Origin of the sequence: Achromobacter sp. 77, assembly GCF_020541125.1 — a bacterium.
Classification (GTDB): domain Bacteria; phylum Pseudomonadota; class Gammaproteobacteria; order Burkholderiales; family Burkholderiaceae_B; genus Achromobacter; species Achromobacter mucicolens.
In genome coordinates, this window is sequence record NZ_CP059848.1 from 2,322,093 (window position 1) to 2,379,763 (window position 57,671).

Sequence of the window (57,671 nt, forward strand, 5' to 3'; positions counted from 1 at the left end):
ACGGCAGAATCCGCAGGACGCCGTCTTTCGCCACGTCGTAGGGACTCGGGTCAAGGCAGTAATGTGCAACGCCGTTCTCGAGCAGTGTCTGCACAGCCTTGTCCAGCAGCTTTCGGGCGGCGGCATCGTCCAGACCCTGGCGAACCATGACGCATGCAAGCAGCGTCGTATAGGGCAGGGAGGCGGGCCATACATGCGCGAGCGTGTCAACGACGATCTGGACGGACTGCTCGGCAGTTGACAGCACCTGGCCGCATTGGTTGACGTAGGTAACGGTGCCTGAAGCGTCGCCGCCCGCCAGACGTTGCAGACCGCTAGCCCAGCGCAGGTCCTTGAATCGGGCAGTGTCGAGGTTGAACGGTCCCGCCGTTGGGCGGCTGGCGGCTATCCAAAGACTCTGGCGAAAGCCTCGACCCGTCGCGAAATCAAGATACTGTTGCTTGAGGACGGGCGTCTGCCCCATCGTCAACAGGCTGTTTGACAGGGAGACACCAGGGCCGAAGCCCAGGGCAACTTCGGAGAGCGGCTGCGTGTCGCCGGCATAGGCCAAGCCAGCCTGGACGGCCTGGCCCGCAAATTCAACGAAGTAGCATGGGTTGATCGACAGCGGATTCGGCGCGGTGACTGTCGGTTCATTGAGGTGCCCCTCCAGCCTTTTCGCTGTGGCGTTAAGCGCTGACGCGAACGGATTCGCCGGCGCGATGCCGTCCGTGAACAATGTCAGGGCGGCCTGGGCCGCTGCCTTGACCTCGGCGTCCGTCTGCGCCGCGTGCCCATGTAGCAGCACGGCATCACGTACGACCTCAAATGCCTTCGCTCCCGGGTAGACGTGGTAGTCCACGTAAAGGATGCCGAGCGGCGAAAGGATTCGGCCGCAGAAACTCAAAAGGGCCTGAGCTTCGTCCGCCGGAAGATAGCTATACAGCCCCGACACAATCACGTAGTCGAATGGCGCGAAGCCTTCGTCCAGTTCACCGTAGCCGCAATGGTGAAATACTACGTTGTTCGCGTCCAATGCCTCGGCGGCTTCCCGGGCCAGTTCGATGGCCGCGGGGTCCGCGTCAATGCCGACGACTTGAGCCTCGGGATACGCCACCGCGAAAGGCAGCAATCCTTCCCCGCGGCCGCAGCCAATTGACAGGACTCTTGCCTTGTCCAATGGGACCGACTCGACGCCGTAAAGGTGCGCACTGGCGCGAATGTGCCCGGGCGAATGGCTTGGGGCGAGACGCCCCGGATCCGTGTGGGCTTGGCGTTGAAGAAAGGCCGGAATCGACATAAATAGGGGGACGGGTGGGCGCAAACCGCTAAACAGTGATCGTGCAATTCTAAAAAGCGCCTGCACCCTTCATTCGGCGAATCAGCGTCGGAATTGCCCTTCAGTTTGGACAACATCGCCAAATGCTTGAGGCAATAAAAAAACCCGCCATATGGCGGGTTTCGGGGCGGCCGGTGCTGGCGCGAAGGACCAGCTCCGGCCCACGCTGAGGAGAAACATGCGTTCTCCTGAGCGCTCGGTGCTTTCCGCTGGGAATTAACGCAGCAGCGACAGCACGGTTTGCGGCACTTGGTTGGCTTGCGCCAGAACCGAGGTGCCAGCCTGTTGCAGGATCTGAGCCTTGGACATGTTCGACACTTCCGTGGCGTAGTCGGCGTCTTGAATACGCGAACGAGCGTTGGAGAGGTTGTTGACCACGTTGTTCAGGTTGGCGATCGTCGATTCCAGACGGTTCTGCACAGCACCCAGTTCGCCGGTCAGCTTGTCCAGCTTCGTGAAGGCAGCGTCCAGCGTCTTCATCGGATCGGTCGTCTTCGTGCCCTTGCTGGTGTCTTCGGTCGTCAGGTTGCCGGCGCTGTTGACCTTGGCTTCCTTGCCGATCTTGGCTTCGTAGTCGCCCGTGCCCGTGCCGCTCTTGACGGTGACCTTACCCGTGTTGGGGTCAACCAGGTAGTTGGTGTCGTAGGACTTGGTCGTGGTGAACGTGCCCTTTTCGTCGACGTACGTGTCGGTCGACTTGCCCGACGTGAACGTCAGGGTGGCGCTGGTGATGCCTTGGCCCAGGGTGATCGTCACGTCCGTGGCGGTCGCGTTCGCCTTCACGTTGGCCAGCAGAGCGTCGCTGCTGATCGTGTCGGTGAATTCCAGGTTGTTGGCGGTACCGGTGCTGCTGTAGGTCTTGCCACCGATCGTCACGCTGGCGTCGCCGGCGGTCGAAACGGCTGCAGCGGCCTTCATCACGCCGTCCAGCGTGGCGGCGGTCGTGCCCGTGCCAGCGTTGTTGGTCGTCAGGTTGCCAGCCGAATCCAGGAAGGCGTCTTGGCCGCCGATGGTGACCTTGCCCGTGGCGTCGACTTCGAACGACGTCGAGTTCGAACCGACGTTGTTGTACGTGCCCGAGACGGTGCCGGTGGCGGGGCGCAGCGAGGTGGCCAGATCGCCAACCGCGGTCGTGCCGACAGCCGAGTTCGTGAACGTGAAGTTCTTGTTGGTCGCGTCGTACGTGTAGACCGTGTCAGCGTTGGTGCCGTTGGAAACGGTAACCTTGTTGCCGTTTTCCAGCTTGCCGAAAGCTTGTTCAGCGGTCACGGCTTCGTGCGTCGTGGTGACCTTCCACTCGTTGGCGCCAACGGTGGTGCCGGAAGCGGCTTGCAGGTCGGACACGGTGGCCGAACGGTTCTGGGTCACGCCCGAGCCGTTGACGTTGAAGCCGTCGAGGCCCAGGGTCTTGACGCTGATTTCGGTCAGGTTCAGGGTGATCGTTTCGCCGTCGTTGGCGCCGACTTGCAGCGTCAGGGGCTTGGCCGAATCCGACAGAACCTTCACGCCGTTGAAGTCGGTTTGTTGCGAGATGCGATCGATGTCCGACAGACGCTGGTTGATTTCGTCTTGCATCGAGTTCAGCTGTTCTTGCGAGTAGCTGCCGTTGGCGGCTTGCACGGACAGTTCGCGAACGCGTTGCAGGTGGGTGTTGACTTCCGAGGCGGCGCCTTCGGTCGTCTGAGCCAGCGAGATGCCGTCGTTGGCGTTACGAGCGGCTTGGGTCAGGCCCTTGACGTTCGCGGTGAAGCGGTTGGCAATCGCCATACCGGCGGCGTCGTCCTTGGCGCTGTTGATGCGCAGGCCCGACGACAGGCGTTCGATGGCGGTACCCAGGGAAGATTGCGACTTGTTCAGGTTGTTCTGAGCAACGAGCGACAAGTAGTTGGTATTGATGACTGCAGCCATGTTTAGGCTCCCAAGAGAGAAAGGCTTCTTCAAACCGGGCAGCGGGGCCGCCCATCTTTGTAACGGGAAGAACTCGGTGACTTATGTCTTCGAATTTCTCCGTTGCCAGGATTACGGCAGCCTAAAAACAATCTTTAGGGTTTTTTTTGGGGGCAATCGTATTTCTGGTGGCGAATTACAGATTCCTGCCAATCCCTCGGGAGAAATTGGCAGGAGCGCCATGCCGTCAATTGAGCAAAAGACCGTTGCGGCGCAGTTTGACCATAAGTGAATTAAGAAACTCCTGGGCTACCGGCTCAAGATTTCGAGCGCCCTTATATGTCTGGCCATTCGGATGGGGGTGCCGACCGGCGGTCAGCGCGTCACGCACGGCGCTGCGCAATTCGGCCGTCGTGCGGGAACCATCCATCATGCCGATAATGTGCAGGCTGAGCGGATCGGACGGCGGCGTTACGCCTTGATGCCACAGATTGTGCATGCTGATTTGGCTGTCAGGCTTGATCACTACGGGCAGCAGGTCCAGCGCCCCGGCGATGAGCTGTGGCTTGGGCTGCGAACGTCCATATGACGAGGGTTCCAGGCGATAGCTCAAGGCGTTGGACTGCACCAGGGCTATGACGTGCGCGAGCAACGCGTCGGTGAGTTCTTGCCCAGACTTGTCCGGTGCATTTGCGGTCGCGGCTTCGCGAATTGCGTCGAATGTGACCGACTGCGGCCAGGATTCACCCAGCAGGTCCATCAGCGAGTGAGCGACCGGATCGCGGGAGCTCAAGGTCGCCCCGCGCGCGGTCATGTAATCCCGCTGCTGGGGCGGAGCGCCTGCGGGTGTGGGTTGCGGGCGCAGGTCGGCGGCAAAAAACATCTTGGTGAACGCGCCGCCCTCAGGCTGCTCCAGCATTGCGCCGGCGCGTTCAGCGTGTACCAGGAGGCTCTTTCGAAACGATCGGCCCACGGCGAAGTCCAGATACTGTTCCCGCATCTCACGGCCGGCATTGACGGCTAGCCCGTTCAGGCCCAGCGCAACCCGAGAGCCATACGTCGAGGGAAAGGTCAGTTGCGGTTCGGCGTCCGTCAGATAGGCCAGCCCGGCCTGCTGGGCTGCGGCGGCAAACTCCAGGAAGTAGCAGGGCGTGTTGACGGCTTCGAGGTATTCATGAAGCAGATAGTGATCGCTCTGGCCCCGCAGCTTTTGCGCAGTGTGCTGCAGCGCCGACTGCAAGGGATTATTTTCCCAAAGGCCGTTTTCAATCAGGTTCAGCATGTCCTTGGCGCGCGCCACCTTTTCTTGCGGCGTCTGCGCCCCGAAACTGTTGAGCATCATGGCGTCGCGAAGGACATCCGACGCCTTCCAGCCCGGGTAGGTGTTGTAACTGATATAGGCGATGCCCTCGGGCGCGAGGTTCTCCTTGCAGATGCGCAGGATCGCGTCACGCACTTCCGGCGGCACCCAGCTGAAGACGCCGTGGCAGATGATGTAGTCGAACGTGCCGAACTCGGGCGTGATGTCCGTCAGGCTCATGGCGTGCAGATCGAGATTGCGTGCTCCGGCGGCCTCTGCCGCGCGCTGGCCCGCTTCGATCTGCTGGGGCGACAGGTCGACGCCGACCGCGCGGGCGTCGGGATACGCTATCGCGAACGGCAGCAGATTGCCCCCTGCCGCGCAGCCGAGTTCCAGCACGCGCGCGCGATTCAATTCAGGTGAGGAAATGCCATACAGATGCGCCACGGCGCGCAGGCTGCCGGGCGCCGTGTAGGAAAACGGCAGGGAAAGATAGGGGGTTTCGTCGTAGGCGTCAGAAATGGCCTGCGTCAAGCGGTCGGGTGCGCTCATGGCGAAATTCCGGGAGGGTCGTGGTGCGCTGCGAGGCTTTTGCGGTTCGCGGCGCACAAGTTTGTGGGCTAGTCCGCAAGGCTAGCAGCCCCATCACGGCCCGGAAGGCGTGAACAAGGTCCGATTTTCCCCCTGAATCCGCGCTGGCTGAAAATTACCCGGATTCCGCCGCCGGAGAAAATCAGATGATCTGCGCGATCTGCCCTTCCTGCGGCAATTCCTGCCAGGCCTGATCTTTCAACCTTGCGCGTATCCGCGCCGTCGCCTGCGACCTCAATTGGCACACCCGCGCCTCGGTCACATTCATGATCGCGCCGATTTCCTTCAGGTTCAGCCCTTGCTCGTAACACAGCGACAGCAACAGCTTTTCGCGGTCGGGCAGGGCGTCGATGGCATGAACCAAGGCCTGCCGGAAGTCGCCGGCCAATAGCGAGTCCAGCGGATTGCCGCTGGGCGCGCCGTGATTCAACGTCGCGGACCAGTCCGCCTGACCCGATGCCGAATCGGGCTCGGTGGTGAAGTCTTCGTAGTGAACGATCTGCACGCCTTGCGCGTCGTGCAGCAGCGTCTGGTATTCGTCCAGCGGCAGGTCTAGCTGCTTGGCGATCTCGGCTTCGGTCGGCGCGCGCATCAAACGCTGTTCCAGAAACTGGATCGCCTGTTCGATCTTGCGGGCTTTCGTGCGCACGCTGCGCGGCAGCCAATCCTGGCCGCGAAGCTCATCGAGCATCGCGCCGCGAATGCGCGTCGTGGCGTAGGTCTCGAACTGAGCGTCCGCGGTTTCCTGGTAACGGCGGACGGCGTCGAGCAGGCCGATCATGCCGGCCTGTATCAGGTCATCGAGTTCGACGCTGGCGGGTAAACGGGCGAGCAATTGCAGGGCCAGCTTCCGAACTAGCGGCGCATATTCGACCAGGCTGTCATCTGCGTGGGGCATTGCGGGAATTCTGGCGGAGTCGATCGTGAAGCGCGGTCGATGTTGTCAATTTGCGACATTGTCGACAAGCGCGGCTACGGTGATGCGGGCGAATCTAGGGAATCGTCAAGATGGCATTGTCGGCAATGGGCGGCCGTTCATTTCAGGAAGTACGCAACGTTTTGAATGCTTATTTGGCAAATTGACCAAAATTTGTCACGAACTTGTATGTCAAGGTGTGTCTAGAAAGGCACGTTGCGCAACATCAACAAAGATTTGTCATATAAGTCATAGAAAATGACATGACCTGTGGTAAATTTTACTTAAATTGCGAACAAATGATACATTTCGCATTAAAACAGGATGCAGCGAGCGGACAGGTAACACACGTTGCCTGCGCTATGAGTAATCAAGCCCCTCGGGTGGGATAGGGATAGGGAGTACGGCGTGCAACAAGTAGAAAATTCTTTGCTGGCAGATATTCGCGAAGTGAATCTGTCATATTTGTTACTGGCTCAGCGGATGTTGCGTGATGACTATGCCGCATCGATGTTCCGCCTGGGGTTCAGCAATGAAGTCGCTGACATTCTCATGCGCCTTTCGCCGGCGCAACTGGTAAAACTGGCCAGCTCCAGCTCGCTGCTGTGCCGCTTCCGTTTCGATGATTACAGCCTGCTGTCGGCGCTGACCCATGATGTGTTGGGTGGTGCGCTGCAACAAGCCCACGCCACCATCCTGCTCGCCAAGCAGCCTGTCGAAGAACTGGCCTGACGGCCCGCGAATCCCCACTCGGACACACCTGTCATGGCCTCCAAGAGCGTTTCCCAGGAAGCGGACGACATCCTGCTTGCCAGCTCCATGATTACGCTGGGCGCGCGCCTTCAGGTGCTTGAGGCTGAAACCAGCCTCAGCCACGATCGCCTCGCCCGCCTGTATCGCGAGATCCGCGGCTGCTCGCCACCCAAGGGCATGCTGCCTTTTTCGGTCGACTGGTTCATGACCTGGCTGCCGAATATCCATTCCTCTCTCTTCTATAACGTGTATTCGTTTCTGAATACGCGCACCACCAGCAAAGGCATACGCGCCACCATCGACGCGTATCGCCTGTATCTCGAAAACGCGGGGCAGGAAGCCGCGGATGCCGAGCCCGTCCTGAGTTTTACCCGGGCGTGGATGCTGGTGCGATTCTTCGACAGCGGCATGCTGCAGCTTTCCGCATGCCGGCAGTGCGGCGGCCATTTCATCGCCCACGCCCATGATCCCCAATCGGATTTTGTGTGCGCCATCTGCCGTCCGCCACCCCGCGCGGGCAAGACGCGCGCGGCCGCCAAGGCACGTGCCGGCACCCGTGCAGCCCCCATTGCGACCGCCGCTCCGACCTGATCGGGCGTCCAAATACATCAAAAGCCCTGGAAAACACCCCCTAACCCGCCTTTTTGGGGCAGGGGGGACAGGGGATCATTGACGCAAGTTATAGACTTCGTTGGCAGGGGCCCGTTGTGTTGATTGTTATCGGTTTTCTTGTGGTGATCGTGTCGGTCGTCGGCAGCTTCATGGCGCTGGGCGGACACTTGGGCGCGCTCTACCAGCCCTTCGAGCTGACGCTGATCTTCGGCGCGGCGTTCGGGGCTTTCCTGGCGGGCAACAGCAAGAAGTCGCTGATGCTGGTCAAGAAGGCGCTCCCCGACGCGCTCAAGAGCTCGCGCTACGGCAAGGACGTCTACATGGAGCTGATGGCGCTCCTGTACGTATTGCTGAACAAGGCGCGCCGCGAAGGCCTGATGGCCATCGAATCGCACATCGAGGATCCGGGCTCCAGCCCGATCTTCAGCGAATATCCCCGCATCGCCAAAGACGAGAAGCTTATGGAGTTCATTACGGACTACCTGCGCATCATGATCAGCGGCAACATGAGCTCGTTCGAAATCGAGACGCTCATGGACGAGGAAATCGAAACCTACCGCCACGAGCGCGAAGTGCCGGCTCATGCGCTGCAGCAGATGGCCGACGGCTTGCCTGCGTTCGGTATCGTGGCCGCAGTGCTGGGCGTGATCAAGGCGCTGGCGGCCGTGGACCAGCCGCCCGCCATCCTGGGCGACCTGATCTCCAAGGCCATGGTCGGCACGTTCCTGGGTATTTTGCTGGCGTACGGTTTCGTCGGTCCGCTGGCCTCCCGCGTGGAGCGCCGCACGGACGAGGCCATGAAGGTGCTTGAGTGCATCAAGACGACGCTGCTGGCCAGCATGAACGGCTATCCGCCTCAGCTTGCGGTGGAGTTCGGGCGCAAGGTGCTGTTCTCGGCGGTCCGGCCCACCTTCGGTGAGCTGGAAGAGCACGTGCGCCAGACCAAGTCGACCGGCAAGGCCTGACGGAGCGGGCCATGAGCACGGTAAATAATCACCGTGTGGTGATCCGCCGCAAGAAGGTCAAGGGCGGCGGGCACCACGGGGGCAGCTGGAAGATCGCGTACGCCGACTTCATTACGGCGATGATGGCGTTCTTCCTGGTGATGTGGCTGGTCAGCATCGTGCCGAAGGAAGAACTCAAGGGGATTGCGGAGTACTTCCGCATGCCGCTGCGCGTCGCCATCACGGGCGGGCCCAGCAGCTCGGCCGAAACCAGCGCCGTGCCGGGCGGCGGGCAGGATCCGTTGCGCAGCGAAGGCGACGTCCGCCGCGGCCAGGGCAACCGGGTCGAATCCCAGCCCATGGGCGACGCCGAGCGCCGCGAGCAGCATCGCCTGGAAAACCTCAAGAAGCGCCTCGAGAACGTCATCGAGACCAGCCCCGTCCTGAAATCCTTCCGGCCGCAGCTGCTCATCGACCTGACGACCGAAGGCCTGCGCATCCAGATCATCGACAACCAGAACCGCCCGATGTTCGCGACCGGCCGCGCCGAAGTGCAGCCGTACATGCGCGACATCCTGCGCGAGCTGGGGCCGGTGCTCAATGAACTGCCCAACAAGGTCAGCATCTCGGGTCATACCGACGCGTCGCAGTATGCGCGCGGCGAGCGAGCCTATAGCAACTGGGAGCTTTCGGCCGACCGGGCGAACGCCTCGCGCCAGGAACTGGTGGCGGGCGGCATGAACGAAAGCAAGGTCATGCGCATCCAGGGTCTGTCTTCCAGCATGAGTCTGGTTAAAGATGATCCGTATGCAGCCGTTAATAGACGCATCAGCCTGGTGGTGCTCAACCAAAGCACCCAAAAGCGCATCGAGAGCGAGAACGCCGCAGCCGCGGATTTGAGCGCCAAGGATGCGCGCGAGGTGGGGACGGCCGTGCAGGCGGTGCAAGCCGCCAGCCGGGCCGCAACGGCAACCAAGCAGGGCGAGGTGGTGAACACCCCGCCCGCTGAAGGGGTTCGACAGCAATGACGGCAACGATACTCGTGGCGGACGATTCCACGACCATGCGGATGATCGTTCAGGCGACGCTGACCGGCGCAGGCTGGAAGGTGTTGACGGCCTGCAATGGCCAGGAAGCGCTCGAGGTGGCGATGGCCAACCCGGTGGACCTGGTCGTCAGCGACTGGAACATGCCTGTGAAGGGCGGTCTGGAGTTGATCCAGGGGTTGCGCGAAGAGGACCGGTACATGGATGTGCCGGTGCTGGTGCTGACCACCGAGGACGACGTGGACAGCAAGATGGCAGCCCGGGATCTGGGCGTTTGCGGCTGGCTTTCCAAGCCGGTGGATCCCGATGTGCTGGTGGAATTGGCGACCGAGCTGCTCGACGAGCAGGCCGGCGCGTAGCAGGTTCATTTAGAAAGGCGTACGGGTCATGAGTTCTGGTTTGGACCTCAGTCAGTTTTACGAGACCTTTTTCGACGAGGCGGACGAACTGCTTGCGCAAATGGAGCAGCTGTTGCTCGAGCTCGATGTGGGCTCGCCCGACATCGAGCAGCTCAACGCCATTTTTCGCGCGGCGCATTCGATCAAGGGTGGTGCGGCGACGTTCGGCTGTTTCAACCAGCTGGCGGGCACGACCCATCTGCTTGAGAACCTTCTGGACGCGATCCGGCGTGGCGAAATGGCGCTGCGCACGGACATGATTGATATTTTCTTGGAAACGAAAGACGTGCTCAAAAGCCAACTGGACGCCTATCGGGCCTCCGAAGAGCCCGATGACGCCGTGTTTGAGCGTATTTGCGCCGTATTGAGGCAGCTTGCGCTGGAGCATAAAGATCCCGCCGCAGCCGCCGCTGCTGCACCCGCGCCCGCTGCGCCGGCCGCCGCGCCGGCTCCGGCGCCCGCCCCGGTGCAGCAGGCGCCCCAGCCCGCGCCGGCCGCGCCCGCCGAGCCGGCGGCTCCGGCCGCGGCGTCCGGTTCGCAGGACGGCCTGCCGCTGCGCGTGCGCATCACCAAGGTGTCGGACAAGGACGCCGCGTCCCTGCTCGAAGAGATGGGCAACCTGGGCACCGTCAAGGCAAGCGAACGCGCCAACGGCGTGCTGACGGTGTGGGTGGACAGCACCTGCACGCCGGAAGACATCGAGGCCGTGTGCTGCTTCATCGTCGACGGCGACCAGCTGAGCATCGCTCGTGAAGCCGCGCCGGCAGGCGGCGACGCCACGCCGGCGGCCGCCGAAGCGGTGTCCGCCGCGCCCGTTGCGCAGCCGGCCCCCGCCGCAGCGCCGCTCGTGGCCGAAGCGCCGGAAGCGCACGCCGCAGAACCCGCCGCCGCTGAAGCCGGCGCCCCGGCTGCCCGCGCCGCGCGTCCCGCTGCGTCCGCTGCCGCGCACGCCGACAAGGAATCGACTTCGATCCGCGTCGGCGTTGAAAAGGTCGACCAGGTGATCAACCTGGTGGGCGAACTGGTCATCACGCAGGCCATGCTGGCGCAGACCGCCTCCACGCTGGATCCGGTGCTGCACGATCGCCTGCTGAACGGCATGGAGCAGCTCGAGCGCAACGCGCGTGATCTGCAGGAAGCCGTCATGTCGATCCGCATGATGCCGATGGATTACGTGTTCAGCCGCTTCCCGCGCCTGGTGCGCGACATTGCCGGCAAGATGGGCAAGCAGATCGAACTGCAGACCTACGGCCGCGCGACCGAGCTGGACAAGAGCCTGATCGAACGCATCATCGACCCGCTGACCCACCTGGTGCGCAACAGCCTGGACCACGGCATCGAAACGCCTGAAAAGCGGATCGCCGCGGGCAAGGACCCGGTCGGCCAGCTGGTGCTGTCCGCGCAACACAATGGCGGCAACATCGTCATCGAAGTCAGCGACGACGGTGGCGGCCTGAGCCGCGAAAAGATCCTGAAGAAGGCCATGTCGCAAGGCCTGGCCGTCAACGAGAATTCGCCCGACGACGAGATCTGGCAGCTGATTTTCGCGCCGGGGTTCTCCACCGCCGAAAAGGTCACGGACATCTCCGGCCGCGGCGTGGGCATGGACGTGGTGCGCCGGAACATCCAGGACATGGGCGGTCACGTGCAACTGTCGTGCGAACCGGGCCACGGCACTACGACGCGCATCGTGCTGCCGCTGACGCTGGCCATTCTGGACGGCATGTCGGTGCGCGTGGGTGAAGAGACCTTCATCCTGCCGCTGAACCACGTTACCGAATCGCTGCAGCCCACCAATGACCAGATCTACTCGGTCGCCGGCAACGAACGCGTCATGCATGTGCGTGGCGAATACCTGCCGCTGGTCGAGATGCACCGGGTGTTCTCGGTGGGCGAAGCCCAGACCGATCCCACCCAGGCGATCGCCGTCATCATGCAGGCCGAGGACCGGCGCTTTGCGCTGCTGGTCGATCACCTGATCGGGCAGCACCAGGTCGTGGTGAAGAATCTGGAATCGAATTACCGAAAGGTCCCGGGCATTTCCGCCGCCACCATTCTTGGCGATGGCAGCGTGGCCCTGATTGTCGACGTATTTGCGCTCGCGCGCGCCAACCGGGAACGCTGGTCGCAGCCCGAAGCCGTTCTGAATTGATGGAGCTCTAAAAATCATGGCAGCCAAACCGCAAGCGCAAGCCGCGCGCAATGAAGATGTCGGCAGCGAATTCCTGGTCTTCACGCTGGGCGACGAAGAATACGGCATCGACATCCTGAAGGTGCAGGAGATCCGCGGCTACGACGCCGACACGGTCACCCGTATCGCAAATGTCCCGCCCTTCATCAAGGGCGTGACGAACCTGCGCGGCATCATCGTGCCGATCGTCGACCTGCGCATCAAGTTCAACCTGGGCCGCGTCGAATACAACGAGCAGACCGTCGTCATCATCCTGAACCTCGACCGCCGTGTCGTGGGCATCGTGGTGGACGGCGTGTCGGACGTGCTGATGCTGAACGCCGGCCAGGTTCGTCCGGCGCCCGAGTTTGGCGCCACGCTGTCGACCGAGTACCTGACGGGTCTGGGTACCGTGGACGAGCGGATGCTGATCCTGGTGGACATTGAAAAGCTGATGACCAGCGATGAAATGGCGCTGGTGGAGAAGGTCGCCTCCTGATCGGAGTTCGGCCGGAATGCGGGGTAAAGGCGCCATATTGATCGCGATGTGGCGCTTTCCTTTAACGATTGCAGTCAAGGGATGGTTCTTGTGATGCGCAAGTTTTTCGCGAACATGACGATACGCAGCAGCCTGTTGTGGGTGCTGGCGTTCTTCTCATTCATGTTGGTGATCGGTGCCGCGCTGGGCGTGCTGTCTTTGCGCATCAGCAACGGAACGCTGGCCGAGATCAAGCAATCGCAGGAACTGGATGACGCCGTCAGCCGCGTGGTGTCCAGCTACAAGGACACCCTGAACGGCCTGGGCCGTGCCGCGTCTTCCAACTATTCGGACATCGTGCGCAGCATCGGCCAGCCGACGCTGTTGGCGCAGGGGCTGTCCAGCGAGGCCGCAGGCCTTTTGGAGCGGGCCAAGGCGTCGCAGAACAAGGGCCAGGCCGAGTTCGATTTCTACAAGACGCTGCCGCGTCCCGCCGAGGCGGCCGAGGCGCTCAAGGAAATCGACGATTCTTACACGGCCCTCCTGCAGCAAGGCATCACGCCGCTGATCGGCGCGCTGGAAAAGGCCGACATGCCGGCCTACCAGACGCAGATCCAGAAAGTGCAGGACGCGCTGGAAGGCCGCTTTGCACGCGCGGTTGAAGGCTTCGATTTCTGGCGCGCCAGCAAGATGATGGACGCCTTTGAAGTTGCACAGGTGCGCTACCAGTTCGTGCTGATGGCGGTGAGCGCCGGCGGCATCATCGCCGCGCTGCTGGTCTTTGCCACCTATGTCTTCCTGCGCCGCCGCGTGCTGCAGCCGCTCAAGGAAGCCGGCCATCATTTCGACCGCATCGCCAGCGGCGACCTGACCGCCCGCGTCGAGGTCAGCAACACGAATGAAATCGGCCAGCTGTTTGCGGCGCTCAAGCGCATGCAGGAAAGCCTGACGCGCACGGTGGCTTCGGTGCGCCGTGGCGTGGACGAAATCAACGTGGGCTCGCACGAGATCGCCGCAGGCAACACGGATCTGTCCAGCCGCACGGAGCAGCAGGCTGCCTCGCTGGAAGAGACCGCCGCCTCGATGGAAGAGCTGGCCTCGACCGTAAAGCAGAACGCGGACAACGCCCGCCAGGCCAACCAGCTTGCAGCCAGCGCGTCGGACGTGGCCGAGCGCGGCGGCGCGGCGGTGTCGGAAGTGGTGCACACCATGGAAGGCATCTCTGCCAGCTCGCGCAAGATCTCGGAAATCGTGTCGGTGATTGACGGCATCGCGTTCCAGACCAACATCCTGGCGCTGAACGCGGCGGTGGAAGCGGCCCGCGCGGGTGAGCAGGGCAAGGGCTTTGCCGTGGTGGCGGGCGAAGTGCGCTCGCTGGCCCAGCGCAGCGCGCAGGCAGCCAAGGAAATCAAGGGCCTGATCGAGGACTCCGTGACCAAGGTGGGCGCCGGTTCTCAGCAGGTCGAACGCGCCGGTTCCACGATGCAGGAAATCGTGGCGTCGGTGAAACGCGTGACGGACATCATGGGCGAGATCTCGGCGGCGTCCGAAGAACAGTCCAGCGGCATCGACCAGGTGAACCGCGCGGTGTCGCAGATGGATGAAGTGACGCAGCAGAACGCGGCGCTGGTGGAAGAGGCCGCGGCGGCCGCCGGCTCGCTGCAGGAGCAGGCCCAGCGCCTGGCCGAAGCAGTGGCCGTATTCAAGATCAACACGGGCGAGGTCATCGAAGTGCCGGCGCATCGGCTGTCTTCGGTGCACGCCACCTATGACGATGCCCGTCTGCATGCGCCCGATGCGCCTGCACTGGGACGCTGAGGATACGCGTGGCAACTTCGGCGAATACGGCGCCGTCCATTTCGGTGGACCGCCAGTTTGATTTCCGGGACGCGGACTTTTCCCGCGTCCGCAAGATGATCCACGCGCGGGCCGGCATTTCGCTGGGCACGCACAAGCGCGAGATGGTCTACAGCCGCCTTGCGCGCCGCCTGCGTGCGCTGGGCGGGCAGGATTTCGCCAGCTATCTGGATAGCCTGGAGAACGAGCCTGACTCGGCGGAGTGGGAAGATTTCATCAACGCGCTCACGACGAACCTGACCGCGTTTTTCCGCGAATCGCATCACTTTCCGATCCTTGCCGACTTCGCGAAGAAGCGCGGCGGGCCGGTTTCGGTCTGGTGCTGCGCGGCCTCGACGGGCGAAGAACCTTACTCGATCGCCATCACGCTGACCGAGGCCCTGGGGCCGCGGGGCGCGGGTTCCACCGTGCTGGCGACCGACATCGACACCAACGTGCTGCAGCGCGCGCGCACGGGCGTCTATCCGAACGAGCGCGTCGCGAAGATGGAGACCGAGCGCCTGCGCCGGTTTTTCCTGAAGGGCCGCGGCGCGAACGAAGGGCACGTGCGGGTGCGCCCCGAGATCGCCGAGATGGTGCGCTACGAGACGCTGAACCTGTTGTCGCCCTCGTGGGGGATCACCGAGAAGTTCGACGTGATCTTCTGCCGCAACATCATGATCTATTTCGACAAGCCGACGCAGGCCAAGATCCTGGAGCGGTTTGTGCCGCTCATGAAGCCGGGCGGCCTGCTGTTTGCTGGCCATTCCGAGAACTTCACGTACATCAGCCGCGATTTCCGTCTGCGCGGGCAGACGGTCTATGAATGCGCAAATAAGGCCTGACCGGGCCAGGGCAGCAAACAAGATGAAGAAAATTAGCGTTTTGTGTGTGGATGACTCCGCGCTGGTGCGCGGCCTGATGACCGAGATCATCAACAGCCAGCCGGATATGGAAGTGGTCGCGACCGCGCCCGATCCGCTGGTCGCCCGCGAGCTCATCAAGCGCCACAACCCTGACGTGCTGACGCTGGACGTGGAAATGCCCCGCATGGACGGGCTGGATTTCCTGGAAAAGCTGATGCGCCTTCGCCCCATGCCGGTGGTGATGGTGTCGTCGCTGACCGAACGTGGCGGCGAAATCACGCTGCGCGCGCTGGAATTGGGCGCGATCGACTTCGTGACCAAGCCCAAGCTGGGCATCCGCGACGGGCTGCTTGAATACACGGAACTCATCGCCGACAAGATCCGCGCCGCGTCGCGCGCCAAGCTGCGCGCCCCGACGCCCCATACGGCGCAGGCCGCGCCGGCGCCCATGCTGCGCCGTCCGCTGTCCAGCTCGGAAAAGCTTGTGATCGTCGGCGCTTCCACTGGCGGCACCGAGGCCATCCGCGAAGTCCTGCAGCCGCTGCCGCCGGACAGCCCCGCGATCCTGATCACGCAGCACATGCCGGCCGGCTTCACGCGGTCGTTCGCGCAGCGCCTGGACGCGCTGTGCGCCGTGACCGTGCGCGAGGCCGTGCATGGCGAGCGCGTGCTGCCCGGTCACGTGTACCTGGCCCCGGGCGGTGAAATGCACATGCGCCTGGGCCGCAGCGGCGCCAACTATGTCATCGAGCTGGAAGCCAGCGAACCGGTCAACCGCCACCGTCCGTCCGTGGACGTGCTGTTCAACTCCGCGGCCGTCGCGGCGGGCAAGAACGCCATCGGCGTGATCCTGACGGGCATGGGCAAGGATGGCGCCACCGGCATGCTGGCCATGCACCGGGCGGGCGCGCACACGATCGCGCAGGACGAAGCAAGCTGCGTGGTCTTCGGCATGCCCCGCGAGGCCATCGCTATCGGGGCTGCAAGTGAAGTGGTGCCGTTGTCGGCGATGAGCGAACGCATTCTGACTCGCCTGGGCGACCGTGGGCACCGCGTTTAACGCGGGCTGACGCCACGATCGATCTCAAGCAAATTTTTTCTGGAGTGAAAGATGGTAGACAAGGGCCTGAAGATTCTGGTGGTGGATGACTTCCCCACCATGCGGCGGATCATCCGCAACCTGCTGAAAGAGCTGGGTTTCGAAAACGTGGATGAGGCAGAGGACGGCGCCATTGGCCTGGAGAAGCTGCGCAATGGCGGCTTCCAGTTCGTGGTGTCCGACTGGAACATGCCGAACCTGGACGGCCTGGAGATGCTCAAGCAGATCCGCGCCGACGCGTCGCTGGCATCGCTGCCGGTGCTGATGGTGACGGCGGAAGCCAAGAAGGAAAACATCGTTGCCGCCGCACAGGCGGGCGCCAACGGTTACGTGGTCAAGCCTTTCACCGCGGCGACGCTGGAGGAAAAGCTGAACAAGATCTTCGAAAAGATTGGCGGCTGAGGTGTGCGATGAGCTCAACGGAAACAGTTGACCCGACAGAGTCGCCCGACCTGATCCATCGGATCGCCTCGCTGACGCGCATGTTGCGCGACAGCATGCGCGAGCTGGGCCTGGATCAGGCGATCAAGGACGCCGCCAACGCGATTCCCGACGCCCGCGACCGCTTGCGGTATGTGGCGCAGATGACCGAGCAGGCCGCCAACCGGGTGCTCAACGCCACCGAGCAGGCCGGTCCCATCCAGGACAACATGGCCCGGTCGGCGCAGGCGTTGGATAGCCGCTGGCAGGAGTGGTATGACCAACCGCTGGAAATGCCGCAAGCGCGCGAACTGGTGCAGGACACGCGTGCCTTCCTGGCCGACGTGCCCAAGCAGACGCAGCAGACGCAGTCCAAGCTCATGGAAATCATCATGGCGCAGGATTTCCAGGACCTTACGGGCCAGGTCATCATGCGCATGATGGACGTGGTGGGCGCCATCGAACGCGAACTGCTGCAGGTGCTGCTGGACAACGTGCCGCAAGAGCGCCGCGACGAAGCCAACAGCCTGCTCAACGGCCCGCAGATCAACCCGCAGGGCAAGACCGACGTGGTCACCAGCCAGGATCAGGTCGACGACCTGCTGGCCAGCCTGGGCTTCTGAGCCCGCGGCCCGCGATGTCCGCCGGCGGCGGAAAGACGGCGTCTTTCCGCCCGCATGCGCCAGCCTCGTGCGCGTGTCCCTCCTTCTCATGACGTATTCCCTAAGGGCGCAAACGCCTGCTGGCCGATAGACTCCTGCCAACAATAATCGGGGCCTTGCAGCGCGAGACAAGGCGCGCCCAGCGCGCCAGACCACGGATGCCCAACGCAGGCGGTCCGGGTCAGGGAGAGGAGGTTCATGATGGCCAGATCCGTATTCCGCTTGGGCGGCATGTGGGGATTGTTGCGTCGGCTCAACCGCGGCGACGCGGTGCTGTCCGAGCGCCCCTTGTCCTTCAGTCCGGCCGCCTGGCCGCTCTACCGGTTCCTGGCGCAGATCCGGCTTCGGATCATGACCGTGCGCCAATCCAGCATCGAGATCGCGCTGAATGCGGCGCGCACGCAATTCCAGGCGGGGCGCTGTTCATTGCTGGCGCGCGAGCAGGCGAGGGCGGCCGAGGCCCTGGCCGCCAGCGGGGCGCAGATCGCCGATCTGTCTGCGTCGACCTCCACCCACGCCCGCGACATTGCCGCGGTGTCGGGCCAGAACCTGCAGGCGGCGCGGCAGGCGCTGGCCGAGCTGACCGAGGTCAAGGCGCGCGTTGACCGCATGACAAGCGAGATGGCCGCCTTTACCGACGTGGTGGGGCAACTGGCGGCGCGCGCGCAGTCGGTGGGCGACATCAGCAAGACGATCAAGGGCATTGCGCTGCAGACGCAACTGCTGGCCCTGAACGCCGGCGTGGAGGCCGCCCGGGCCGGGGACGCGGGCCGCGGTTTCGCGGTGGTGGCCAGCGAGGTCGGCCGGCTGGCCGAGCGCGTCAACACGGCCACCAGCGACATCGGCCGCCACACGACGCAGATGCTCGACCTGGTGGGCGCCACGCAGCGTCAGACGGGCACCCTGCGCGAGGACGTGGACGCTTCGGGCGCGGTGCTTGACCGGACCTCCCGCGGCTTCGAGCGCTTCGTGCGCGATTTCGACAGCATGAACCGGCAAGTGAGCGACGTGGTTCAGGCCATCGGCGAGGTCGACGCCACCAACCACGGCATGAGCGAGGAGGTCGGGCGCATCGCGGCCTTGAGCGCGGATGTGCTGGAACGGGTGGGCAGCATGTCGGGCGAGATCGATCGCATCCGGCGCCAGACGGAAAGCGTGCAGGAAGTGCTGGCCGACATGCGCACGGGCGACACCGCGTTCGACAGCCTGTCCGAGTCATTGGAGGCGTTTGCCGGCGCGGCGGCCGGTCTGCTGCAGGATGCCCGGCGGCGCGGCGTGGACGTGTTCGACCGACACTACCAGCGCATTGCCGGCAGCGAGCCGCCGCGCTATCACACGGCCTACGATCGCGCGATCGACGAGCCGCTCACGCGGCTGCTCGACAGCGTGCTGGAAGCCGTGCCGGGCGCCATCTACACGATTCTGGTGGATAACCAGGGCTACGCGCCCGCCCACAACAGCCGGTTCTCGCTGGCGCCGACCGGCGACCCGAAGGTCGACATTGTGCGGGTGCGCAACAAGCGCATCTTCGACGACCCGGTGGGTGCGCGGCTGGCCGCCAACACCGGCGCGCAGCTGTTCCAGACGTATTCGCGCGACACCGGCGAGATCGTCAACGACATCTCCCTGCCCATCTATCTGGGGCCGGAACACTGGGGCGCCGTGCGCATCGGGCTGGATTACGCGCGCTTTCAAGCCATCCTGGACGGCCACGCGGCTGGCGGCCGGGTGGCCCAGGCGGCGGGCTGAGGCGGCTGCCCCCGGGGGGCTCCCCGGCAGCCGGCGGCGCATCTGGGAATAGCGCCGCTTTCCCCCCTTTTCTTGGCATATCGCCAACCTCCTGCGCCTCCTAGAATCTCGGCGGGCGGCTTGCATTTCCACGTCAGCGAGCCGCAACAATCCCGTAGAGCATGTCCGAAGAAAGCGACCTCGAGAAAACCGAAGCCGCCTCTCCCAGGCGCCTGGAAAAGGCGCGCGAGGAGGGGCAGATTGCGCGTTCCCGGGAACTGGGCACGTTCATGATGCTGGCGGTAGGCGTTGCGGCGATCTGGGCGGGCGGAGGATCGCTGTACCAGGGCCTGACCGGCGTGCTGCGCAGCGGGCTGGCGTTCGATCAGCGTGTCGCGCTGGATCCGGGGGTGATGGTCGAGCAGGCGGTGAGCGGCTTCGGTCACGCGCTGATGGTGCTGTTGCCGATCTTTGGGCTGCTGGCGGTGGTGGCGGTGCTGTCCAGCGTCGTGCTGGGCGGCCTGGTCATTTCGACCAAGCCCTTGCAGCCCAATTTCTCCAAGCTCAGCCCGCTGGCGGGCTTGAAGCGCATGTTCTCGTCGCAGACGGTGGTGGAGCTGATCAAGGCGCTGGCCAAGGCCATGCTGGTCGGCGGCGTGGCCGTCTGGGTCATCTGGCGGTATCACGACGACATGCTCGGGCTGATGCACGTGGCGCCGTCGGCCGCGCTGACCAAGGCGCTCAGCCTGGTGGCGATGTGCTGCGCCTTCATCGTGGCCTCGCTCCTCATCATCGTTTTGCTGGATGTGCCCTGGCAGATCTGGAGCCATTTGAAGAAGCTGCGGATGTCCAAGGAGGACGTGCGCCAGGAACACAAGGAAAGCGAAGGCGATCCGCACGTCAAGGCGCGTATCCGGCAGCAGCAGCGCCAGGCCGCCCGCCGCCGCATGATGTCCGAGGTGCCCAAGGCCGACGTCGTCGTGACGAACCCGACGCACTACGCAGTGGCGCTGAAGTACGACGAATCGAAGGGCGGCGCGCCGCGCGTGCTGGCCAAGGGCACGGGCCTGATCGCCGCGAAGATCCGCGAACTGGCCGCCGAGAACAAGATTCCCACATTGGAAGCGCCGCCGCTGGCGCGCGCATTGCATCAACACGTCGAGCTGGGACAAGAAATCCCGGCCGAGCTGTATACCGCGGTGGCGGAAGTGCTGGCATGGGTATTCCAGCTACGATCCTGGCGCTCGGGCTGGGGGCATGAACCGATGGCCCCCACGAAACTGAACGTGCCAGCCGAACTGGACCCGCAGGCAAAAACCGCAGCACAAGGAGTTTAAGGAATGAGCGCACTGCTCACCATGTTGAAGAGTAACGGCGGCACGCACGCGCGGCTGCTGGCGGGTCCCATCCTGATCGTGATGGTGCTGGGCATGATGGTGCTGCCCCTGCCCACGTTCCTCCTGGACCTGCTGTTCACCTTCAACATCGCGTTGTCCGTGATGATCCTGCTGGTGGCCATGTTCACGCGCAAGCCGCTGGATTTTGCCGCGTTCCCGGCCGTGCTGCTGTTTGCGACGCTGCTGCGCCTGTCGCTGAACGTGGCCTCCACGCGCGTCGTGCTGCTGCATGGTCACACGGGTCCGGACGCCGCGGGCAAGGTGATCGAGGCCTTCGGCCACTTCCTCGTGGGCGGCAACTTCGCGGTCGGGATCATCGTCTTCGTCATCCTGACCATCATCAACTTCATCGTCATCACCAAGGGTGCGGGCCGTATCGCCGAAGTCGGCGCGCGCTTCACCCTGGACGCCATGCCCGGCAAGCAGATGGCGATCGACGCGGACCTGAACGCCGGCCTGATCGGCGAGGACGAGGCGCGCAAGCGCCGCGCGGAAGTGTCGCAGGAGTCGGACTTCTTCGGCTCGATGGACGGCGCCAGCAAGTTCGTGCGCGGCGACGCCATCGCCGGCCTGCTCATCATGGCGATCAACGTCATCGGCGGCCTGGTCGTGGGCGTGGCGCAACACGACATGTCCATGGGCGAAGCCGGCCGCGTCTACACGCTGCTGACCATCGGTGACGGCCTGGTGGCCCAGATCCCGGCGCTGGTGATCTCCACCGCTGCCGGCGTGGTCGTGTCGCGCGTGTCGACGGACCAGGACATCGGCCAGCAGATCATCAGCCAGCTGTTCTCGAACCCGAGCGTGCTGTTCCTGACCGCCGGCATCATCGGCATCATGGGTCTCATCCCCAACATGCCCCACATCGCCTTTCTGACCCTGGCCGGCGCGCTGGGCTGGGGCGGCTGGGCATTGCTCAAACGCAAGCAGGCCGCCGCGGTGGCGGCCGAAGAGATACCGCCGCAGGCGATCACCCAGGCGCAGGCCGCAGCCGCCGAGGCAAGCTGGGAAGACGTGTCGATGGTGGACCAACTGGGGCTGGAGGTCGGCTACCGCCTGATCCCGCTGGTGGACCACGCCCAGAACGGCGAGCTGCTGCACCGCATCCGCAGCCTGCGCAAGAAGTTTGCGCAGGACGTGGGCTTTCTGCCGCCGGTCGTGCACATCCGCGACAACCTGGAACTCAAGCCCAACGATTACCGCATCCTGCTGTCGGGCGTGGAAGTGGGCAACGGCGTGGCGATGCCCGGCCAGTGGCTGGCCATCGACCCGGGCGGCGTGACCATGCAGATCAAGGGCACCCCGACGACCGATCCCGCGTTCGGCCTGCCGGCGCTGTGGATCGACAGTTCGCTGCGCGACCAGGCCCAGGTGGCCGGCTATACGGTGGTGGATGCGGGCACGGTCGTGGCCACGCACTTGAATCACCTGATGCACCGCCACGGGTCGAACCTGCTGGGCCGCCAGGAAGTGCAGCAGCTGCTGGACCGCATCGGCCGCGACGCGCCCAAGCTGGTCGAGGACCTGGTGCCCAAGACGCTGTCGCTAACCGCGCTGCAGAAGGTGCTGCAGGGCCTGCTGTCCGAAGAAGTGCCGATCCGCGACATGCGCACCATCATCGACACGCTGTCCGAGCACGGTCCGCGTCTGGCGGCGCTGGCCGCCGGTTCGGGTGGCCAGCCCGACATCAACGAGCTGATCGCGCTGACGCGCCGCGCGCTGGGCCGCGCCATCACGCAGCAGTGGTTCCCGGGCGAGGGCGAGCTGCGCGTGATCGGGCTGGATGTGAAGCTGGAACGCGTGCTGTCGCAGGCCATGACGACCAGCGGCGGCCTGGAGCCGGGTCTGGCCGACACGCTGCTGCGTGAGGCGCAGGCGGCGGTCGAACGGCAGGAATCGCAGGGCAATGCGCCGGTGCTGCTGGTGTCGCCGGTGTTGCGCGCGCCGCTGTCGCGCTTCCTGCGCCATCATCTGCCGCAGTTGGGCGTCTTGTCGAATACGGAAATTCCCGATGAGCGCATCGTCCGCGTGACGGCGCTGATCGGCGGGAGCAATGGGCAATGAAGATCAGCCGCTTTTACGGGGCAAACACCCGTGACGTGATGCGCCAGGTGCGCGAGGCCCTCGGGCCGGACGCGTTGATCGTGTCGAACCGCAGCGTCGAGGGCGGCATCGAGGTGCTGGCCACCGTTGATGGCGCGTTCGACGACGCGCCGCCACCGCAGACGCCGCCGCGCGAGGCGCCGGCTCATGCGCAGTCCGCGCCGCAGCGCCCGCCCGCTGCGCCGTCGTTCGGCGCGCCTGCCGGGATGGAGCGGCCGCAAGGGGCGCCGGCCAACATGCCGGCCATGCCGCCGGGGATGCCGCCAGCCATGTCGCCGGTCATGTCGCCGGCCAGCTACGCGGCGCCAGCACGGTCCATTGCCGCCTACCAGTCCGCTTATGCGGCGTCCGCGCAGCCTGCGTCGGAAACGTTGGCATCGCCGATGGACTTCGCGCCGGCTTCTGCGATACCGGGTTCGGCAACGGCTGCGTCCGCCGCCGCCGTGCCGGTCGGGTCTCAGCCGGTCGGGTCTCAGCACGCCGCGCCTCAGCAGGTCGCGCCGCAGCCGGTAGCGCCTCAGCCGGCCGCACCTCAGCCGGCCGCACCTCAGCCGGCCACGCCTCAGCCGGCCGCGCCTCAGCCGGCCGCGCCTCAGCCGGCCGCGCCCATCCGCGTCGAGTTGCCGCCGCTTGCGCCGATCCGTCCTTTGGCCGCCGCAGCCCCCGTGCCCGCGCCGGCGGCTCGCATGACGCCGGAACTCGCCATGCCCGAGCGCATGGCCGCGTCCGTCGCGCCGGCGGCTGCCGCAATGGCCGCCGCGCCCGCGACCGCCTACCACGCGCCGCGTGGTTACGCCGCGGCGCCCGTCACACCTGCGCAGCCGCCCGCCATGCCGCCGGCCGCGTCGCCCCTGTCCGCCGCGCCACCGGCCTCCTTGTCCGCCGCGCCTTCCATGGGCCGCATGCCGGACGCGCCGGTCCGCCCGCCGCAGGGTTTGCCGCCCGCGCCGCTGGCTGCCGATACCGCCGCCGGTCTGCAGGATGCCATCAGCGCGTTGCGCGGAGCGCTCGAAACCCGCATGGACGGCCTGCTGTGGGGCGGACGCCAGGGTCCGGGCCGGGAGCCGGCCGCCGCCGCGCTATTCCGCAGCCTGCTGGATGCTGGGTTCAGCACCAAACTGGTCCGCACGCTGGTCGAACGTCTGCCGCAGGGCCTCTCCGCCGAGGCGGCGCAGAGCTGGGCGCGTAATGAGCTTGTGACGCACCTGCCGGTGGTGCGTTCGGAAGACGAATTCCTGGCCGGCGGCGTGTACGCACTGGTCGGCCCCACCGGCGTGGGCAAGACCACGACGCTGGCCAAGCTGGCCGCGCGCTGCGTGGCCCGCGAGGGTCGCGAGCAGGTCGCCATGCTGACGACCGACCTGTTCCGGATCGGCGCGCTGGAGCAATTGCAGATCTACGGCCGCCTGATGGGCGTGCCCGCGCATTCGGTGCGCGATGCCGGCGAGCTGCGCCGCATCCTGGCCGAGCTGGGCAACCGCAAGATCGTCCTGATCGACACGACCGGCATCAGCCAGCGCGACCGCCTGGTGGCCGAGCAGGCGTCGATGCTGTGCAACGCGGGCAAGCCGGTGCGCCGGCTGCTGGTGCTCAATGCCGCCAGCCAGGGCGACACGCTGGACGAGGTCGCGCACGCCTACCGCAATGGGGTCGGCGAGGATGTCGCCGGCTGCATCATCACCAAGCTGGACGAAGCCACGCGCTTGGGCGCGGCGCTGGACACGGCCATCCGCCACCGCTTGCCGATCCATTACATGTCCGTCGGCCAGAAAGTGCCCGAGCACATGGAGCTGGCGCGCGCAGACGTGCTGATCGACCGCGCGTTCTCGATGGTGGAGCGCGCCCGTGCGCTGTACACCCCGAGCGAGGCCGATCTCGCGTCGCTGGTGTCGTCGTCGCGCGAACCGGACGCCGTGGATCCGGCGCGCCGCCGCCAGCTGCTGGCCTCGGCGATCCTGCCGCAACAGGCGGGCGCGGGGTCGATCGCCGCGGCGCAAAGCCTGGACGACACGATTTCGTGGCTGGACAACGACCCGGCGTGCCTGCAGGCGCGCACCGCCTGGCGTGAATACGTCAGCGACGGCGCCGGTTCCAGCCTGGCCGCGCTGGGCGACGAGCCGTTGTCGATGGCGCGCCGTGAATTCTCCGCCGCCTGCACCCGCAACCTGCTTGTGATGCACGGCAAGACCGCCATGAAGGGCGATGCCTTGCCAGGCGGCGCGCTGCTCGGCGCACTGCTGATGAGCGATCGTGGCGCCGCGCTTGCGGCGCCCGCGCAGCAACTGGTGCTGCCGCACGGCATGCTGAGTTCGTTTGCGCCTGCCGCGCCGGCCCAGCCGGATCCGGCGCTGGCCCTGCAATCGCGCGTGGCGTGGCTGGGCGAGCGCCTGCAGTCCGTGCCGCTGGTCCACATGCTGGAGGCAGGCACGGTTGCGCTGTGGCAACCCTTCTCCGAGCAGGGCGTGTCGTGGGTGGCTCGTTGCCCGGGCGGCCTGCGGGTGATCCAGGACGAGTGCCCGACCAACCTGAATGCTGTCGGCAAGAGCGTGGGCTATCTGCCCGTGGGCCAGCCCGGCGACATGCCGGGTCTGCGCCTCGCGGCGGGCGGCAAGACCGTGCCGCTCGCGCTGTGGGCATCGGGCACCGAAGTCGTGCTGCCGGGCAAGGGGCAGGGCGCCAGCGTGCGCCTGATCTGCGCGCGGCTGATCGACACCGTGACCGGCGAGGTCGCGGGCCAGTTGTTCGGCGCCACCAACCTGCCGGCCTCGCAGGCCGACGCCGCAACGATCGCGCGCTGGCTGGTCCTGCAAGACGAGGCCAAGGCCGCGTTCCGCTACATGGCCAATGCGTGGCAAGCGCTGCCCGCGGTCGACGGCGCCCACACGCTGGCGCGCCAGTCGCTGATGGCCGGTCAGCTGGGCGCCGCCTGCTGGCAACTGGCCCATTCGCCAGCGGCCGATGTCGTGCGCGGCCCGCTGTCGGGCATCGTGGGCACCGAACGCAAGCTGTCCGGCAAGATGCTGCCGGTGGCGCTGCTGAAGATGTTTGCGCTGCTGGAGATGACGGGCGGGGCGTGAAGCCGCGCCCGGCGACCGGGCGGCAGCAAACAAAAAAGCGGCGTGCCAGGCACGCCGTTTTCTATTGGGAGGTTGAAGCGTTCAGCCCGCCACGATCGGCCGGCGGCCCGGTGCGCTGCGGGCGCCGCGGCCTTGCGCGTCGTAGGTCGAGGCGCTGCCGACGCCGACGTTGCGCAGGGCGTCCAGCGACTGCTGGGTATAGCGCAGGTGCACGTCGATCAGGGCGCCATTGCGCATGTTGATTTCGCTGGCGGAGGCCGACTTGGACAGGAGCGCCTGCCAGACGCCGGAGAGCTGCGGATATTGCGCCGCGGCCTGTTCGGTGCCGACATGGCCCGTGGGCAGGCCGATTTCGGTGAGCAGGTTGTCGCGGGTCTGGCTCAGGTCGACCAATTGCTGCGCGATGCCGCGCTTGCGTTCGGTGATCTGGTTCAGCGCCTCGACGCTGCCCTGGCTGACCAGGACCTCGGTTTCTTCCTCGAGGATCGAGGAGAACTCGGAGATCAGGGTGTCTTCCTGCTTCATGCAGGATTGCAGGGAATCGACGAGGCTCATGACAGACGGCTCTATATAAAGAAAGGGCAGGCTATTTCAGAAGGTCGCGGGCGCTGGCGATCAGGCTGTCGGCGATGCGGCCGGTGTCGATCTTGAGCTGCCCGGATGCGATCGCGGCGCGGATGGCGGCAACGCGCTCGACGTTGATGTCGTTCGAGCCGTCTTGCAGGGCCAGCATCTTGCGCGACGCCGAACTCAGCGCGACTTGCGAGCTGCTCGAGCCGGTGGCGCTGCCGGCGCCATAGGCCTGGCTGACCGCGGACTCGGCGCGTGCACCGACGGCGTCGGCCGCCAGGGGCCGGTTGGTGGTCGAATTGATTTTCAAGGTTTTCTCCGCAGGGCGTCCTGGGTCGGTTTGCGACGGATCCGCCTACTTATGTCTCTGTAACGACAAGGGGCGAAGGAACTTTAGGGTATATACACACCCGCCGCAACGCGATTTGTAACATTATCTAGAGCTGTATTTCCACCAGGGTGGCATTTCGGACGATACCGCTGACCACTTGACCGCCCGCCGTCTTGACCTGGACCACCGCGCCGGGCGGGGCGTTTTCCAGGGCTTCGCCCTCGCTGCTGACCGTGAATCCCTTGCCTCGCGCGTTGATGCGCACGTTGGTGCCGCGCTGCACCGACTGGGCGTTGCGCAGCGAGGAGCTGCGGATGGGCTGGCCGGCGTTGATGCGGAACGCGGCGGTCATGCCGGCCACCGCCTGCGGGTCGGTGATGGCGCCGGGGGGCAGGGCGACCAGATCGCCTTCGCGGGCGTCCAGGTCCGCCGGGGTCAGGGCCTGGCCGGCGGCAATCAGGCGCGAGGCCACGTAATAGTGGCCGGCCACGCTGACGGTCGCCTGCACGTAGGCGGTCCAGCCCTTGGCCGCATTGCAGCGCACGCCGACGGTCATGCGCGAGCGCAGCTTCATGCCGGACGGAAGAAACGGGGACAAGGTGTCGCAGGGCGCCAGCCGGTCGGTGCGCGGCGGGTCGATGGCAATGGACGCCTGGCCGGGCAGGGAGGCCAGCTGCTCCTGCAGATAGTTCTGGGCCGCCATGACGATCGCTTCCGGCGCCTGGGTGGCCGCCGCCTGGGCCTGGGCGGCGCCCGCCGAGGCCAGAAGCAGGACAGCCAGGCCTGCGCGCGCGTGAAGGAGTCGTGCGGAGATTTTCATGATGGATGAATTGTAGAAGTGGGCGGCGTTCGGCAATACGTGAATTGGATGAGAAATGACGGGTTATTTGGCTGATTGTGTTACCAGTCCGGCCCCTATGATGCCGTCATCCAATGGGATAACGGTGTGTCCGGTGTCCCTCGCTTTATCTGATTTGCAACGTATTCAAGGCGCCACGATGCTCGACAGGCTCAACGAAGATTTCCGGTTCTACCAGCAGGCTCTAGCACTGCGCGCGCAGCGCCAGGAAGTGCTTTCCTCGAACATCGCCAACGCCGACACGCCCAACTACAAGGCGCGCGACATCGACTTCAAGGCGGCGATGCAAGCCGCCATCGAAGGCACGATGCGCCTGCCCGACACGTCGCTCAAGCTGACCTCCGCCCGCCACATTCCGGCCAAGGCCGTGTCGCAGGGCCCGACGGATCTGCTGTACCGCCTGCCGTACCAGCCCAGCATGGACGGCAATACGGTGGACATGGACATCGAGCGCGTGCAGTTCGCCGACAACACGCTGCATTACCAGAGCACGATGCAGCTCATCTCCAACCGCATCCGCGGGCTGCAGACCGCCATTCAGGATTGATCTTTAAAGGGAGCAACAGGCAATGTCCTTGTTGAGCATTTTCGATATCGCCGGCTCGGCGCTGAGCGCGCAGTCGCAGCGCATGAACGTGGCGGCCAGCAACATGGCCAACGCCGACAGCGTGGTGGGCCCGGACGGCCAGCCGTATCGTGCGCGCCAGGTCGTGTTCCAGGTCAACCCCGCCGCGGGTCAGGCGCTGGGCCAGGAGATCGGCGGCGTGCGCGTGGCCGGCGTGGTCCAGGACCAGTCGCCCCTCAAGCAGGTCTACGACCCGAAGCATCCCCTGGCCGACGCCCAGGGCTACGTCAGCATGCCCAACGTCGATCCGGTGGCCGAAACGGTCAACATGATCGCGGCATCGCGGTCCTACCAGGCCAACGTCGAAGTGCTCAACACCGCCAAGGCGTTGATGCAGAAGACGCTCACCATCGGCCAGTCCTAATTTCCAGCCAGAGTCTATCCATGACCACCGTCGATCAAACCACGAGCACCACGGCCATGGGCCTGGCGCAAACCGGCGCCAACAGCGCGAGCACCGCGCAGGGCCTGCAGGACCAGTTCCTGAAGCTGCTGGTCACGCAGCTCAAGAACCAGGATCCGCTGAACCCGATGCAGAACGCGGAGCTGACGTCGCAACTGGCGCAGATCTCCACGGTGGAAGGCATCACCAACCTGAAGAACACCATGCTGGCCATCAGCGGCCAGATCGACGTGTCCCAGTCGATGAACGCCGTGTCGATGATCGGCAAGGGCGTCCTGATCCCGGGCACGAAGGTCAAGGTCGGCGTGGACAGCGCCAATCCGGCGGACCGCGTGGTCACGCCCTACGGCCTGGACCTGCAGGGCGACGCCGCCAAGGTGCAGGTTCGCATTTCCGATTCGAACGGCGCGGTGGTTCGCACCATCGAGCTGGGCGAACAGAAGACCGGCGTGTACACGCTGGAATGGGACGGCAAGAACGACGCCGGGGTGGCGCTGGAAGCGGGCGCCTACAACGTGTCCGTGCTGGCCACCGACGGGGACGGCGCGAAGGTGAATACGGAAGTGCTGAGCTACGGCAACGTCAAGAGCGTGGCGTACTCCACCAACGGCCTGCGACTGGATCTTGGCCTGGACGGCCAGACCAGCATGCTGGACGTGCGCAAGGTGATCGGCGCCTGAACGGGCGGATATGAATCGGTGCCGGCGCACGGGCGGCGGCTTTTCCACTAAAGATTAGCGAGAGTAAACATGGGCTTCGGACAAGGATTGAGCGGCTTGAACGCCGCTGCGCAGAACCTGGACGTCATCGGCAACAACATCGCCAACTCGGGCACCGTCGGCTTCAAGTCGGCGACCGCATCGTTCGCTGACGTCTACGCCAGCTCCCGCGTGGGCTTGGGCGTCAAGGTCGCGGCCATCAACCAGCGCTTCACCGTTGGCGCGGTGACGGGCGGCGGCGGCGAGTACGACATCGCCATCGACGGCGCCAAGGGCATGTTCCGCGTGACCGACCAGAGCGGCTCGGTCATGTACACGCGCAACGGCGAATTCCTCGTCGACAAGAACAACTTCATCGTGAACGCCCAAGGCTATCGCCTGACCGGCTACCCGGCCGGCGCGATCGGCGCGAACCCGGTCGAACTGCAACTGCCGACCGCCAACGTGGCGCCGCAGGCCACCAGCACCGCCACCACCGTGGCCAACCTGGACGCCAACGCCAAGGTGATCTACCAGGTCGACACCGTGACGTCGCCGGCCGTTCCCGGCTCGGTCACGCTGGGCGGCACCGCCTATACGTTCACCAAGGCCGCCGGCGGCGCGCTGACGTGGACCCCGGCCAACCCGCCCGCCAACACGTACGGCACGGCGCCCAACACCGTCACGATCGACGGCACGGGTCAGGTTACCGCTGGCGCGCTGGAAGACATCCCCGGCTTCGTGGACTACACCGCCGCCGTCACGGAAATCGGCAAGCCGTTCGATCCGAAGATCTCCAGCACCTACACGAACGCCTCGCCCATGACGGTGTTCGACTCCCTGGGCAACTCGCACCAGGTCATGCAGTACTTCGTCAAGCGTGAAGCCACGGCCGGCACCAGCGTGTACGACGTGTACTACACGATGGACGGCCAGGCCATGGCGCCCACGACGGAAGCCGGCGGCGTGTGGGGCAACCCCCAGCAGTTCACGTTCAACAACGCCGGCACGCTGACCAGCGCGCCGATCGTGAACCTGACGTTCGCCCAGCCTGGCGGCACCGCCACCCCGGCCGATCCGCTGAACATCGCGGTCAACTACACCGGCACGACGCAATACGGCAGCAACTACAAGCTGGTCGCCAAGCCCGACGGCTACACGTCCGGCGAATTCAGCGGCATCAACATCAGCAGCGACGGCAGCCTGGTCGCCAGCTACACCAACGGCGAAACCCAGGTCGTCGGCACGCTGGTCCTGGCCGACTTCTCGAACCTGCAGGGCCTGCAGCCCGTGGGCAACAACGCCTGGAAGGAAACGTCGGCCTCCGGCCAGCCGATCCTGGGCCAGCCCGGCACCAACAGCATGTCGACGGTGGTGGGTCAGGCAACGGAAGCGTCCAACGTGGACATGAGCCGCGAGCTGGTCAACATGATCATCGCCCAGCGCACCTATCAGGCCAATTCGCAGACCATCAAGACCCAGGACGAAATCATGCAAGTCCTGATGAACCTGAAGTAATGCCCGCTGGGCAAGTGACGACACCGACGACACCCACGGAATAGGCAATGGATCGAATCATCTACACCGCCATGAATGGCGCAGCGCGGATCACGGAGCACCAGGCCGCGCTCTCCAACAATATGGCCAACGTGAACACGACGGGCTTTCGCGAGCAGATCGCGCTGTACCGATCGGTTCCGGTGACGGACGGGGTGAGCCTGCCTACGCGTGTTTCGACGGTGGCCTCCACGCCCGGCAACAGCTTTCAGATGGGCACCATGCAGACCACGGGCCGCGACCTGGACGTGGCGCTGTCCAGCGAAGCCGGCTGGATCGCGGTGCAGACCCCGCAGGGCGAAGCCTATACGCGCGCCGGCAGCCTGCAGGTGGGCATCAACGGCCTGTTGCAGACGTCGCTGGGCCAGCCGGTCCTGTCGGACCAGGGCGGTCCCATCGACGTGCCCGACCAGGCCGCGCTGACCATCACGTCCGACGGCACGATCACGGCGCTGGGCGCCGGCGACGCGCCGAACAACATCCTGAACCTGGGCCGGCTCAAGCTCGTCAATCCGGACAACAAGCAGCTGGTGCACGGCGACGACGGTGTCTTCCGCATGGCGCCGGTCAATGGCCAGCCCGCGCCGCCGCTGCCTGCCGATCCCGGCCTGCGCCTGTTGTCGGGCGTGCTGGAAGGCAGCAACACCAATCCGATGGCGTCGATGGTGGGCATGATCGAAAACGCCCGCCGCTTCGAGCAGCAGATGCAGGTGATTCAGCAGTCGGACCGCAATGCGGAACGCGCCAACGGCATTTTGTCCGTAAGCGCCTGATTTAAATAAACATTTTGTTCGCGGCCAAGCCGCGGCACCGGAGTTTCTCATCATGATGCGTTCGCTGTGGATCGCCAAGACGGGCCTGGAAGGTCAGCAGACCTCCATGGACGTGATTTCCAACAACTTGGCCAACGTCTCCACCAATGGGTTCAAGCGCGGCCGTGCCGTGTTCCAGGACCTGATGTACCAGACGCTGCGCCAGCCCGGCGCCCAGGTGGGCGACGCCACGCAACTGCCGTCCGGCCTGCAGCTGGGCACCGGTGCACGCGTGGCCGCGACCGAGCGCATCCACTCGACCGGCAACCTGAACAACACGGGCAGCGAAATGGACGTGGCCATCAACGGCCGCGGCTTCCTGCCGGTGGAACTGCCCGACGGCACGCAGGCCTACACCCGTGACGGCGCCCTGCAGCGCGACCAGAACGGCCAGCTCGTGACCGTCAGCGGCTACGTCATCCAGCCGCCGATCAACGTGCCGGACAACGCGCTGTCCATCACCATCGGCAACGACGGCATGGTGTCGGTGACGCAACCCGGCGCGGCCGGCGTGAACGTGCAGATCGGCCAGTTGCAGATCGCAACCTTCATCAACCCGACCGGCCTGCAAAGCATCGGCGAAAACCTGTACCTGGAAACCGACTCGTCGGGCCCGGCGAACCTGCTTCAGCCCGGTGTGGACGGCGCGGGCTCGATCATGCAAAAGTACGTCGAGACCTCCAACGTCAACGTCGCCGAGGAACTGGTCAACATGATCACGACGCAACGCGCCTACGAAATGAACAGCAAGGCCGTCAAGACGTCGGACGAAATGCTGGCCCGCCTGACCCAACTGTGATGCCCATGTCTGTCCTGCGCCTGGTATTTGCGTCTGCGCTGGCTCTGCTGGCGGCTGGCTGCGCCATCATCCCGCCCGAGCCCATCGTGACCGGGCCGACGACGGCGGCGCCGCCGCCGCCGCCGATGCCGATGGCGCAGCCCACGGGCTCGATCTACCAGCCCACGACATACGGCAATTACCCGTTGTTCGAAGATCGCCGGCCGCGCAATGTGGGCGACATCGTCACCATCGTCTTGAACGAGCGCACCAATGCGTCCAAGAACGTGGCGACGAACACCAACCGCACCGGCTCGGCCACCCTGGGCATCGCCGCCGCGCCGTCCTTCATGGACAGCTGGGCGAACGCCAACCTGAATACGGAAGCCAACGGCGGCAACGTGTCGCAGGGCAAGGGCGACAGCAGCGCCAACAACGCCTTCACCGGCACCATCACGACCACGGTGGTGGGCGTGATGTCCAATGGCAACCTGCAGGTTGCCGGCGAAAAGCAGATCGCCATCAACCGCGGCAGCGAATACGTGCGCTTTGCCGGCGTGGTCGATCCGCGCTCCATCACGGGCACGAACACCGTGTCGTCCACGCAAGTGGCCGATGCGCGCATCGAATACCGCAGCAAGGGCGTCATGGACGAAGTCCAGACCATGGGCTGGCTGCAACGCTTTTTCCTGATCGCCTCGCCGTTCTAAATCATGAAACAACCGACTCCGATATCCACCTTGCTGTCCCTGTTGGCGCGGGTGTGCGTGGCCGTCGGCCTGGCCGCGGGCGCCGGCGCGGCGCACGCCGAACGGCTCAAGGATCTGGCAAGCATCCAGGGCGTGCGCGGCAACCAGCTGATCGGCTACGGCCTGGTCGTGGGCCTGGACGGCAGCGGCGACCAGGTGCGCCAGACGCCGTTCACGCAGCAGAGCCTGACGAACATGCTGTCGCAGCTGGGCATCACGGTGCCCGCCGGCAGCAACATGCAGTTGAAGAACGTGGCGGCCGTCATGGTCACGACCACCTTGCCGGCGTTTGCGCGGCCCGGCCAGACGCTGGACGTGGTGGTGTCCTCGATGGGCAACGCCAAGAGCCTGCGCGGCGGCACGCTGCTGATGACGCCGCTCAAGGGCGCGGACAGCCAGGTCTACGCCATTGCCCAGGGCAACATCCTGGTCGGCGGCGCGGGCGCCTCCGCGGGCGGCTCCAGCGTGCAGATCAACCAGCTGAACGGCGGCCGCATCAGCGCGGGCGCCATCGTCGAGCGCGGCGTGCCCACCACGTTCACGCGCGACGGCTACGTGCACGTTGAATTGAACAACACCGACTTCGGCACGGCGCAGAACGTGGCCACCGCCCTGAACCGCAGGTTCGGGCAGGGCACGGCCACCGCGCTGGACGGCCGCGTGATCCAGGTGCGCACGCCCATGGAGCAGGGCTCGCAAGCCCGCTTCCTGTCGCAGATGGAAGACCTGCAGGTCACCCGCGCGCCCACGGTCGCCAAGGTCATCATCAACGCTCGTACGGGATCGGTCGTCATGAACCGCACGGTCATGATCGAAGAGGCCGCCGTCGCGCACGGCAACCTGTCGGTCATCATCAACCGCCAGAACGAAGTGGTCCAGCCGGACACGCCGTTCACGCAAGGCCAGACGGTGGTGGTGCCCAATACCCAGATCGAAGTGCGCCAGGACAACGGTTCGCTGCAGCGCGTCAGCACCAGCGCCAACCTGGCCGACGTGGTCAAGGGCCTGAACGCCCTGGGCGCCACGCCGCAGGACCTGCTGGCCATCCTGCAGGCGATGAAGAGCGCGGGCGCGCTGCGCGCCGAACTTGAAATCATCTGACGGACATGGCTTACACCAACGACGCGGCAGGCGCCAGCAACCGGCAGGACTCGGTCTTCGACATGGGCCGCCTGTCGGACCTGAAGCGCGACGTCAAGAAAGACCCCGCCGGCACCGAGCAGCAAAAACAGGTCGCCAAACAGTTCGAGGCGCTGTTCCTGCAGATGATGGTCAAGCGCATGCGCGAGGCCACGCCGAAAGAGGGGCTGTTCGATTCCCAGCAGACGCAGATGCTGCAATCCATGGCGGATGAGCAACTGGCGCTGCACCTGGCCTCGCCCGGCATCGGCCTGTCGCAGGCCATCCTGGCGCAGATGCAGCAGGGCACGCCCGGCGAGATGTCCGACGAAGCGATCAAGCGCATCGGGCAGGGCGGCGACCTGGACTTCCAGACGGGCGGATCGCGTGAAGTGTCCGCGTTGCTGAACGTGATGCGCAACAACCGTCCGGCTGACCGTGCGCTGGCCGCGGCGGAAGGCGCGCCCGGGCATGTGGTCGATTTTGTCTCCAAGATGTCGCGCGCGGCCAACCTGGCGTCGCAGCAAAGCGGCGTGCCGGCCCGCCTCATCATGGGCCAGGCGGCCCTGGAATCCGGCTGGGGCAAGCGCGAGATCAAGCACGCCGACGGCAGCACCAGCTTCAACCTGTTCGGCATCAAGGCCGGTCCAAGCTGGAAGGGCAAGGTCGTCAATGTGCTGACCACCGAATACGAAGACGGCGTTGCCCGCAAGGTGACGCAGCCGTTCCGGGCCTACGCGTCGTACGAGGAATCCTTCGCCGACTACGCCCGCCTGATCGGCAACAGCCCGCGCTACGAAAGCGTGACGACGGCCCGCAACGAGATCGAGGCGGCGCGCCGGATCCAGGACGCCGGTTACGCGACGGACCCGCGTTACGCCCAGAAGCTTATCGGCATCATGGGCCAGCTGCGGGGCGCGGCATCCAACGTGGAAAATTCGCGCCGGATGCTGGAAGGACTCTAAATTTGGGTGAGCTCCTGCCGTAAACGGGGTATCCAGAGATAACAGCTGCGGTTACATACGGGGCATTGTCAGCATGAATTTGTACAAAACGGCACTGGGCGGGTTGAACGCGGCGCAAGCGGGCCTGGCGACCACCGGCCACAACATCAACAATGCCACCACGGTCGGCTACAACCGCCAGCGCGTCATGACCTCGACCGCGGGCGCCCAGGCGACCGCCAACGGCTACATCGGCCGCGGCGTCCAGGTCGACACCGTCGTGCGCAGCTACGACAGCTTCCTGTACAAGCAGCTCGTCGGCGCGAACGGCAGCGGCGCCCAGCTCCAGGCGCAGCTTGATCAGGTTTCGCAGATCAACAACCTGTTCTCCGACCGCACCGTGGGCATCGCCCCGGGTCTGACCAATTTCTTCACCAGCATGAACACGGTGGCCAGCAAGCCGGCGGATCCCGCCGCGCGCGCCGACCTGCTCGGCCAGGCCAACAGCCTGACGACGCAGATCCGCTCGGCCTACTCGGAAATGCAGAAGCAGCGTGAAGGCCTGAACTCGCAGATCAGCACCACGGTCGACCAGGTCAACAGCTACCTGACCCGCATCGACGACCTGAACCAGCAGATCTCGCTGGCGGCCGGCAAGGCCGGCGGCAGCCCCCCCAACGACCTGCTCGACCAGCGCGACCAGGCCGTCATGGAACTGAACCAGCTTATCGGCATCACGACCTACGAGCAGGGCGACAAGATCAGCATCTCGCTCACGAAGGGCGGGCAGTCGCTGCTGTCGGGCAACACCCTCTACCCGCTGCAGGCCGTGCCGTCCGCTTCGGACGCGGGCCGCACGGTCATTGCCTACACGCTGCCCGCGGGCACCGGCAAGACCATCGCGGTCGAGATGAACGACACCGAAATCTCCGGCGGCAAGCTGGGCGGCCTGTTGCAGTTCCGCGCCTCGTCGCTGGACGTCATGCAGAACCAGCTTGGCCAGATGGCCGTCGGCCTGGCGCTGTCGTTCAACGAGCAGCACAAGCAAGGTCTGGACCAGGGCGGCAATCCGGGCACGGACTTCTTCAGTATCGGTTCGCCGCAGAGCGTGCCCAATACGGCAAACAAGAGCAACGCGCAGATCTCGGGCGAATTCACCGACCTGGCAAACGTCAATGCCAAGGACTACGAGATCTCGTTCGACGGCACCAATTACCAGGTCGTGCGCATGCCGGAAGGCTCGCAGGTCTACAACGGCCCGGCCACCGGCACGCCGCCCACCGCCACGCTGAATCTCGAAAGCGAGATGGGCGTGACGCTGACCATCAATGCGCCGCCCCAGGCCGGCGACAAATGGTCGCTGTCGCCCACGCGTAACGCGGCCCGCGACATCAACGTGCTGATCACCGATCCCGACAAGGTTGCCGCGGCGGATCTGGATGGCGGCGACGCCAACGGCAAGAATGCCTTGAAGCTGGCGCAGCTGCAGACCAGCAAGGTGCTGAGCCACGGCACGATGAGCATCAACGACATGTTTGCGCAGGTCGTGAACACGGTCGGCGTGCAGACGCAGCAGATCAAGACCGCCGCCACGGCGCAGGTCAACCTGATCAAGCAGACGACGGCCGCGCAGCAGGCGGTGTCGGGCGTGAACCTGAACGAAGAATACGTAAGCCTGTCGCTGTACCAGGAGCAATACCAGGCCAGCGCCCGCATCATCGATGTGGCGAGCACCATTTTTGACACGCTGTTGGGCCTGCGCGGCTGATCAGAACGTTGACTGTGAATACTAGAAAGCATTTCGGAGCTGCACCATGCGTCTGAGCACCACGATGATGTACACGAACGGCCTGAGCGGCGTTCTCGCCCAGGAATCCGACATGAATCGCCTGGTGGAACAGGTTGGCAGCGGCCGCAAGTTCCTCACCCCCGCGGACGATCCGCTGGCGGCTTCCCTGTCGATCGGCGTCGCGCAGACGCAGAGCATGAACACGACGTACGGCCTGAACCGCAACACGGCCAAGACCAATCTCGGCCAGGAAGCCAACGTCCTGGACTCGATCACCACCGCGCTGCAGGACGTGCGCACGCGCGTCGTGCAGGCCGGTAACGGCACATTTGCCGACAGCGACCGCCAGGCGCTGTCCACGGCGCTCAAGAGCGCCCGCGACGCGCTGCTGGGCCTTGCCAACAGCACCGACGGCAACGGCCAGTACCTGTTCTCGGGCTATGAAGGCAGCGTGGTGCCTTACGCCCAGGACGCGACCGGCAAGATCGTCTACAGCGGCGCCACCGGCGAGCGCACCGTGCAGGTCGACCAGTCGCGCCAGTTGTCCACCAGCGACCTGGGCAGCGACGTCTTCAATCGCGCCAATCCGGGTTCGACCGCGTACGTAAGCACGGCATCGCCGGCCAACGGCGGCACCGCGCAGTTCAGCACGGTCTCGGTCACGCCGGGCAGCCCCAACATCGGCAAGAATTTCAGCCTGCAGTTCGAATCGGACCCCGCCACGGGCAACATGGGCTATCGCGTCATCACGACCGACCCGTCCGCCACCCCGCCCGTGCCGCCGGTGATCACGCCCGCGCCGCCGGCCGGTCCCACGGAATACAAGGAAGGCGCCAGCATCGACTTCGGCGGCGTCGCCGTGGTGGTCAAAGGCACGCCGCAAAATGGCGACGTGATCGATGTCGAGAGCATCCAATCGGCCGATGTGGATCTGTTCAACACCCTGGACAACCTCATCAAGGTCCTGGATTCGCCCATCGCGGGCGATGAAAAGGCGCTGGCGCGTCTGAACAACGAACTGGCGACGGCGAACAAGAAACTCGCGACCAACTACGACAACGTCCTGACCGTGGGCGCGTCGGTGGGCGCCCGCCTGAACGAGCTGGAGGCGCTGGACGCCACCGGCACGCAGAAGGGCCTGTCGTACTCGAAGTCGCTGTCGGATCTGGAAGACCTGGACTACTACGCGGGCGCCAGCCAGCTCGCGCTGCGCCAGGTGGCCTTGCAGGCGGCTTCGGCTGCTTTCATGACCATTCAGGGTTCCAGCCTGTTCAGCCGCAAGTGATGCGGTAGGTTTCGGCGCGGCGCGGCGTGTCCGCACCGCGACAGGCGCACTTTTCGGACGCTGCCGGCCAAGGGCCGGGGCGTCCGTAGTGCGTATAGGGTGGGTTGTGTCGTTCTTCGTTGCTTAACGCTCGGATATTTCATGCTTGGAAATTTGAAAGTTCGCACTTGTATCATTCTGGTGCTGTTGCTCTTCACGGGCGCCATGTTCATTTCGAACGGGGTGGCGTGGATGGGGTTGAACTCCGGCAGCGACAAGCTGGCACAGGTCAACGAAGCCTATGCCAACCAGGCGGCGCAACTGCAGCGCGCCTACAGCACGTTCCTGCGCGGACGCCTGCTGCTTGCCAACTCGCTGATGGACATGCAGCAGGGCAAGACCGAACAGTCGACCTCGCAGGCCCAGCGCGCCGACGGCCTCATGGCCGATGGCTTGAAGTTGTTCGATGCCTTCCGCAAGGCGCCGCGCATGGCGGGTTCCGAAGAGATCGTGGCCAAGCTGGACGCCGCCTACAAGCAGTTCGATGACGTCTACCGCCGCCAGGCCGCCGCGCTGAAGAATCTGGCCATTCAAGACTACCTGGACCTGAACGACGCCGGCGGGGCTGCCAACACCGCGTTCCGCACGGCCGTGGACAACGTGCTGCAGTTCACGGACACGCGCACCGACGAGCTCATCGCGCAGGCGGAAGCCGATCACAACATTTCCCGCACCGTGACCATCGTGATGCTGGCCATCGCCCTGGTTCTGGCGCTGGGCTGCTGGATTTTCATCAGCCGCACCGTCCTGCGTCCGTTGCATGAAGCCGGCGACCATTTCGAGAAGATTTCGGCCGGCGATTTCACGGGCCGCATCGAAGTGCGCAGCACCAACGAAATCGGCCACCTGTTCGGCGCCATCAAGCGCATGCAGGAAAGCCTGACGCGCACGGTGGCCTCGGTGCGCCGCGGTGTCGAAGAGATCAACCTGGGCGCGCGTGAAATTTCCGCGGGCAACACCGACCTGTCCAGCCGCACGGAGCAGCAGGCCGCTTCGCTGGAAGAGACCGCCGCCTCGATGGAAGAGCTGGCCTCGACCGTCAAGCAGAACGCGGACAATGCCCGCCAGGCCAACCAACTGGCCGCCAGCGCGTCGGACGTGGCCGAGCGCGGCGGTTCGGCGGTGTCGGAGGTGGTCAACACGATGCAGGAGATCTCCGCCAGCTCGCGCAAGATCTCGGAGATCGTGTCGGTCATCGACGGCATTGCGTTCCAGACCAACATCCTGGCGCTGAACGCCGCCGTGGAAGCGGCCCGCGCGGGTGAGCAGGGCAAGGGCTTTGCGGTGGTGGCGGGCGAAGTGCGCTCGCTGGCGCAGCGCAGCGCCCAGGCCGCCAAGGAAATCAAGGGCCTGATCGAAGACTCCGTGACCAAGGTGGGCGCCGGTTCGCAGCAGGTCGAACGCGCCGGTTCCACGATGCAGGAAATCGTGGCGTCGGTGAAGCGCGTGACGGACATCATGGGCGAGATCTCGGCAGCGTCCGAAGAACAGTCCAGCGGCATCGACCAGGTGAACCGCGCGGTCTCGCAGATGGATGAAGTGACGCAGCAGAATGCGGCGCTGGTGGAAGAGGCCGCGGCCGCCGCCGGCTCGCTGCAGGAGCAGGCCCAGCGCCTGGCCGAAGCGGTGTCCGTGTTCAAGATCAACGCCGGCGAAGTGATCGAAGTGCCCGCCCGCCAGTTGGCGCAGCAACGCAGCGCGCCGCTGATGGCCGCGCCCAAGCCCGCGCAGGAAGAACCCGCCAAGCCGGCCGCGCAGGCCGAGCCCGCGCCTGCGCCTAAGGCGGCGCCCGCGCCCCGTTTGACGCAAGTGGCCCGGCCCAAGCCGGCGGGCGCGACCGCCGCGCGCCCGCTGCGCCGGCCGGCAGCGCGCGCAGCGGATGCCGCGGACGCGCCGGCAGCCGCGCCCAAGCCCGCCACGCGCCGTCCGCCGCCCTCGGACGACGATTGGGAATCTTTCTGACGGTTGTAGTGGGCGTCAGTGCATTGAACAGGCAGTAGAGGAAAACCCCTTTTACGGCCCGGCGGCCACGAAAGCGCCGCCGGGACGGCTACCGGAACTACGGAAATGTTTAGCAATCTGAAGGTGCGCACCGGATTGATGCTGGCCCAGTTGGCAGTTGCCCTGGCCGCGCTCGTTGCCATTGTCCTGGGTTGGAACAGCATGCAGTCCAATACCCGGGCGATCGACGCCTTGGATTCTCTGAGCGTGCAGCAGAGCAATCTGATCAAGGATTCGTACACCCAGATGCTGCGCGCGACCGTGCGCGCCGACATTGCCGCCGCGCAACGCGCCGCTGGCGACACGAGCGGCGCCGCCGAGAACTCGCGCATCGTCCAGCAGCTGATCGCGGACTCCAAGAAGAAGATGGAGACCTTCAAGGCGATTCCGAAGACCACCGAGGTCGGCCGCGCGTCGGAAGGCCAGTTGGTTTCCGCGTTCAACGGCTTTGCCGAGTCGCTGGAAAGCATGATGGCCGCGCTGGACAAGGGCGATGCCGCGACCTACCTGTCGCTCAAGAACACCAAGGCGGGCGCCGCCAGCGGCGCGTTCTTCAAGCAACTCACCGACTTCTCCGCGAACATCAACAAGTACAGCCAAGAGATGTTGCAGACGTCGCGCGCGCATGCGTCGACGATGACCTACGTGTACATCGCCCTGGCACTGCTGATCCTGGCCGTGTCGCTGGGCGCGTTCCTTTTCATGAACCGCGTCGTGCTGCGTCCGCTGCGCGCCGTGGGCGAGAGCTTCGACAAGATCGCCGCCGGCGACCTGACCGTGCGGGTGGATGTCAATTCCACGAACGAGGTCGGCGCGCTGATGGCGGCAGTCAAGCGCATGCAGGAAAGCCTGGCGCGGACCGTTTCCGCGGTGCGCCGCGGCGTGGACGAGATCAACGTCGGTTCGCGCGAGATCTCGGCCGGCAACACGGATCTGTCCAGCCGCACGGAAGAGCAGGCGGCCTCCCTGGAAGAGACCGCCGCATCGATGGAGCAGCTGGCGTCGACCGTCAAGCAGAATGCCGACAACGCCCGCCAGGCCAACCAGCTGGCGGCCAGCGCATCGGACGTGGCCGAGCGCGGCGGTTCGGCGGTGGCGGAAGTGGTCAGCACCATGGAAGGCATTTCGGCCAGTTCGCGCAAGATCTCGGAGATCGTGTCGGTCATCGACGGCATCGCGTTCCAGACCAACATCCTGGCGCTGAACGCCGCCGTGGAAGCGGCCCGGGCCGGCGAGCAGGGCAAGGGTTTTGCGGTGGTGGCGGGCGAGGTGCGCTCGCTGGCGCAGCGCAGCGCGCAGGCCGCCAAAGAAATCAAGGGTCTGATCGAGGACTCGGTCTCCAAGGTGGGCGCCGGTTCGCAGCAGGTGGAACGCGCCGGCGCGACGATGCAGGAGATCGTGGCTTCGGTGAAACGCGTGACGGACATCATGGGCGAGATCTCGGCGGCGTCCGAGGAACAATCCGGCGGCATCGACCAGGTGAACCGCGCGGTGTCGCAGATGGACGAAGTGACGCAGCAGAACGCGGCGCTGGTGGAAGAGGCCGCGGCCGCCGCGGGTTCGCTGCAGGATCAGGCCCAGCGCCTGGCCGAAGCAGTGGCCGTGTTCAAGATCAATGCGGGCGAAGTCATCGAAGTGCCGGCGCGCCAGTTGGCCCAACAGCATCGGCCGGCCGCCCGCGTGGCGGCGCCGGCGGCTGCCGGGACACCCGCGCGGGCGCCCGAGCCGGCGCCCGCCGCGCCGGCAGCCAGGCCCGCCGCGGTGCGGCTCGCGCACAGCACGGCCACCAAGTCCGAGCCGGCCGCAGGCGCCTCGGCGGCGCGGCCGCCGCGCAGACCGGCGGCGACGCGCTCCGCGCCCGCCGCGAAGACCGACCCGAAGCCCGCATCCGCACCGGCCGCAAGCCGGCGGCAGGCGCCTTCGGACGACGATTGGGAATCTTTCTGACGCCGGGTAGACCGGCAAATAGGCAGGGTATGCGAGGTTATCTACATCTTCTGGCAGCGGCCGCGATTGCGGCCTTTGTCGCGGGTTGCGCGGCGACGGGTCATAACTTCGATCCGAGCAAGCTGTCGACCCTGACGCCCGGTCAGACGACGGTGGAAGAGGTCGCGCGCGCGCTGACCGCTCCGCCTGCCCAACAATTCAAACAGAGCGACGGCACGGTGCTGATGCTCTGGTCCCACAAAATCACCTTTGTCGCCGACGGCCTGTACAGCCGCAAGGAAGCGCTGCTGCAGTTCGGCCCCGATGGCCGGCTGATGCGGCTCGTCGACAGCACCAATATTCTGCTGGAACCCTGGGAACGCCAGAAATTGTTGGGACCGGCCCCTGCGCCTGAGATCACTCAGGACTGGGCCCAACCGGCCGTGGCCCCCGAGGTGCAAACCATCTACATTCCGGGTCCGGGAGAACCGGCCGGTCTGGCGCCGCAGGGCAAATAGCCCCGCAGTCCAGCAGAAGACATCGGGCCCAAGCCCGATGTTCGTCGCCCTGAGTGCAAGCCCTGTGTAACAGGGCGTGTCCCACGGGTGGTTTTTCATTTGGTCAGAGCAGTTCCTGAGGGATGGGGAAATAAATGGAAGCGAGTCTCGAATCCGGCGCAAAGGCCGGCAAGGCGGGCAAGAAAAAAGCCGCGCGCGCACCCAAGGTCAAGCGCAAACTGAGGCTGCGCGATGCGCGCGTCGGCACGATGCTGCTGTGGGTGATGGCGTTTTTCGCGCTGCTGATCGCAGCAGTGGGGGGCTTGGCCGCCTACTTCCTGCAAAGCAACTATGAATCGATCCGAGAGGTCAATGCGCTGACCGAGCGCGCCAAGCAGGTCGAGATCATCAACAGCGACATGCTGCGTGCACGCGTTGGCCTGATGGTGGCCGCCCGTCACCTGCAGGAGTCCGGCTGGGGCAGCGGCGAGAACTCGGCGCGTGACGCGGCCGCCGCGCTCAAGGGTTCCACCGACCTCCTGACCGGCGTGCGCAGCCGCTTCGCCGATTTCCAGAAGAACATGCTCGAGGACGACACCGGCCGCCAGCTGTCGATGAACCTGGTGCGCCGCTATCGCTCGTACATCGACGACGGCGTGGACACGATGGTCGAAGCCCTGCGCAGCGAAGACTATTCGACGTTCTACATGGTGAACAACGAATACGGCACGCCGCGCAGCGCCGCCTTCATCGAGGCAATCGCTCAGTTCGACAAGTACATCGCCGATCAGCAGCGCCAGACGATCGATCAGGCCGAAGCGAACTTCAAGCTGGCCATGATCGCCGTGGGCATTGCCGTGGCGCTGGCCCTCTTGTTGATGGTGCTTGCCCGCATCCTGTTCGGCCGCCTGGTCGTGCGCCCCTTGGTCGAGGCCGGCCAGCACTTCGACAAGATCGCCGCCGGCGACCTGACGGGCCGTGTGGAAGTGCGTTCGCACAACGAAATCGGCCAGCTGTTCGCCGCCCTCAAGCGCATGCAGGAAAGCCTGACGCGCACGGTGTCGACGGTGCGCCGCGGCGTGGACGAGATCACGGTGGGCTCGCGCGAGATTTCCGCGGGCAACACGGATCTGTCCAGCCGCACGGAAGAGCAGGCCGCTTCGCTGGAAGAGACCGCTGCCTCGATGGAAGAGCTGGCCTCGACCGTGAAGCAGAACGCCGACAACGCGCGCCAGGCCAACCAGCTGGCGGCCAGCGCGTCTGATGTGGCCGAACGCGGCGGCTCCGCCGTGTCGGAAGTGGTCAACACCATGGAAGGCATTTCGGCCAGCTCGCGCAAGATTTCCGAGATCGTGTCGGTGATCGACGGCATCGCGTTCCAGACCAACATCCTGGCGCTGAACGCGGCGGTGGAAGCCGCGCGTGCCGGTGAACAGGGCAAGGGCTTTGCGGTGGTGGCGGGCGAAGTGCGCTCGCTGGCGCAGCGCAGCGCCCAGGCCGCCAAGGAAATCAAGGGTCTGATCGAGGACTCGGTCTCCAAGGTGGGCGCCGGTTCGCAGCAGGTGCAACGCGCCGGCGCGACCATGCAGGAAATCGTGGCGTCGGTGAAGCGTGTGACGGACATCATGGGCGAGATCTCGGCGGCGTCCGAGGAACAGTCCAGCGGCATTGACCAGGTGAACCGCGCGGTTTCGCAGATGGACGAAGTGACGCAGCAGAACGCGGCGCTGGTGGAAGAGGCCGCGGCCGCCGCCGGATCGCTGCAGGAACAGGCTCAGCGCCTGGCCGAAGCAGTGGCCGTGTTCAAGATCAACGCGGGCGAAGTCATTGAAGTGCCTGCGCATCAGCTCGGCGGCTATGCCGCGCCGTCGCTGAACTGATCGTTGTTGTTCCGGGCCGCGCCCGATCCCGCAAATGCGGGATCGGGCGCGGCTTTTTTACGTCCGCAATGCTCGGATCCGGCAGCCATCGCGTGACTTATTTCCAGCGGTTATAAGGACGTTGATCGCGGTCATAAGCACGTTAAGTTTTCTGCTTTATGACCGTAAACATTGGCAACGCCTGATGCGTCAGGCCGAAAACACAGTGATCGATGGTGACCGGGGGATCGGGCGCCAGACCAAGCCCGCGGGAGTGCACCGTTGCCTCGCATCGCGACCGTTGCATGCCGCTCAATCTGCTGTCGTATATGTTGTAAACCCGGAGACAAGCCGTGCGCGTCAACCTACCCGTCACCAATGTGGAAACCAAGCTGCGCGAGGATCAATACCTGATCTCGCGCACGGATACCAAGGGCCGCATCGTCTATGCCAACCCTGCGTTCGTCGATGTCAGCGGCTTCACGCGCGACGAACTCATCGGCAAGCCGCACAACATCGTGCGCCATCCCGACATGCCCCCGGAGGCCTACGCGGATCTTTGGGAGACCCTGGAGGCTGGCGAGTCCTGGCTGGGGGTCGTCAAGAACCGCCGCAAGGATGGCGGCTTTTACTGGGTGCTGGCCAACGCCACGCCGATTGTCGAGAACGGCGAGGTCGTGGCTTATTCGTCGGTGCGCGTGCGCCCGTCGGAAGAGCAGGTCGAGATGGCCGAGGAACTCTATGCGCGCATGCGCGAGGGCACGGCCAAGGGCGTGCGCATCCTGCGCGGCCGCCCCGTGCGCGCCGGCTGGCGACGCGGGCTGGACGTGCTGGCGTTTCCGTTCCGGTCCGGCGTGCGCAACCGCATGCTGCGCCACGCCACGCTGACGGCCGGCTTCGTCGCCGCGGCGGGCTCCTATGGGCTGCACGCCAATTGGGACAGCCTGTCGCCGTGGGGCGCGGGGCTGGGCTGCGGCGCGATAGCGCTGGCCGTTGCCGCCATCTACGGCATGAGCTGGAGCCTGGCGCGTTCGCTCCTGGATCCGATGCTGGACGCGGCCAACATGGCGCGCCAGGTAGCGGCCGGCAATCTCACCACGCAGATCGTGCCCGAGTCGGATGACGAGGTGGGCAGCCTGAAGTTTTCGCTGGAAGTGATGCGCAAGAGCCTGATCGGCATCGCGTACGATGTGTACCGCGGCATCGAAGGCACGACGCACGCTGCCGTGGACATTGCCCGCGGCAACCAGGAGCTGGCCGGCCGCACTCAGGGGCAGGCGGCGTCGTTGCAGCAGACCGCCGCCAGCATGCAGCAACTGACCTCGACCGTTCGTCAGAACGCCGACAACGCGCGGCAGGCGAACGACCTGGCCGCCAGCAGCATGGACGTCGCGCGGCGCGGCGGCGTGGCCGTGGGGCAGGTGGTCAACACCATGCACGGCATTTCAGACAGCTCGCGCAAGATCGCCGACATCGTCAGCATCATCGAAGGCATCGCCTTCCAGACCAACATCCTGGCGCTGAATGCGGCGGTGGAAGCGGCCCGGGCCGGCGAATCCGGCAAGGGCTTTGCGGTGGTGGCGGGCGAGGTGCGCAGCCTGGCGCAAAAGAGCGCGCAGGCGGCCAAGGAAGTGAAGTCGCTGATCGAGGACTCGGTCGATCGCGTGACGGAAGGCTCGGCACAGGCCGAACAGGCTGGCGCGACGATGCAGGAGATCGTGGACGCCGTGCACCGCGTCACGGCCATCATCAGCGAGATCTCGCGCGCCTCGCAGGAACAGTCGACCGGCATCGAGCAGGTGGACACCGCGGTCTCGCAGATGGACGTGATGACCGAGCAGAACACGGCCCTCGTGCAGGAGTTGGGCGGCGCGGTGACGCAGTTGGGCAATCAGTCGGGCGCGCTGCGCGAGACCATCCGCGTCTTCCGCGTGGTGGGCCAGCACTGAGCGGCAGGCGGGGCGGGCCGCTCGCCGGCCCCGCTAGCGTCCCGCCAGGGCGTCCACGACGCGGCTCATCGCGGTCAGGCCCGATTCGAAGAGCGATTCCAGGAACGGGCCGGCGTGAGGCAGCACGATGGTCAACACCGTCACGCCGATGATGAGCGTGACGGGAAAGCCCACCGAGAACACGGAAAGCTGCTGGGCGGCGCGGTTCAGGATGCCCATCGCCAGGTTGATGGTGAGCAGCGCGCAGATCAGCGGCAGCGCCAGCAGCAGGCCCGACACGAACACCGTCTTGCCCCATTCGACGACCGTGCCCCAGCCATTCTGGTGCAGCTGGATCGTGGCAATCGGCAAGGTATCGAAGGACCGCACCAGGGCCGCCAGGACGAGAAGGTGGCCGTCCAGCGCCAGGAAGGTCAGCATCGCGACGATGTTGAACAGGCGCGACAGCACGGCGGTGTTGGCGCCCGAGCTGGGATCGAAGAACGACGCGAACGACAGACCCATCTGCAGTCCCACGAACTCCCCCGCGGTCTGCACCGCCGCGAACACGATGCGCATCGTAAAGCCCATGGCGATGCCGATCAGCACCTGCTGCATCACCATCCAGAGGCCCGCGTACGATCCGGGCGCCACCGGCGGCATGGCATCGAGCGCGTGCCCGATCGCCACGGCCAGCACGAAAGCCAGGCCAATCTTGACCTTGACGGGAATGAGCGATTCGGAGAACAGGGGGGCGGTGGCCACGAGCGCCAGGATACGCACGAACGGCCAGAGAAACTGGCCGACCCAGCCGTTGAGCTGCTCGAGCGTGAAAGAGAACATGGCGTGGCAACCCGTGTCCGGCGGCGGGCGCCGCTCAGGACACCAGCATGGGGATCTGGCCGATGAGCTGCCGGATGTAGTCGACCATGACGCCGATCAGCCACGGGCCCAGCAGCACCAGCACGCCGCACATGGCCAGCAGCTTCGGAATGAACGACAGCGTCATTTCGTTGATCTGCGTGGCGGCCTGGAAAATGCTGATGACCAGACCCACCACCAGCGTGACGAGGAGCAGGGGACCGGCCATCGCCAGGACGACCTTCATCGCCTGGTAGGTCATGGTCATGACGGTTTCGGCAGTCATGGCGATCTCCTTGCGGCGTTACTGGTAGAAGCTCTGGGCAAGCGAGCCCATGAGCAGGTTCCAGCCGTCGGCCAGCACGAACAGCATCAGCTTGAACGGCAGCGCCACGGTGACGGGCGGCACCATCATCATGCCCAGCGCCATCAGCACGCTGGCAACCACCAGGTCGATGATGAGGAAGGGAATGAAGATCGTGAATCCGATCTGGAAGGCGGTTTTCAGTTCGCTGGTGATGAAGGCCGGCACCAGGATGCGCATCGGCACCTGCGAGGGGTCTTCCAGCGCCGGCTGTTTGGCCAGGTTGGCGAACAGCGACAGGTCGTTCTCGCGCGTCTGGTGCAACATGAACGTGCGTAGGGGACCGGCGGCGCGTTCGACCGCGGCCTCGAACTGGATCGTCCCTTCGGACAAGGGCTTGTAGGCGTCGGTGTAGATCTTGTCGAACACCGGCGACATCGTATAGAAGGTCAGGAACAGCGCCAGGCCGATCAGCACGTGGTTGGGCGGCGACATCGCGGTGCCCATCGCGCTGCGCAGCAGGCCCAGCACGATGATGATGCGCGTGAAGCCCGTCATCATCAGCAGCGCCGCCGGCAGGAAGGACAGCGACGTCATCAGCAGCATGGTCTGCATGCTGAGCGAGTACGTCTGCGAGCCGTCCGCGCCCGGCGTGGCCGTCAGGGCGGGCAGCGTGGCCTGGGCCACGACGCCGGCCGGGAAGAAGGCCAGGCCCAGCACCGCGGCGGCGGCCAGCATGGGCAGCGCGCGCTGGCCGGCGCGTGCGAATGTCGTGCGGGTAGGCAAACTCATGGGTATCGCTTGATTCGCGCCGGGGCGGTGTGCCTTAGCGGCGCTTGAGTGCCTGGCCCAGCTTGGCCGCAAAGGCGGCCGTGGGCAAAGGCGAACCCTCCGGCAACTGGCCGGCGGGCAGGGTATGCAGGGTGGTGAGCTGGTTCGGGCCAACGCCCACCACCAGCCAGGTGTCTTCGATCTCGACGACGACGACGCTTTGGCGCGGACCGACCGGCAGGCTGGCAACCTGGCGCAGCAGATTGCCGCCGCCGCGTTGCACCAGTCCGGCGCGCTTGGCAAGCCACGCCGAGACCAGGATGGCGGCCACCACCAGCACGAGGCCGACGATGACGCGCAGCAGAGCAGGTTCGGTCATGGCGCCAGGGTTCAACGACGGTTGTTCAAGCGGTTGATCCGCTCGGACGGGGTGATGATGTCGGTCAGGCGGATGCCGTACTTTTCTTCGACGACCACGACTTCGCCCTGGGCGATCAGGTAGCCGTTGACGAAGATGTCCATCGGCTCGCCGGCCAGGCCGTCGAGTTCGACCACGGAGCCCTGGCCCAGCTGGAGCAGGTTCTTGATGGTCAGGCGGGTGCGGCCCAGCTCGACCGTCAACTGGACGGGAACGTCCATGATGAGGTCGATGTCGGTGCCTTGGCCGGACGTGGCGCCGGCCAGCGGCTTGAACACCGATTGCGCCGCGGATTGCGCGGGCGCAGCGGGTGCGGCGGCCGGGGCCGGGGCGGCGGGCGCGGGGGCAGCCGCCGCCGGCGTGGCGGCCTGTTCCGCCATCGCGGCGGCCCAGTCGTCCTGCGGCTTCAGACCGTCGGCTTGCGTGGGCGGGTTGGCGCGGGATTGTTCGGCGAGCGCGTCGGCCCAGTCGTCGGCCGGGGACGAGCCAGTGCCGGGCTCGTTCTTGTCAGTCATGGTCAGAGGCCTCGTTGGGTTCTGTATCGTGGGTAAACAGGTTTTGTACGCGCAGGGCGTATTGGCCGTTGAAGACGCCGTAGCCGCATTCCATCAGCGGCACGCCGTCGACGTGGGCGATGACGGTTTCGGGCACGTCCACCGGAAGGACGTCGCCGACCTTCAGGCTCATCAGCTCGCGGATCGACGACGGGATGCGGGCAAATTCCGCGACCACGTCGATGTCGGCGCTGCGCACCTGGCGCGACAGCTGCTGCGACCAGCGCTGATCCACTTCCTCGAGCGTCGTTTCCTGCAACGGGCGCGTCAGCAGATCGCGCACCGGCTCGATCATCGAGTAAGGCAGGCAGATGTTCAGGTCGCCGCCAGTCGCGCCGAATTCAATGTGGAACGAGGAGACGACCACCACTTCGTTGTTGCCGGTGATGCTGGCGAACTTGGTGTGCATCTCCGAGCGGACGTACTCGAACTCGATCGGATAGACCGGATCCCAGGACTTGCCGTAGCTTTCCAGGGTCAGGTTGAGCAGGCGCCGGATGATGCGCTGTTCGGTGGTGGTGAAGTCCCGGCCCTCGACCCGCGTGTGGTAGCGGCCATCGCCGCCGAACAGGCTGTCGATGACCAGGAACACCAGATTCGGGTCGTAGGTGAAGAGCGCCGTGCCGCGCAGCGGCTTCATCTGAATCATGTTCAGATTGCTGGGAACCGGCAGGTTGCGCTCGAAGTCCGCGTACTTCTGGATCTTGATCGAACCGACGGTGATGTCGGCACTGCGGCGCATGAAGTTCAGCAGAACGTTGCGCATGTTGCGCGCAAAGCGTTCGTTGATGAGCTCCAGCGTCTGCATGCGGCGGCGTACGACGCGCTCGGGCGAGCTCAAGTCGTAGGCGCGCGCGCCGGCATTCTGGCCGTCGGATTCCTTTTTACTATCGCTCTCGCCGGTGACGCCGGCCAGCAGCGCATCGACTTCGTCCTGCGAAAGAAACGCCTCGTAGGCCATGCTTATTGCACCACGAACGCCGTGAACAGCACGTCGGTCACGTACTGGCCGTCAGGCAGGGGCGAGAAGGGACGGTTCACTGCCTGCTTGATGGCCGCGACCATGTCGTTCTTGCCTTGCTGCGTCTGCACGGCGGTGGGCGACTGCGACGACAGCACCATCAGGATGCGGCTGCGCACTTCGGGCATGTACTTTTCCAGGCGCGTGCGGGTCTGTTCGTCGCTCACGCGCAGGGTCAGGCCGACGTGCATGATGCGTTCCGTGTCCGCGTTCTGCAGCGTGACCGTGAAGGCTTCGATCGGCACGAAGATGGGCGCGGGCACGGCGATCGGGGTGGCGGACGGCGCGACGAAGGTCGTCGGCGTGGCCTGCGGGCCTTGGCCGGGCTGGCCTTGCACGCCGCCGGCCTGACCGGGCTGACCCGGCTGGCCGGGTTGGCCGCCAGGCACCTGGCCCACGCCAAGCTGCACCGGGGCGCCGCCTTGCGGCTGCTGTAGGCGCTGCGTGATGAACCAGGTCGCGCCGGCGCTGGCCGCGGCAACCAGCAGCAGCACCAGGATCGCCAGCAGCGGCCGAAGGATGCGGCCAATGCCGCCGGAGGACTTCGCGTCGCGCGCCGGCGCGGGAATGGGTTTGATAGTCGCCATCTGGAGTTCGATGCGTGTTTGCCGCTGGTGAAAACGGATTCTTAGTGGATGAAAGCATTCTGCCCGAATTCACGCCGCCGCTTGGAGGCGAAAAACAGGGCGAAAGCCGCGTATCTCAAGCTATTGCTGCACCGCCCGCATCCGTTGCCGGGCGCGGGCTGCCGGATCATTACGCGAACGTGTCGACCAATGCGTTGGCGTTGCGCGACACCGTCACCGCGGGCTGCGCGGACTCTGCCACGCCGTCCGCGACGACGGCATTGCCGCCTTGCTGACGCTGCGAGCCGCTGCCGTTCTGCTGCGCGAATTCCTGCTGCGCGGCCTGTTCGCCGACGCTGGTCTGGCCGAGCGAGATGCCGGCCTGGGCGAGCGCCTGCTGCAACTGCGGAATCGCCACTTCGATCGCCTGGCGCACGGAGGCGTGCGCCGACACGAACGAGGCGCTGGCCACGCCATCGGCCAGGTTCAGGCTGACGCGCAGCGGGCCCAGGTCCGGGGGATCCAGGCGCAGTTCCGCCGTCTGCATGCCCTGGCGCACGTTGTTGCTCATCATGACCATCTGCTGGCCAAGCTCGGTGCCCCAGTGGGTGGCGCCGACGGGCGTGGCCACTTGCAGCACAACGGGTACGACCGGCTGCGCGAGCGCGGCCTGGTTGACGACCGGCAGGGCCTGCCGCTGGGTGGCGGCGGCAAGGGCGGCGCCAAGCGCCTCGTGCGGCGTGGCGCCATGCTGCGGCGCCTGGAATTGCGGGGTCGTGCCGGCCAGCAGATCGGGCTGATCTTCGTCGGCCACGTGGGCTTGCGGCGCGGGCGCGGCTGGGTCCGCGGGCGTCTCGCGTGCGACACGCGGAAGTGGCAGGTCGGCAGCCGCCTTGGGCGCTTCGGCCTTGACCGCCGCCTTGGGATCGGCAGGCGCCTGGGCAACGGGCGCGGAACCCGGCTTGACCGCGGCGGTGAGGACCGGCAGCGCGGCCTCGGCGTCGCGGGCGATCTGGGCGGCGGCGTCTTGCGCCTGGCCGGCGGTCGCGGCCACCGGCGTCTGCTGCGCGGCCTGCGGCGCCAACGTGTCGGCGGCATTGAGCGCGGCCGTCAGCACGGCGGCGCCCTGGTTCATGGCGGTGACGGCCGCAGCGGCATTGCCGCGGGCAAGCTGCACCTGTTCGGCGGCCTGGGCCGCGATCTCCAGGGCCTGTTGCGGCAGGTCGGACGGGGCCACGGGCAGCTGCGCCGCGACGGCCAGCGCGCCGGCTTCGGCCTGGGCGGCGGTCTGCACCGCGTCATTGATGGCGCCGGCGGCGGCGCCTTCGGCCGTGGCGGCCGGATCGCCGGGCTTGCCGTCCTTGGACGGCGTCTTGCTGTTGCCGTTCGCGGGGCGGGCGTCGGCGGCCTGGTTGGGCTGCTTCTGCGCCGGACGCTGTTGCGCCAGGACGTCGGAGAAGGCGGGGCCTTTATCTTTCTTGTTCCCGGCAGCCGGTTTGGCGCCGCGCGCGTCGTTGACCGGCGCCGGAGCGGCCGGCGCTATCGAAGGCAAGGGCAGGGGAGCGGTCATCTAAAGCTTCCTGTGAGGTATTGCTTAATGCTGCATGCCGCTGGCCTGGCGCTGGACCAGGCGGGCGGAGTATTCGTCGTTGGCGCGCTGTTCACGGCGCGACTCCACCAGCGCCTGGGCGCGCTGTTCGCGCTGCGCCAGGGCATCGTAGGAGTTGAGCTTGCGTTTTTCCTGCTGCCAATAGAGCTGCCCCTTGGACAGGTTTTCCTCGGCTTGACGCAGCACGCCCTGCTGCTGGCCGATCGCGTCGTCCAGCGTGCCGATGAAGCGCTGATAGTTGTGGCAGTCGCTGGCGGCCATGCCGGTCGTCATCGCCGTCTGAAGGCGCTCGAGGTAGTCCTGGCGGTAGTCGTGCAGCATGGAAAGCTGGCGTTGCGCATTGCTGCGTTCGGCGGTCAGCCGGCCGAGCAGGCGCGCGGCTTCGTCCGTGCTTTCCTTGGCCAGGTTGATCAGCATGTCCAGAGGCAGTTGGCTAGGCATAAGTGTCCCGTGATTCGAAACTGGCTCGCAATTGATTGACGGCGTCTTCGTACCCGACGTTCTCGCCGATGTCCTGCTGCAGGAAGGCTTCCAGGCGCGGGTATCGCGCGATGGCGTCGTCCAGCTGCGGGTCGTTGCCGGCGGCGTACGCGCCCACGGCGATGAGGTCGCGGTTGCGCTGGTAACGCGACAGGCTTTGCTTGAAGCGGCGCACGATGGAGAACTGCTGCGGCGTGATGAGCGAGGTCATCGCCCGCGAGATCGACGCTTCGATGTCGATGGCGGGGTAGTGGCCCGATTCGGCCAGGTGGCGCGACAGCACGACGTGGCCGTCCAGGATCGCGCGCGCCGAGTCGGCGATCGGATCCTGTTGATCGTCGCCCTCGGCCAGCACGGTGTAGAACGCCGTGATGGAGCCGGCCTTGCCGGACGGGCCGGGCGCGCCCATGCCCGCGCGTTCCACCAGCGTGGGCAGCTTGGCAAACACCGACGGCGGATAGCCCTTGGTGGCGGGCGGTTCGCCGATGGCCAGCGCGATTTCCCGTTGCGCCATCGCGTAGCGGGTCAGCGAGTCCATGATCAGCAGCACGTCCAGGCCCTGGTCGCGGAAATGCTCGGCCAGGCGCGTGGCGTACGCGGCGCCTTGCAGTCGCAGCAGCGCCGACACGTCGGCCGGCGCGGCCACCACGACCGAACGCGCCAGGCCTTCCGGGCCCAGGTTGTGCTCGATGAATTCCTTGACTTCACGGCCCCGTTCGCCGATCAGGCCGACCACGATCACGTCGGCCTTGGTGTAGCGGGCCATCATGCCCAGCAGCACGGATTTACCGACGCCGGAACCGGCGAACAGGCCCATGCGCTGGCCGCGGCCGACCGTGAGCAGGCCATTGATGGCGCGCACGCCGGTGTCCAGCACCGTATCGATGGGCGCGCGCGACAGCGGGTTGATCGGTTGGGCAGACAGGGGCGCCAGTTCGGCGCCGGTCAGCGGACCCAGGCCGTCGAGCGGACGGCCCGCGCCGTCCAGCACGCGGCCGAGCAGGGCGTTGCCAACGGGCAGGTGGCGGCCAAGCTGGGGCTTGGCGTTGCCGTTCAGTTCGGCCTTGCGCGGCAGCGGAATCTGGCGCTGCACGGGCGGTTCGCCGGGCACGACGCGCGCGCCGGGCGGCAGGCCGGAAATGTCGGCTTGCGGCATCAGGTACAGCGTGTGACCGTCAAAGCCCACGACTTCGGCGTCGGCCCAATGGTCGTGGCCGCGCGCGATCTCGATGCGGGCGGCGGCGCCGACGGGCAGGCGCAGGCCGGTGGCGTGCAGCACGAGGCCGGTTGCGCGCGTGATCTTGCCGCTGACCAGCCAGGGATCGGTGGACGCCGCGCGGATCGAGCCGATCTCAAGCTGCGTCTGCCAGCGGTCGAGCACGGGTGCGGTCGGCTTGGCCGACGCGGAAACGGCCGGGGCGCCCGCGAGGGGCGCGCCGGCCTGGCCGGGTTGCTCGGAGGCCGGATTGCCGTTCACACCGGCTCCTCCCAGGAGGCGTTGCGGCCGAGCGAGGCGGCCACGCGGCGCCAGCGGGTCTGCAAGGTGGCGTCGATGTCGCCGAAAGGCGTCTCGGCGCGGCAGCCGCCACGCAGAATGGATTCATCGGCCAGCACGCGCCAGTGGCCTTCCTTCAATTCGTCGGCCAGGTGCAGGCGGATCAGTTCGATATCGTCCGGATTGGCCCACAGGCGCATCTGGCCGCCGGCCGTCGGATTGATGTGCAGCACGTCGCGCACGGCGTTCACCACCGTGTCGGGCTGTTCGGCGAGGGTGGTGCGCACGACTTGCTGGGCAATGTCCAGGGCCAGCGTCAACAGGCTCTGCCCCATCTTTTCTTCCAGCGCGCCGATCGAGACGGCGCAGGCTTCCACCAGCGCATGCAGGCGCTGCGCTTCGGCGGCGCCCTGTTCGCGGCCCTGGGCCAGGCCTTCGGCGTGGCCGGCTTCGCGGCCGGCGGCAAGACCGGCCTCATAGCCCGCCTGCTGGCCAGCTTCGAACCCGGCGGCATGACCGCGCGTCACGCCTTCCTCGTGGCCTTCCGCAATCGCCTGGGCGCGCAACTGCGCCATCACCACGGCGGGATCGGGGCCCGGATCGGGTTCCGGCTCGGGTTCGACTTCGACGGGCGCCGGCTCGTCGAACGACAGCATCTGCCAGCGCCGCCAGGCGGCGCTGCGCGAGATGAGCGTCGTCGCGCCGTTGTCCGCTTCAGACATACGCGTCGTCTCCGGAATTGCCCAGCACGATCTGGCCGCTTTCCGCCAGGCGGCGGGCGATCTGCAGGATCTTCTTCTGTTCGGTCTCGACCTTCGACATGCGGATCGGGCCCTGGGCTTCCAGGTCCTCGCGCAGCATTTCGGCCGCACGGCTGGACATGTTGCGCAGGAACTTGGCGCGCAGCTCTTCCTGGGCGCCCTTGAGCGCGACCATGAGCGTGTCGTTGTCGATTTCCTTGAGGATGAGCTGGATCGCGCGGTCCTCGACGTCGAGCAGGTTGTCGAAGACGAACATCTCGTCGATGATCTTCTGCGCCAGGTCGTTGTCGCGTTCGCGCAGGCTGGCGACCACGGTCTCTTCCTGCGTCGAGTTCATCATGTTCAGGATCTCGGCCGCGGTGCGCACGCCGCCCATCTTGCTGCGCTTGGCGCCCTGGCCGGCCAGCACGGAGTTCAGCACTTCGGTCAGCTCGGACAGCGCGGCCGGCTGCACGCCGCCGAACGTGGCGATGCGCAGCATGACGTCGTTGCGCAGGCGGTCGGTCAACAGCGCCAGCACGCCCGCGGCGCGGTCGCGCTCCAGGTGCACCAGGATGGTCGCGATGATCTGCGGGTGCTCGTCGCCGATCAGCTCGGCCACGGTGTTCGGATCCAGCCAGTTCAGCGCGTCGATGCCGCTGCCGCCGTCGCCGGCTTCCAGGATGTCCTCGATCAGGCCGGCCGCGCGGTCGCTGCCCAGCGCCTTGGTCAGGACGCTGCGGATGTAGTCGTCCGAGCCCAGCGTCACGGCCATGAACTGGTCGGCTTCCTGGCGGAACTCTTCCAGCACGACGGCGACGTCGTTGCGCGTGACCTGCTTCAGGCTCGCCATCGCGGCGCCGACCTGCTGCACTTCACGGGCGCTCAGGTACTTGAACACTTCGGCCGCGGCGTCTTCGCCCAGCGACATCATCAGGACGGCGCTGCGCGTCATGCCGTCCATTGGCAGGGAATCATTTTTCATCTTTGGTCATCCAGGTGCGCAGGACCATCGCGACGGCGCGCGGATCCTTGTTGGCCATGGTGCGAGCGCGTTCAAGGTTGTCCTGATAGCGATCGGTTTCCTTGGCGCGGGCCAGGTCCTGGGCCTCGCGGGCGGCTTCGGCGCGCTCGGCTTCGGCCTGTTCCGGATCGACCGGCGGGTACAGGTACTCGGTGACCGAGCGGCGAACCTTGCGGTACAGCCACAGGGCCAGGACGCCACCGACCAGCCAGAGCAGGATCGTCTTGAACAGCGAGATCATTTCCGGATCGCGCCACATCGGCAGCGGCGGCGGGCCATCGTTGAACTGGCTGTTGACCAGGTTCAGCGAGTCGCCACGGCCTTCGGAATAGCCCATTGCCTCGCGCACCAGGTTGGTGAGCTTGTTCAGTTCCTCGGGCGGCAAGGCCTGCAGTTCGCCGTCCTTGTCGCGCACGTAGTTCACGACCACGGCCACCGACATGCGCTTGAGGTTGCCCACGGGCTGCTTGATGTGGCTGATGGTGCGGTCGACTTCGTAGTTCGTCGTCGCGTCGCGGCGTTCGTTCAGGTTGCCGGCGGGGGCCTGCGTGCCGGTCTGCTGCTGCTGTTGTTGCTGCTGCGCGTTGGCCGCCTGCGGGGGCTGGCCCGGGCGGGGCGGCTGTTGCTGCGGGGGATTGGTGATCGGCGCCTGCGCGTTGGCGGGCGCCTGGTTCGACAGCGCGCCGGGCACGCCTTGGGCGGGGCCGACGCCACGCTGGGTGGAATCGCTGGTCTGCTGGCTGCGAACGGCGGCCTGGCCAGGTTCCTGGTTCGGACGGTAGACCTCGGACGTTTCCTCGCGGCGCGAGAAGTCGACGTCGGCGGTGGCCTGGGCGTGCACGTTGCCGGGGCCGACCAGGGGATTCAGGATGGTGAGGATGCGCTCGACGGTACGCTGCTCGATCTCGCGCACGAAGCGAAGCTGGTCGGCGTCCATGCCGCGGCCTTCGCCCAGCGGGGCGGACAGCAGGCGGCCGTTCTGGTCGACGATGGACACGCTTTCGGCGGTCAGTTCCGGCACGCTGGAAGCCACCAGCCAGGAGATCGCGGACACCTGCGCATCGCTCAGGCTGCGGCCCGGGTACAGGTTCAGCAGCACGGAGGCGGTGGGCGCCTGGCGCTCGCGCACGAACAGCGACTGGCGCGGCATGGCCAGGTGGACGCGGGCGTGCTGCACGGTGTTCATGGCTTCGATCGAACGGGCCAGCTCGCCCTCCAGACCGCGCTGGTAGTTGATCTGTTCCGCAAACTGGCTGGCGCCGAAGCGGGCGTTGTCCATCAGCTCGAAGCCGACGGAGCCGCCGCGCGGCAGGCCTTGCGAGGCCAGTTGCAGCCGGGCGTCATAGACGCGGTCGGCGGGCACCAGCAGCGCGGTGCCGTTTTCGTTGTAGCGGTAGGGCACGTTCATCGTGCCCAGGGCCGTCACGATGGCGCCGCCGTCACGGTCGTCCAGGTTCG

Annotated in this window: 52 protein-coding genes (2 of these 52 cut by a window edge); 32 read left to right on the forward strand and 20 right to left on the reverse strand. The window is 65.9% G+C overall.

Annotated features, from left to right (window positions below; all coding sequences use genetic code 11):
* The 4 genes from H4P35_RS10660 to H4P35_RS10675 form a co-directional block, all read right to left on the reverse strand.
* Window positions 1-1,159, reverse strand: partial view of a methyltransferase domain-containing protein gene (locus H4P35_RS10660; protein WP_226848992.1) — the beginning only. Its footprint begins 2,159 nt before the window's first position; 1,159 of the gene's 3,318 nt are visible here — the first part of the coding sequence; the start codon lies at window positions 1,157-1,159; the stop codon falls past the left edge of the window.
* A gap of 375 nt (window positions 1,160-1,534) precedes the next feature.
* Window positions 1,535-3,226 (reverse strand): flagellin, encoded by a 1,692-nt coding sequence (locus H4P35_RS10665; RefSeq protein WP_226848993.1) that lies wholly within the window; start codon window positions 3,224-3,226, stop codon window positions 1,535-1,537.
* Between the two features lie 226 nt (window positions 3,227-3,452).
* Complete coding sequence (locus tag H4P35_RS10670) at window positions 3,453-5,057, reverse strand: methyltransferase regulatory domain-containing protein (RefSeq protein ID WP_226848994.1); 1,605 nt, start codon at window positions 5,055-5,057, stop codon at window positions 3,453-3,455.
* Between the two features lie 181 nt (window positions 5,058-5,238).
* Complete coding sequence (locus H4P35_RS10675) at window positions 5,239-5,994, reverse strand: RNA polymerase sigma factor FliA (protein ID WP_062840906.1); 756 nt, start codon at window positions 5,992-5,994, stop codon at window positions 5,239-5,241.
* Window positions 5,995-6,420: 426 nt separating this feature from the next.
* On the opposite strand from H4P35_RS10675, the gene flhD reads away from it, so the two are divergent.
* The 16 genes from flhD (at window position 6,421) to flhF (ending at window position 25,601) form a co-directional block, all read left to right on the forward strand.
* Complete coding sequence (gene flhD, locus H4P35_RS10680) at window positions 6,421-6,744, forward strand: flagellar transcriptional regulator FlhD (RefSeq protein WP_006219025.1); 324 nt, start codon at window positions 6,421-6,423, stop codon at window positions 6,742-6,744.
* 33 nt (window positions 6,745-6,777) lie between these two features.
* Window positions 6,778-7,356, forward strand: a complete 579-nt coding sequence (gene flhC / locus H4P35_RS10685; protein ID WP_056316560.1) for a flagellar transcriptional regulator FlhC — start codon at window positions 6,778-6,780, stop codon at window positions 7,354-7,356.
* Window positions 7,357-7,472: 116 nt separating this feature from the next.
* Window positions 7,473-8,342 carry a flagellar motor stator protein MotA gene (motA, locus tag H4P35_RS10690; protein ID WP_062840907.1) on the forward strand — a complete coding sequence of 290 codons (870 nt, stop codon included), beginning with the start codon at window positions 7,473-7,475 and terminating at the stop codon, window positions 8,340-8,342.
* Between the two features lie 11 nt (window positions 8,343-8,353).
* Complete coding sequence (motB, locus tag H4P35_RS10695; RefSeq protein ID WP_180099980.1) at window positions 8,354-9,349, forward strand: flagellar motor protein MotB; 996 nt, start codon at window positions 8,354-8,356, stop codon at window positions 9,347-9,349.
* Entirely contained in the window at window positions 9,346-9,726 is a 381-nt protein-coding gene (locus tag H4P35_RS10700) for a response regulator (protein ID WP_056316568.1), read from the forward strand. The genes motB and H4P35_RS10700 overlap by 4 nt, the downstream gene beginning before the upstream one ends.
* Window positions 9,727-9,754: 28 nt before the next feature.
* Window positions 9,755-11,917, forward strand: coding sequence for a chemotaxis protein CheA (gene cheA / locus H4P35_RS10705; RefSeq protein WP_226848995.1), 2,163 nt, complete (start codon window positions 9,755-9,757; stop codon window positions 11,915-11,917).
* A 16-nt stretch (window positions 11,918-11,933) separates the two neighbouring features.
* Entirely contained in the window at window positions 11,934-12,434 is a 501-nt protein-coding gene (gene cheW, locus H4P35_RS10710; RefSeq protein WP_056316575.1) for a chemotaxis protein CheW, read from the forward strand.
* 93 nt (window positions 12,435-12,527) lie between these two features.
* Window positions 12,528-14,231 carry a methyl-accepting chemotaxis protein gene (locus tag H4P35_RS10715; protein ID WP_226848996.1) on the forward strand — a complete coding sequence of 568 codons (1,704 nt, stop codon included), beginning with the start codon at window positions 12,528-12,530 and terminating at the stop codon, window positions 14,229-14,231.
* 8 nt (window positions 14,232-14,239) lie between these two features.
* Window positions 14,240-15,094, forward strand: coding sequence for a CheR family methyltransferase (locus tag H4P35_RS10720; protein ID WP_226848997.1), 855 nt, complete (start codon window positions 14,240-14,242; stop codon window positions 15,092-15,094).
* A 22-nt stretch (window positions 15,095-15,116) separates the two neighbouring features.
* Window positions 15,117-16,175 (forward strand): chemotaxis response regulator protein-glutamate methylesterase, encoded by a 1,059-nt coding sequence (locus H4P35_RS10725; RefSeq protein ID WP_056316581.1) that lies wholly within the window; start codon window positions 15,117-15,119, stop codon window positions 16,173-16,175.
* Between the two features lie 51 nt (window positions 16,176-16,226).
* Window positions 16,227-16,616: a chemotaxis response regulator CheY gene (cheY, locus tag H4P35_RS10730; RefSeq protein ID WP_056316584.1), complete on the forward strand. Its 390-nt coding sequence runs from the start codon at window positions 16,227-16,229 to the stop codon at window positions 16,614-16,616.
* A gap of 8 nt (window positions 16,617-16,624) precedes the next feature.
* Window positions 16,625-17,257, forward strand: coding sequence for a protein phosphatase CheZ (gene cheZ / locus H4P35_RS10735; protein ID WP_226848998.1), 633 nt, complete (start codon window positions 16,625-16,627; stop codon window positions 17,255-17,257).
* 237 nt (window positions 17,258-17,494) lie between these two features.
* A complete protein-coding gene (locus H4P35_RS10740) occupies window positions 17,495-19,045 on the forward strand; it encodes a methyl-accepting chemotaxis protein (RefSeq protein WP_370638964.1) in 1,551 nt (516 codons plus the stop codon).
* A 161-nt stretch (window positions 19,046-19,206) separates the two neighbouring features.
* The gene (gene flhB, locus H4P35_RS10745; protein ID WP_056316590.1) at window positions 19,207-20,361 is read left to right on the forward strand and encodes a flagellar biosynthesis protein FlhB; all 1,155 of its coding nucleotides are present in this window, start codon (window positions 19,207-19,209) and stop codon (window positions 20,359-20,361) included.
* Between the two features lie 3 nt (window positions 20,362-20,364).
* Complete coding sequence (gene flhA, locus H4P35_RS10750; protein ID WP_056316595.1) at window positions 20,365-22,485, forward strand: flagellar biosynthesis protein FlhA; 2,121 nt, start codon at window positions 20,365-20,367, stop codon at window positions 22,483-22,485.
* On the forward strand, window positions 22,482-25,601 hold the full coding sequence (gene flhF, locus H4P35_RS10755; RefSeq protein ID WP_226849000.1) for a flagellar biosynthesis protein FlhF: 3,120 nt from the start codon (window positions 22,482-22,484) through the stop codon (window positions 25,599-25,601). The genes flhA and flhF overlap by 4 nt, the downstream gene beginning before the upstream one ends.
* An 81-nt stretch (window positions 25,602-25,682) precedes the next feature.
* Here the strand turns inward: flhF and H4P35_RS10760 are convergent, their stop codons facing one another.
* The 3 genes from H4P35_RS10760 to flgA all read right to left on the reverse strand — a co-directional run bounded on the left by H4P35_RS10760 (window position 25,683) and on the right by flgA (window position 27,322).
* A complete protein-coding gene (locus H4P35_RS10760) occupies window positions 25,683-26,156 on the reverse strand; it encodes a flagella synthesis protein FlgN (protein WP_152384172.1) in 474 nt (157 codons plus the stop codon).
* A 31-nt stretch (window positions 26,157-26,187) separates the two neighbouring features.
* Window positions 26,188-26,481: a flagellar biosynthesis anti-sigma factor FlgM gene (flgM, locus tag H4P35_RS10765; protein ID WP_056316603.1), complete on the reverse strand. Its 294-nt coding sequence runs from the start codon at window positions 26,479-26,481 to the stop codon at window positions 26,188-26,190.
* A 127-nt stretch (window positions 26,482-26,608) separates the two neighbouring features.
* Window positions 26,609-27,322, reverse strand: coding sequence for a flagellar basal body P-ring formation chaperone FlgA (gene flgA, locus H4P35_RS10770; protein WP_226849002.1), 714 nt, complete (start codon window positions 27,320-27,322; stop codon window positions 26,609-26,611).
* Window positions 27,323-27,500: 178 nt separating this feature from the next.
* Here flgA and flgB point away from each other — a divergent pair, with 178 nt between their 5' ends.
* From flgB to H4P35_RS10850, 16 genes are all read left to right on the forward strand, one after another.
* A complete protein-coding gene (flgB, locus tag H4P35_RS10775; RefSeq protein WP_056316606.1) occupies window positions 27,501-27,908 on the forward strand; it encodes a flagellar basal body rod protein FlgB in 408 nt (135 codons plus the stop codon).
* Window positions 27,909-27,930: 22 nt separating this feature from the next.
* Entirely contained in the window at window positions 27,931-28,350 is a 420-nt protein-coding gene (flgC, locus tag H4P35_RS10780) for a flagellar basal body rod protein FlgC (protein WP_056316609.1), read from the forward strand.
* A gap of 20 nt (window positions 28,351-28,370) precedes the next feature.
* Window positions 28,371-29,069: a flagellar hook capping FlgD N-terminal domain-containing protein gene (locus H4P35_RS10785; protein ID WP_175157281.1), complete on the forward strand. Its 699-nt coding sequence runs from the start codon at window positions 28,371-28,373 to the stop codon at window positions 29,067-29,069.
* 69 nt (window positions 29,070-29,138) lie between these two features.
* Window positions 29,139-30,605 (forward strand): flagellar hook-basal body complex protein, encoded by a 1,467-nt coding sequence (locus H4P35_RS10790; protein WP_226849004.1) that lies wholly within the window; start codon window positions 29,139-29,141, stop codon window positions 30,603-30,605.
* A gap of 47 nt (window positions 30,606-30,652) precedes the next feature.
* Complete coding sequence (locus H4P35_RS10795) at window positions 30,653-31,417, forward strand: flagellar basal body rod protein FlgF (protein ID WP_056316617.1); 765 nt, start codon at window positions 30,653-30,655, stop codon at window positions 31,415-31,417.
* A gap of 52 nt (window positions 31,418-31,469) precedes the next feature.
* A complete protein-coding gene (gene flgG, locus H4P35_RS10800; RefSeq protein WP_056316620.1) occupies window positions 31,470-32,255 on the forward strand; it encodes a flagellar basal-body rod protein FlgG in 786 nt (261 codons plus the stop codon).
* A complete protein-coding gene (locus H4P35_RS10805) occupies window positions 32,255-32,944 on the forward strand; it encodes a flagellar basal body L-ring protein FlgH (protein ID WP_056316623.1) in 690 nt (229 codons plus the stop codon). Before flgG ends, H4P35_RS10805 begins: the two co-directional genes overlap by 1 nt.
* Window positions 32,945-32,947: 3 nt before the next feature.
* Complete coding sequence (locus tag H4P35_RS10810; protein WP_056316626.1) at window positions 32,948-34,084, forward strand: flagellar basal body P-ring protein FlgI; 1,137 nt, start codon at window positions 32,948-32,950, stop codon at window positions 34,082-34,084.
* Window positions 34,085-34,089: 5 nt separating this feature from the next.
* Window positions 34,090-35,067: a flagellar assembly peptidoglycan hydrolase FlgJ gene (flgJ, locus tag H4P35_RS10815; protein ID WP_226849006.1), complete on the forward strand. Its 978-nt coding sequence runs from the start codon at window positions 34,090-34,092 to the stop codon at window positions 35,065-35,067.
* A gap of 73 nt (window positions 35,068-35,140) precedes the next feature.
* Complete coding sequence (gene flgK / locus H4P35_RS10820; RefSeq protein WP_056316633.1) at window positions 35,141-36,814, forward strand: flagellar hook-associated protein FlgK; 1,674 nt, start codon at window positions 35,141-35,143, stop codon at window positions 36,812-36,814.
* Between the two features lie 46 nt (window positions 36,815-36,860).
* Entirely contained in the window at window positions 36,861-38,120 is a 1,260-nt protein-coding gene (flgL, locus tag H4P35_RS10825; protein WP_062840922.1) for a flagellar hook-associated protein FlgL, read from the forward strand.
* A 141-nt stretch (window positions 38,121-38,261) separates the two neighbouring features.
* Entirely contained in the window at window positions 38,262-40,121 is a 1,860-nt protein-coding gene (locus H4P35_RS10830) for a methyl-accepting chemotaxis protein (RefSeq protein WP_226849008.1), read from the forward strand.
* 105 nt (window positions 40,122-40,226) lie between these two features.
* The gene (locus H4P35_RS10835) at window positions 40,227-42,107 is read left to right on the forward strand and encodes a methyl-accepting chemotaxis protein (protein WP_226849010.1); all 1,881 of its coding nucleotides are present in this window, start codon (window positions 40,227-40,229) and stop codon (window positions 42,105-42,107) included.
* A gap of 29 nt (window positions 42,108-42,136) precedes the next feature.
* Entirely contained in the window at window positions 42,137-42,604 is a 468-nt protein-coding gene (locus H4P35_RS10840) for a hypothetical protein (RefSeq protein ID WP_226849460.1), read from the forward strand.
* 134 nt (window positions 42,605-42,738) lie between these two features.
* On the forward strand, window positions 42,739-44,463 hold the full coding sequence (locus tag H4P35_RS10845) for a methyl-accepting chemotaxis protein (protein WP_062840925.1): 1,725 nt from the start codon (window positions 42,739-42,741) through the stop codon (window positions 44,461-44,463).
* A gap of 332 nt (window positions 44,464-44,795) precedes the next feature.
* Window positions 44,796-46,391, forward strand: a complete 1,596-nt coding sequence (locus tag H4P35_RS10850) for a PAS domain-containing methyl-accepting chemotaxis protein (protein ID WP_226849012.1) — start codon at window positions 44,796-44,798, stop codon at window positions 46,389-46,391.
* A 33-nt stretch (window positions 46,392-46,424) separates the two neighbouring features.
* Here the strand turns inward: H4P35_RS10850 and fliR are convergent, their stop codons facing one another.
* From fliR to fliF, 13 genes are all read right to left on the reverse strand, one after another.
* Window positions 46,425-47,213 (reverse strand): flagellar biosynthetic protein FliR, encoded by a 789-nt coding sequence (gene fliR / locus H4P35_RS10855; protein ID WP_226849014.1) that lies wholly within the window; start codon window positions 47,211-47,213, stop codon window positions 46,425-46,427.
* Window positions 47,214-47,247: 34 nt separating this feature from the next.
* The gene (gene fliQ / locus H4P35_RS10860; RefSeq protein WP_056316656.1) at window positions 47,248-47,517 is read right to left on the reverse strand and encodes a flagellar biosynthesis protein FliQ; all 270 of its coding nucleotides are present in this window, start codon (window positions 47,515-47,517) and stop codon (window positions 47,248-47,250) included.
* 18 nt (window positions 47,518-47,535) lie between these two features.
* A complete protein-coding gene (gene fliP, locus H4P35_RS10865) occupies window positions 47,536-48,327 on the reverse strand; it encodes a flagellar type III secretion system pore protein FliP (RefSeq protein ID WP_369818491.1) in 792 nt (263 codons plus the stop codon).
* Between the two features lie 34 nt (window positions 48,328-48,361).
* Window positions 48,362-48,685: a flagellar biosynthetic protein FliO gene (gene fliO / locus H4P35_RS10870; RefSeq protein ID WP_056316659.1), complete on the reverse strand. Its 324-nt coding sequence runs from the start codon at window positions 48,683-48,685 to the stop codon at window positions 48,362-48,364.
* An 11-nt stretch (window positions 48,686-48,696) separates the two neighbouring features.
* Window positions 48,697-49,239 carry a flagellar motor switch protein FliN gene (fliN, locus tag H4P35_RS10875; protein ID WP_056316662.1) on the reverse strand — a complete coding sequence of 181 codons (543 nt, stop codon included), beginning with the start codon at window positions 49,237-49,239 and terminating at the stop codon, window positions 48,697-48,699.
* Window positions 49,232-50,239: a flagellar motor switch protein FliM gene (gene fliM, locus H4P35_RS10880; protein ID WP_152384178.1), complete on the reverse strand. Its 1,008-nt coding sequence runs from the start codon at window positions 50,237-50,239 to the stop codon at window positions 49,232-49,234. The genes fliN and fliM overlap by 8 nt, the downstream gene beginning before the upstream one ends.
* 2 nt (window positions 50,240-50,241) lie before the next feature.
* On the reverse strand, window positions 50,242-50,886 hold the full coding sequence (gene fliL / locus H4P35_RS10885; protein ID WP_056316670.1) for a flagellar basal body-associated protein FliL: 645 nt from the start codon (window positions 50,884-50,886) through the stop codon (window positions 50,242-50,244).
* A 169-nt stretch (window positions 50,887-51,055) separates the two neighbouring features.
* Window positions 51,056-52,435, reverse strand: coding sequence for a flagellar hook-length control protein FliK (locus H4P35_RS10890; protein ID WP_226849016.1), 1,380 nt, complete (start codon window positions 52,433-52,435; stop codon window positions 51,056-51,058).
* Window positions 52,436-52,459: 24 nt separating this feature from the next.
* Complete coding sequence (gene fliJ, locus H4P35_RS10895) at window positions 52,460-52,915, reverse strand: flagellar export protein FliJ (protein ID WP_056316675.1); 456 nt, start codon at window positions 52,913-52,915, stop codon at window positions 52,460-52,462.
* Complete coding sequence (gene fliI, locus H4P35_RS10900; RefSeq protein ID WP_056318674.1) at window positions 52,908-54,335, reverse strand: flagellar protein export ATPase FliI; 1,428 nt, start codon at window positions 54,333-54,335, stop codon at window positions 52,908-52,910. Before fliI ends, fliJ begins: the two co-directional genes overlap by 8 nt.
* A gap of 92 nt (window positions 54,336-54,427) precedes the next feature.
* A complete protein-coding gene (gene fliH / locus H4P35_RS10905; RefSeq protein WP_226849017.1) occupies window positions 54,428-55,171 on the reverse strand; it encodes a flagellar assembly protein FliH in 744 nt (247 codons plus the stop codon).
* On the reverse strand, window positions 55,164-56,174 hold the full coding sequence (gene fliG, locus H4P35_RS10910) for a flagellar motor switch protein FliG (RefSeq protein WP_056316680.1): 1,011 nt from the start codon (window positions 56,172-56,174) through the stop codon (window positions 55,164-55,166). The genes fliH and fliG overlap by 8 nt, the downstream gene beginning before the upstream one ends.
* Window positions 56,164-57,671 carry the 3' portion of a flagellar basal-body MS-ring/collar protein FliF gene (fliF, locus tag H4P35_RS10915; protein WP_226849018.1) on the reverse strand. Its footprint extends 169 nt past the window's final position, so the window shows 1,508 of its 1,677 coding nt (coding positions 170-1,677); its start codon lies beyond the right edge, outside the window; it ends in the stop codon at window positions 56,164-56,166. Before fliF ends, fliG begins: the two co-directional genes overlap by 11 nt.

Bases quoted from the DNA above. Each gene is read 5' to 3' on its own strand.
- H4P35_RS10665 (WP_226848993.1), bottom strand. From the start codon at position 3,226: ATGGCTGCAGTCATCAATACCAACTACTTGTCGCTCGTTGCTCAGAAC.
- H4P35_RS10670 (WP_226848994.1), bottom strand. From the start codon at position 5,057: ATGAGCGCACCCGACCGCTTGACGCAGGCCATTTCTGACGCCTACGAC.
- H4P35_RS10675 (WP_062840906.1), bottom strand. From the start codon at position 5,994: ATGCCCCACGCAGATGACAGCCTGGTCGAATATGCGCCGCTAGTTCGG.
- flhC (WP_056316560.1), top strand. From the start codon at position 6,778: ATGGCCTCCAAGAGCGTTTCCCAGGAAGCGGACGACATCCTGCTTGCC.
- motB (WP_180099980.1), top strand. From the start codon at position 8,354: ATGAGCACGGTAAATAATCACCGTGTGGTGATCCGCCGCAAGAAGGTC.
- H4P35_RS10700 (WP_056316568.1), top strand. From the start codon at position 9,346: ATGACGGCAACGATACTCGTGGCGGACGATTCCACGACCATGCGGATG.
- cheA (WP_226848995.1), top strand. From the start codon at position 9,755: ATGAGTTCTGGTTTGGACCTCAGTCAGTTTTACGAGACCTTTTTCGAC.
- cheW (WP_056316575.1), top strand. From the start codon at position 11,934: ATGGCAGCCAAACCGCAAGCGCAAGCCGCGCGCAATGAAGATGTCGGC.
- H4P35_RS10715 (WP_226848996.1), top strand. From the start codon at position 12,528: ATGCGCAAGTTTTTCGCGAACATGACGATACGCAGCAGCCTGTTGTGG.
- H4P35_RS10725 (WP_056316581.1), top strand. From the start codon at position 15,117: ATGAAGAAAATTAGCGTTTTGTGTGTGGATGACTCCGCGCTGGTGCGC.
- cheY (WP_056316584.1), top strand. From the start codon at position 16,227: ATGGTAGACAAGGGCCTGAAGATTCTGGTGGTGGATGACTTCCCCACC.
- cheZ (WP_226848998.1), top strand. From the start codon at position 16,625: ATGAGCTCAACGGAAACAGTTGACCCGACAGAGTCGCCCGACCTGATC.
- H4P35_RS10740 (WP_370638964.1), top strand. From the start codon at position 17,495: ATGATGGCCAGATCCGTATTCCGCTTGGGCGGCATGTGGGGATTGTTG.
- flhB (WP_056316590.1), top strand. From the start codon at position 19,207: ATGTCCGAAGAAAGCGACCTCGAGAAAACCGAAGCCGCCTCTCCCAGG.
- flhA (WP_056316595.1), top strand. From the start codon at position 20,365: ATGAGCGCACTGCTCACCATGTTGAAGAGTAACGGCGGCACGCACGCG.
- flhF (WP_226849000.1), top strand. From the start codon at position 22,482: ATGAAGATCAGCCGCTTTTACGGGGCAAACACCCGTGACGTGATGCGC.
- H4P35_RS10760 (WP_152384172.1), bottom strand. From the start codon at position 26,156: ATGAGCCTCGTCGATTCCCTGCAATCCTGCATGAAGCAGGAAGACACC.
- flgA (WP_226849002.1), bottom strand. From the start codon at position 27,322: ATGAAAATCTCCGCACGACTCCTTCACGCGCGCGCAGGCCTGGCTGTC.
- flgB (WP_056316606.1), top strand. From the start codon at position 27,501: ATGCTCGACAGGCTCAACGAAGATTTCCGGTTCTACCAGCAGGCTCTA.
- flgC (WP_056316609.1), top strand. From the start codon at position 27,931: ATGTCCTTGTTGAGCATTTTCGATATCGCCGGCTCGGCGCTGAGCGCG.
- H4P35_RS10785 (WP_175157281.1), top strand. From the start codon at position 28,371: ATGACCACCGTCGATCAAACCACGAGCACCACGGCCATGGGCCTGGCG.
- H4P35_RS10790 (WP_226849004.1), top strand. From the start codon at position 29,139: ATGGGCTTCGGACAAGGATTGAGCGGCTTGAACGCCGCTGCGCAGAAC.
- H4P35_RS10795 (WP_056316617.1), top strand. From the start codon at position 30,653: ATGGATCGAATCATCTACACCGCCATGAATGGCGCAGCGCGGATCACG.
- flgG (WP_056316620.1), top strand. From the start codon at position 31,470: ATGATGCGTTCGCTGTGGATCGCCAAGACGGGCCTGGAAGGTCAGCAG.
- H4P35_RS10805 (WP_056316623.1), top strand. From the start codon at position 32,255: ATGCCCATGTCTGTCCTGCGCCTGGTATTTGCGTCTGCGCTGGCTCTG.
- H4P35_RS10810 (WP_056316626.1), top strand. From the start codon at position 32,948: ATGAAACAACCGACTCCGATATCCACCTTGCTGTCCCTGTTGGCGCGG.
- flgJ (WP_226849006.1), top strand. From the start codon at position 34,090: ATGGCTTACACCAACGACGCGGCAGGCGCCAGCAACCGGCAGGACTCG.
- flgK (WP_056316633.1), top strand. From the start codon at position 35,141: ATGAATTTGTACAAAACGGCACTGGGCGGGTTGAACGCGGCGCAAGCG.
- flgL (WP_062840922.1), top strand. From the start codon at position 36,861: ATGCGTCTGAGCACCACGATGATGTACACGAACGGCCTGAGCGGCGTT.
- H4P35_RS10830 (WP_226849008.1), top strand. From the start codon at position 38,262: ATGCTTGGAAATTTGAAAGTTCGCACTTGTATCATTCTGGTGCTGTTG.
- H4P35_RS10835 (WP_226849010.1), top strand. From the start codon at position 40,227: ATGTTTAGCAATCTGAAGGTGCGCACCGGATTGATGCTGGCCCAGTTG.
- H4P35_RS10840 (WP_226849460.1), top strand. From the start codon at position 42,137: ATGCGAGGTTATCTACATCTTCTGGCAGCGGCCGCGATTGCGGCCTTT.
- H4P35_RS10845 (WP_062840925.1), top strand. From the start codon at position 42,739: ATGGAAGCGAGTCTCGAATCCGGCGCAAAGGCCGGCAAGGCGGGCAAG.
- fliR (WP_226849014.1), bottom strand. From the start codon at position 47,213: ATGTTCTCTTTCACGCTCGAGCAGCTCAACGGCTGGGTCGGCCAGTTT.
- fliQ (WP_056316656.1), bottom strand. From the start codon at position 47,517: ATGACTGCCGAAACCGTCATGACCATGACCTACCAGGCGATGAAGGTC.
- fliP (WP_369818491.1), bottom strand. From the start codon at position 48,327: ATGAGTTTGCCTACCCGCACGACATTCGCACGCGCCGGCCAGCGCGCG.
- fliO (WP_056316659.1), bottom strand. From the start codon at position 48,685: ATGACCGAACCTGCTCTGCTGCGCGTCATCGTCGGCCTCGTGCTGGTG.
- fliN (WP_056316662.1), bottom strand. From the start codon at position 49,239: ATGACTGACAAGAACGAGCCCGGCACTGGCTCGTCCCCGGCCGACGAC.
- fliM (WP_152384178.1), bottom strand. From the start codon at position 50,239: ATGGCCTACGAGGCGTTTCTTTCGCAGGACGAAGTCGATGCGCTGCTG.
- fliL (WP_056316670.1), bottom strand. From the start codon at position 50,886: ATGGCGACTATCAAACCCATTCCCGCGCCGGCGCGCGACGCGAAGTCC.
- H4P35_RS10890 (WP_226849016.1), bottom strand. From the start codon at position 52,435: ATGACCGCTCCCCTGCCCTTGCCTTCGATAGCGCCGGCCGCTCCGGCG.
- fliJ (WP_056316675.1), bottom strand. From the start codon at position 52,915: ATGCCTAGCCAACTGCCTCTGGACATGCTGATCAACCTGGCCAAGGAA.
- fliH (WP_226849017.1), bottom strand. From the start codon at position 55,171: ATGTCTGAAGCGGACAACGGCGCGACGACGCTCATCTCGCGCAGCGCC.
- fliG (WP_056316680.1), bottom strand. From the start codon at position 56,174: ATGAAAAATGATTCCCTGCCAATGGACGGCATGACGCGCAGCGCCGTC.